The 54,695-nt window shown below is 70.0% G+C and carries 58 protein-coding genes and 1 tRNA gene (1 of these 59 running past the window's edge); 26 read left to right on the top strand and 33 right to left on the bottom strand.

Features of this window, described 5'->3' with window-relative positions; genetic code table 11:
• The 5 genes from J3S20_RS25975 to speB form a co-directional block, all read right to left on the bottom strand.
• Window positions 1–571, bottom strand: partial view of an alpha/beta hydrolase gene (locus J3S20_RS25975; RefSeq protein ID WP_216839836.1) — the 5' portion only. Its footprint begins 314 nt before the window's first position; the window shows 571 of its 885 coding nt (coding positions 1–571); its start codon is at window positions 569–571; its stop codon lies beyond the left edge, outside the window.
• Window positions 568–2,181 carry an ABC transporter substrate-binding protein gene (locus J3S20_RS25970; protein ID WP_216839835.1) on the bottom strand — a complete coding sequence of 538 codons (1,614 nt, stop codon included), beginning with the start codon at window positions 2,179–2,181 and terminating at the stop codon, window positions 568–570. Before J3S20_RS25970 ends, J3S20_RS25975 begins: the two co-directional genes overlap by 4 nt.
• 55 nt (window positions 2,182–2,236) lie before the next feature.
• A complete protein-coding gene (locus J3S20_RS25965) occupies window positions 2,237–3,655 on the bottom strand; it encodes a homospermidine synthase (RefSeq protein ID WP_216839834.1) in 1,419 nt (472 codons plus the stop codon).
• 61 nt (window positions 3,656–3,716) lie between these two features.
• Window positions 3,717–4,937, bottom strand: coding sequence for a type III PLP-dependent enzyme (locus tag J3S20_RS25960; RefSeq protein WP_216839833.1), 1,221 nt, complete (start codon window positions 4,935–4,937; stop codon window positions 3,717–3,719).
• Between the two features lie 623 nt (window positions 4,938–5,560).
• Window positions 5,561–6,445: an agmatinase gene (gene speB / locus J3S20_RS25955; RefSeq protein ID WP_216839832.1), complete on the bottom strand. Its 885-nt coding sequence runs from the start codon at window positions 6,443–6,445 to the stop codon at window positions 5,561–5,563.
• Window positions 6,446–6,499: 54 nt separating this feature from the next.
• Between speB and J3S20_RS25950 the strand changes: the two genes are divergently transcribed.
• Complete coding sequence (locus J3S20_RS25950) at window positions 6,500–7,339, top strand: IclR family transcriptional regulator (RefSeq protein WP_216839831.1); 840 nt, start codon at window positions 6,500–6,502, stop codon at window positions 7,337–7,339.
• On the opposite strand, the gene J3S20_RS25945 is transcribed toward J3S20_RS25950, so the two are convergent.
• The 12 genes from J3S20_RS25945 to J3S20_RS25890 form a co-directional block, all read right to left on the bottom strand.
• A complete protein-coding gene (locus tag J3S20_RS25945) occupies window positions 7,303–8,355 on the bottom strand; it encodes a beta/alpha barrel domain-containing protein (protein WP_216839830.1) in 1,053 nt (350 codons plus the stop codon). The two genes, J3S20_RS25950 and J3S20_RS25945, sit on opposite strands and share 37 nt — an antisense overlap.
• The gene (locus J3S20_RS25940) at window positions 8,348–8,683 is read right to left on the bottom strand and encodes a cupin domain-containing protein (protein WP_216839829.1); all 336 of its coding nucleotides are present in this window, start codon (window positions 8,681–8,683) and stop codon (window positions 8,348–8,350) included. The genes J3S20_RS25945 and J3S20_RS25940 overlap by 8 nt, the downstream gene beginning before the upstream one ends.
• Window positions 8,680–9,639 (bottom strand): Bug family tripartite tricarboxylate transporter substrate binding protein, encoded by a 960-nt coding sequence (locus J3S20_RS25935; protein WP_216839828.1) that lies wholly within the window; start codon window positions 9,637–9,639, stop codon window positions 8,680–8,682. Before J3S20_RS25935 ends, J3S20_RS25940 begins: the two co-directional genes overlap by 4 nt.
• On the bottom strand, window positions 9,636–10,349 hold the full coding sequence (locus tag J3S20_RS25930; protein WP_216839827.1) for a class II aldolase/adducin family protein: 714 nt from the start codon (window positions 10,347–10,349) through the stop codon (window positions 9,636–9,638). The genes J3S20_RS25935 and J3S20_RS25930 overlap by 4 nt, the downstream gene beginning before the upstream one ends.
• Complete coding sequence (locus J3S20_RS25925; protein ID WP_216839826.1) at window positions 10,346–11,311, bottom strand: Bug family tripartite tricarboxylate transporter substrate binding protein; 966 nt, start codon at window positions 11,309–11,311, stop codon at window positions 10,346–10,348. Before J3S20_RS25925 ends, J3S20_RS25930 begins: the two co-directional genes overlap by 4 nt.
• 30 nt (window positions 11,312–11,341) lie before the next feature.
• Window positions 11,342–12,901, bottom strand: a complete 1,560-nt coding sequence (locus J3S20_RS25920) for a hydantoinase B/oxoprolinase family protein (protein ID WP_216839825.1) — start codon at window positions 12,899–12,901, stop codon at window positions 11,342–11,344.
• A complete protein-coding gene (locus J3S20_RS25915) occupies window positions 12,898–15,012 on the bottom strand; it encodes a hydantoinase/oxoprolinase family protein (RefSeq protein WP_216839824.1) in 2,115 nt (704 codons plus the stop codon). The genes J3S20_RS25920 and J3S20_RS25915 overlap by 4 nt, the downstream gene beginning before the upstream one ends.
• A gap of 93 nt (window positions 15,013–15,105) precedes the next feature.
• A complete protein-coding gene (locus J3S20_RS25910; RefSeq protein ID WP_216839823.1) occupies window positions 15,106–16,296 on the bottom strand; it encodes an RNA polymerase sigma factor in 1,191 nt (396 codons plus the stop codon).
• Window positions 16,293–16,661 (bottom strand): YciI family protein, encoded by a 369-nt coding sequence (locus J3S20_RS25905; protein WP_216839822.1) that lies wholly within the window; start codon window positions 16,659–16,661, stop codon window positions 16,293–16,295. The genes J3S20_RS25910 and J3S20_RS25905 overlap by 4 nt, the downstream gene beginning before the upstream one ends.
• A gap of 100 nt (window positions 16,662–16,761) precedes the next feature.
• Complete coding sequence (locus J3S20_RS25900; RefSeq protein ID WP_216839821.1) at window positions 16,762–18,465, bottom strand: ABC transporter permease subunit; 1,704 nt, start codon at window positions 18,463–18,465, stop codon at window positions 16,762–16,764.
• Window positions 18,466–18,485: 20 nt separating this feature from the next.
• A complete protein-coding gene (locus J3S20_RS25895) occupies window positions 18,486–19,529 on the bottom strand; it encodes an extracellular solute-binding protein (RefSeq protein ID WP_216839820.1) in 1,044 nt (347 codons plus the stop codon).
• On the bottom strand, window positions 19,526–20,572 hold the full coding sequence (locus tag J3S20_RS25890) for an ABC transporter ATP-binding protein (RefSeq protein WP_246603289.1): 1,047 nt from the start codon (window positions 20,570–20,572) through the stop codon (window positions 19,526–19,528). Before J3S20_RS25890 ends, J3S20_RS25895 begins: the two co-directional genes overlap by 4 nt.
• 319 nt (window positions 20,573–20,891) lie before the next feature.
• Between J3S20_RS25890 and J3S20_RS25885 the strand changes: the two genes are divergently transcribed.
• From J3S20_RS25885 to J3S20_RS25870, 4 genes are read left to right on the top strand one after another with little or no spacing between them, the layout of a single operon-like run.
• The gene (locus tag J3S20_RS25885; RefSeq protein ID WP_246603288.1) at window positions 20,892–21,893 is read left to right on the top strand and encodes an ABC transporter substrate-binding protein; all 1,002 of its coding nucleotides are present in this window, start codon (window positions 20,892–20,894) and stop codon (window positions 21,891–21,893) included.
• On the top strand, window positions 21,886–22,680 hold the full coding sequence (locus J3S20_RS25880) for an ABC transporter ATP-binding protein (RefSeq protein ID WP_216839817.1): 795 nt from the start codon (window positions 21,886–21,888) through the stop codon (window positions 22,678–22,680). Before J3S20_RS25885 ends, J3S20_RS25880 begins: the two co-directional genes overlap by 8 nt.
• Window positions 22,677–23,537: an ABC transporter permease gene (locus J3S20_RS25875; protein WP_216839816.1), complete on the top strand. Its 861-nt coding sequence runs from the start codon at window positions 22,677–22,679 to the stop codon at window positions 23,535–23,537. The genes J3S20_RS25880 and J3S20_RS25875 overlap by 4 nt, the downstream gene beginning before the upstream one ends.
• Window positions 23,534–24,865 (top strand): cytosine deaminase, encoded by a 1,332-nt coding sequence (locus tag J3S20_RS25870; RefSeq protein ID WP_216839815.1) that lies wholly within the window; start codon window positions 23,534–23,536, stop codon window positions 24,863–24,865. Before J3S20_RS25875 ends, J3S20_RS25870 begins: the two co-directional genes overlap by 4 nt.
• 6 nt (window positions 24,866–24,871) lie before the next feature.
• Here the strand turns inward: J3S20_RS25870 and J3S20_RS25865 are convergent, their stop codons facing one another.
• Together J3S20_RS25865 and J3S20_RS25860 are read right to left on the bottom strand one after the other, a co-directional pair.
• Window positions 24,872–25,933 (bottom strand): alpha/beta fold hydrolase, encoded by a 1,062-nt coding sequence (locus J3S20_RS25865; RefSeq protein WP_216839814.1) that lies wholly within the window; start codon window positions 25,931–25,933, stop codon window positions 24,872–24,874.
• A gap of 60 nt (window positions 25,934–25,993) precedes the next feature.
• On the bottom strand, window positions 25,994–26,575 hold the full coding sequence (locus J3S20_RS25860) for an NAD(P)H-dependent oxidoreductase (RefSeq protein WP_216839813.1): 582 nt from the start codon (window positions 26,573–26,575) through the stop codon (window positions 25,994–25,996).
• Window positions 26,576–26,649: 74 nt separating this feature from the next.
• Here J3S20_RS25860 and J3S20_RS25855 point away from each other — a divergent pair, with 74 nt between their 5' ends.
• The 7 genes from J3S20_RS25855 to J3S20_RS25825 all read left to right on the top strand — a co-directional run bounded on the left by J3S20_RS25855 (window position 26,650) and on the right by J3S20_RS25825 (window position 33,270).
• Window positions 26,650–27,081 carry a cupin domain-containing protein gene (locus tag J3S20_RS25855; protein ID WP_246603287.1) on the top strand — a complete coding sequence of 144 codons (432 nt, stop codon included), beginning with the start codon at window positions 26,650–26,652 and terminating at the stop codon, window positions 27,079–27,081.
• The gene (locus tag J3S20_RS25850; RefSeq protein WP_216839812.1) at window positions 27,081–27,662 is read left to right on the top strand and encodes an NAD(P)H-dependent oxidoreductase; all 582 of its coding nucleotides are present in this window, start codon (window positions 27,081–27,083) and stop codon (window positions 27,660–27,662) included. Before J3S20_RS25855 ends, J3S20_RS25850 begins: the two co-directional genes overlap by 1 nt.
• A 68-nt stretch (window positions 27,663–27,730) precedes the next feature.
• Window positions 27,731–28,699, top strand: coding sequence for a tripartite tricarboxylate transporter substrate binding protein (locus J3S20_RS25845; protein WP_246603286.1), 969 nt, complete (start codon window positions 27,731–27,733; stop codon window positions 28,697–28,699).
• Window positions 28,696–29,160: a (2Fe-2S)-binding protein gene (locus J3S20_RS25840; RefSeq protein ID WP_246603285.1), complete on the top strand. Its 465-nt coding sequence runs from the start codon at window positions 28,696–28,698 to the stop codon at window positions 29,158–29,160. The genes J3S20_RS25845 and J3S20_RS25840 overlap by 4 nt, the downstream gene beginning before the upstream one ends.
• The gene (locus tag J3S20_RS25835; protein WP_216839811.1) at window positions 29,157–31,292 is read left to right on the top strand and encodes a xanthine dehydrogenase family protein molybdopterin-binding subunit; all 2,136 of its coding nucleotides are present in this window, start codon (window positions 29,157–29,159) and stop codon (window positions 31,290–31,292) included. Before J3S20_RS25840 ends, J3S20_RS25835 begins: the two co-directional genes overlap by 4 nt.
• Window positions 31,292–32,248 (top strand): substrate-binding domain-containing protein, encoded by a 957-nt coding sequence (locus J3S20_RS25830; RefSeq protein WP_216839810.1) that lies wholly within the window; start codon window positions 31,292–31,294, stop codon window positions 32,246–32,248. Before J3S20_RS25835 ends, J3S20_RS25830 begins: the two co-directional genes overlap by 1 nt.
• Before the next feature lie 59 nt (window positions 32,249–32,307).
• On the top strand, window positions 32,308–33,270 hold the full coding sequence (locus tag J3S20_RS25825; RefSeq protein ID WP_216839809.1) for a Bug family tripartite tricarboxylate transporter substrate binding protein: 963 nt from the start codon (window positions 32,308–32,310) through the stop codon (window positions 33,268–33,270).
• 8 nt (window positions 33,271–33,278) lie between these two features.
• Here J3S20_RS25825 and J3S20_RS25820 read toward each other — a convergent pair whose 3' ends face one another.
• From J3S20_RS25820 to J3S20_RS25785, 8 genes are read right to left on the bottom strand one after another with little or no spacing between them, the layout of a single operon-like run.
• Complete coding sequence (locus tag J3S20_RS25820) at window positions 33,279–33,776, bottom strand: GNAT family N-acetyltransferase (RefSeq protein ID WP_216839808.1); 498 nt, start codon at window positions 33,774–33,776, stop codon at window positions 33,279–33,281.
• Window positions 33,773–34,426, bottom strand: a complete 654-nt coding sequence (locus J3S20_RS25815) for a type 1 glutamine amidotransferase (RefSeq protein ID WP_216839807.1) — start codon at window positions 34,424–34,426, stop codon at window positions 33,773–33,775. The genes J3S20_RS25820 and J3S20_RS25815 overlap by 4 nt, the downstream gene beginning before the upstream one ends.
• A complete protein-coding gene (locus J3S20_RS25810) occupies window positions 34,423–34,974 on the bottom strand; it encodes a VUT family protein (RefSeq protein ID WP_216839806.1) in 552 nt (183 codons plus the stop codon). Before J3S20_RS25810 ends, J3S20_RS25815 begins: the two co-directional genes overlap by 4 nt.
• Window positions 34,965–35,657 carry a 7-cyano-7-deazaguanine synthase QueC gene (gene queC, locus J3S20_RS25805; RefSeq protein ID WP_216839805.1) on the bottom strand — a complete coding sequence of 231 codons (693 nt, stop codon included), beginning with the start codon at window positions 35,655–35,657 and terminating at the stop codon, window positions 34,965–34,967. The genes J3S20_RS25810 and queC overlap by 10 nt, the downstream gene beginning before the upstream one ends.
• Complete coding sequence (gene queG / locus J3S20_RS25800; RefSeq protein ID WP_216839804.1) at window positions 35,654–36,700, bottom strand: tRNA epoxyqueuosine(34) reductase QueG; 1,047 nt, start codon at window positions 36,698–36,700, stop codon at window positions 35,654–35,656. Before queG ends, queC begins: the two co-directional genes overlap by 4 nt.
• Complete coding sequence (gene queF / locus J3S20_RS25795) at window positions 36,672–37,169, bottom strand: preQ(1) synthase (RefSeq protein ID WP_216839803.1); 498 nt, start codon at window positions 37,167–37,169, stop codon at window positions 36,672–36,674. The genes queG and queF overlap by 29 nt, the downstream gene beginning before the upstream one ends.
• 53 nt (window positions 37,170–37,222) lie before the next feature.
• Entirely contained in the window at window positions 37,223–38,197 is a 975-nt protein-coding gene (locus J3S20_RS25790; protein ID WP_216839802.1) for an alpha-ketoacid dehydrogenase subunit beta, read from the bottom strand.
• A gap of 1 nt (window position 38,198) precedes the next feature.
• Complete coding sequence (locus J3S20_RS25785) at window positions 38,199–39,188, bottom strand: thiamine pyrophosphate-dependent dehydrogenase E1 component subunit alpha (RefSeq protein WP_216839801.1); 990 nt, start codon at window positions 39,186–39,188, stop codon at window positions 38,199–38,201.
• A 119-nt stretch (window positions 39,189–39,307) separates the two neighbouring features.
• Here J3S20_RS25785 and J3S20_RS25780 point away from each other — a divergent pair, with 119 nt between their 5' ends.
• From J3S20_RS25780 to J3S20_RS25765, 4 genes are all read left to right on the top strand, one after another.
• Window positions 39,308–40,129 carry a hypothetical protein gene (locus tag J3S20_RS25780; RefSeq protein WP_246603284.1) on the top strand — a complete coding sequence of 274 codons (822 nt, stop codon included), beginning with the start codon at window positions 39,308–39,310 and terminating at the stop codon, window positions 40,127–40,129.
• 26 nt (window positions 40,130–40,155) lie between these two features.
• The gene (locus J3S20_RS25775; protein WP_246603283.1) at window positions 40,156–41,862 is read left to right on the top strand and encodes a thiamine pyrophosphate-binding protein; all 1,707 of its coding nucleotides are present in this window, start codon (window positions 40,156–40,158) and stop codon (window positions 41,860–41,862) included.
• Between the two features lie 82 nt (window positions 41,863–41,944).
• The gene (locus tag J3S20_RS25770) at window positions 41,945–43,597 is read left to right on the top strand and encodes an FMN-binding glutamate synthase family protein (protein WP_216839799.1); all 1,653 of its coding nucleotides are present in this window, start codon (window positions 41,945–41,947) and stop codon (window positions 43,595–43,597) included.
• Window positions 43,598–43,633: 36 nt separating this feature from the next.
• Complete coding sequence (locus J3S20_RS25765) at window positions 43,634–45,196, top strand: acyl-CoA synthetase (protein ID WP_216839798.1); 1,563 nt, start codon at window positions 43,634–43,636, stop codon at window positions 45,194–45,196.
• 3 nt (window positions 45,197–45,199) lie between these two features.
• On the opposite strand, the gene J3S20_RS25760 is transcribed toward J3S20_RS25765, so the two are convergent.
• Window positions 45,200–45,469 (bottom strand): cupin domain-containing protein, encoded by a 270-nt coding sequence (locus J3S20_RS25760; protein ID WP_216839797.1) that lies wholly within the window; start codon window positions 45,467–45,469, stop codon window positions 45,200–45,202.
• A 63-nt stretch (window positions 45,470–45,532) separates the two neighbouring features.
• Here J3S20_RS25760 and J3S20_RS25755 point away from each other — a divergent pair, with 63 nt between their 5' ends.
• From J3S20_RS25755 to J3S20_RS25745, 3 genes are read left to right on the top strand one after another with little or no spacing between them, the layout of a single operon-like run.
• Window positions 45,533–46,768, top strand: coding sequence for a metal-dependent hydrolase family protein (locus J3S20_RS25755; protein ID WP_216839796.1), 1,236 nt, complete (start codon window positions 45,533–45,535; stop codon window positions 46,766–46,768).
• A complete protein-coding gene (locus tag J3S20_RS25750) occupies window positions 46,765–47,661 on the top strand; it encodes a polysaccharide deacetylase family protein (RefSeq protein ID WP_216839795.1) in 897 nt (298 codons plus the stop codon). The genes J3S20_RS25755 and J3S20_RS25750 overlap by 4 nt, the downstream gene beginning before the upstream one ends.
• 11 nt (window positions 47,662–47,672) lie before the next feature.
• Window positions 47,673–48,542, top strand: a complete 870-nt coding sequence (locus tag J3S20_RS25745; protein WP_216839794.1) for a polysaccharide deacetylase family protein — start codon at window positions 47,673–47,675, stop codon at window positions 48,540–48,542.
• Here the strand turns inward: J3S20_RS25745 and J3S20_RS25740 are convergent.
• Window positions 48,535–48,840: a hypothetical protein gene (locus tag J3S20_RS25740; RefSeq protein WP_216839793.1), complete on the bottom strand. Its 306-nt coding sequence runs from the start codon at window positions 48,838–48,840 to the stop codon at window positions 48,535–48,537. The genes J3S20_RS25745 and J3S20_RS25740 overlap by 8 nt on opposite strands.
• A 112-nt stretch (window positions 48,841–48,952) precedes the next feature.
• On the opposite strand from J3S20_RS25740, the gene J3S20_RS25735 reads away from it, so the two are divergent.
• From J3S20_RS25735 to J3S20_RS25710, 6 genes are all read left to right on the top strand, one after another.
• Entirely contained in the window at window positions 48,953–49,582 is a 630-nt protein-coding gene (locus tag J3S20_RS25735; RefSeq protein ID WP_216839792.1) for a glutathione S-transferase family protein, read from the top strand.
• A 92-nt stretch (window positions 49,583–49,674) separates the two neighbouring features.
• Window positions 49,675–49,763: transfer RNA gene (locus J3S20_RS25730), tRNA-Ser, on the top strand.
• 193 nt (window positions 49,764–49,956) lie between these two features.
• Window positions 49,957–50,394 (top strand): hypothetical protein, encoded by a 438-nt coding sequence (locus J3S20_RS25725; RefSeq protein WP_216839791.1) that lies wholly within the window; start codon window positions 49,957–49,959, stop codon window positions 50,392–50,394.
• Window positions 50,395–50,401: 7 nt separating this feature from the next.
• Window positions 50,402–50,620, top strand: coding sequence for a hypothetical protein (locus J3S20_RS25720; RefSeq protein ID WP_216839790.1), 219 nt, complete (start codon window positions 50,402–50,404; stop codon window positions 50,618–50,620).
• A 357-nt stretch (window positions 50,621–50,977) separates the two neighbouring features.
• Window positions 50,978–51,472, top strand: coding sequence for a hypothetical protein (locus J3S20_RS25715; RefSeq protein ID WP_216839789.1), 495 nt, complete (start codon window positions 50,978–50,980; stop codon window positions 51,470–51,472).
• 353 nt (window positions 51,473–51,825) lie between these two features.
• On the top strand, window positions 51,826–52,014 hold the full coding sequence (locus J3S20_RS25710) for a hypothetical protein (protein WP_216839788.1): 189 nt from the start codon (window positions 51,826–51,828) through the stop codon (window positions 52,012–52,014).
• A gap of 53 nt (window positions 52,015–52,067) precedes the next feature.
• Here the strand turns inward: J3S20_RS25710 and J3S20_RS25705 are convergent, their stop codons facing one another.
• Together J3S20_RS25705 and J3S20_RS25700 are read right to left on the bottom strand one after the other, a co-directional pair.
• On the bottom strand, window positions 52,068–52,457 hold the full coding sequence (locus J3S20_RS25705; RefSeq protein ID WP_216839787.1) for a hypothetical protein: 390 nt from the start codon (window positions 52,455–52,457) through the stop codon (window positions 52,068–52,070).
• 246 nt (window positions 52,458–52,703) lie between these two features.
• Window positions 52,704–53,501 (bottom strand): hypothetical protein, encoded by a 798-nt coding sequence (locus J3S20_RS25700; protein WP_216839786.1) that lies wholly within the window; start codon window positions 53,499–53,501, stop codon window positions 52,704–52,706.
• Window positions 53,502–53,643: 142 nt separating this feature from the next.
• Between J3S20_RS25700 and J3S20_RS25695 the strand changes: the two genes are divergently transcribed.
• Window positions 53,644–53,877 carry a helix-turn-helix domain-containing protein gene (locus tag J3S20_RS25695; protein WP_281419623.1) on the top strand — a complete coding sequence of 78 codons (234 nt, stop codon included), beginning with the start codon at window positions 53,644–53,646 and terminating at the stop codon, window positions 53,875–53,877.
• Window positions 53,878–54,242: 365 nt separating this feature from the next.
• Here the strand turns inward: J3S20_RS25695 and J3S20_RS25690 are convergent, their stop codons facing one another.
• Both J3S20_RS25690 and J3S20_RS25685 read right to left on the bottom strand, forming a co-directional pair.
• Window positions 54,243–54,443 carry a hypothetical protein gene (locus J3S20_RS25690; protein WP_216839784.1) on the bottom strand — a complete coding sequence of 67 codons (201 nt, stop codon included), beginning with the start codon at window positions 54,441–54,443 and terminating at the stop codon, window positions 54,243–54,245.
• Window positions 54,440–54,695, bottom strand: a 256-nt coding sequence (locus J3S20_RS25685; RefSeq protein ID WP_216839783.1) for a GcrA family cell cycle regulator, incomplete at its 5' end; no start/stop codon positions are given. The genes J3S20_RS25690 and J3S20_RS25685, both read right to left, overlap by 4 nt.

Here is a 54,695-nt window from a genome sequence, read left to right as displayed (position 1 = left end):
CCTCCGCATCGCCGAGGCCGATGCCGCCCATCCCTTCCGGAAAAGGCTTTTCCAATGTCGGCAGCGTGTACCACCCAGGATTGCCGATGGTCGCTTCCTCCAGCCAGTCATGCGGCTGGGTCGACATCAGCCGGTGGCCAAACTGGCCGCCGGCGGAATGGCCGAAGAGGTGGGCCTTTGTCCGGGTCGTGACGCCGGCCGTGCGCAGGTCGGCGAAGACGCGCTGCGGGATGGCGTAGCCCCAGCTTTCGCGCGGGCGCGGCTGGCCGGCCTCGTCCAGCACCAGGCCGTTGTTGTAGTGCTCGGCCTCGGGCCAGGCCTGCTTGCCATAGGTGGGCGCGACGATCAGCAGGCCGTGCCTGTCGGCGGCCGGGATCCAGAAGTCGCGATAGTCGTCGCCGTTGCGCAGCATGCCGTGCTGCACGATCACCACCGGATTCTCGGGGCGATGGCTGGTCGGGCGATAGCCATGCAGGGTCAGCGGCCGGGTGAGGTCGCATGCCGCATCGGCCCAGGGAATGGCGCTGCGGCCCGTGGCAGAGAAGGCCTGGGCAAGTGGCGAAAGGGTCATTCGGGGTGGACCTCCTGCGCCAGGGTCTGCTGGTCCATCCGCCCGGCATAGGTCAGGCCGCGGCGAAAGGCCCAGACGGCGCTTTCGAAGTGGATCGGCAGGATCGGCATTTTCTCCAGCGCGATGCGGCTGGCCTCCCGCAGCAGCCGGCCGCGCTCGGCATCGTCCATGGTGGTCACGGCGGTGACGGCGGCGGCGTCGAAGGCCGCGTTGGACCAGTTGCCGTAGCTGCTGCCGCCGAGGCCGCGGTCGCGGTCCGTCGTGGTCAGCCAGGTGCGGAAGAACAGCAGCGTCTCCTCCGCACTGGCGGCCCAGCCGCCCATGGGGACGGAGAATTCGCGCCGCGCGCGGCGGCCGAAGAAGACGTTGGACGGCATGGCATCCACCTCCGCCCGCACACCGATGCGGGTCAGGTACTGGCCGATCGCCTGGATGACGCGGGCGTCGTTGACGTAGCGGTTGTTGGTGGCGTGCAGCGTCAGGGCGAAGCCGTTGGCGTAGCCGGCCTCCGCCAGCAGGGCGCGGGCGCGGGCGGGGTCGTAGGGCAGCACGGGCAGGCCGGGGATGGTGCCGAACATGCCCTCCGGCAGGAATTGCGCGGCGGGCACGGCGAGCCCGTCCATCACCCGGCTGGCGATGGCATTCCGGTCGATGGCGAGCGACAGCGCCTGGCGCACCCGCACATCCCGCAGCGGATTGGACGGGGTGCCGCCATTCACGAAGGGCGCGGGTTCCCGCTGGTCGAGCTGCAGGAAGATCAGCCGCGTGGTCGGCGCGATGGCCAGCCGGGTGGCGGCATTGGCGCGCAGGCGCGGCAGGTCGCCGGTGGCCGGCGCCTCCACCACGTCATGATCGCCGGCCAGCAACCCCGCCAGGCGTGGCCCGGCGGCCGTCACGGGCTGCAGCCGCACCTCCGCCCAATGCGGTTTCTCGCCCCAATAGCCGTCGAAGCGCGACAACTCCGTCACGCCGCTGCGTCCGAATGTGCGCAGGCGATAGGGGCCGGTGCCGATGGCGGCGGAGCCGTCGTTGAACTGCGCGAGCGTCGGCCAGGGCTGCCCGGCGCCGGCGCAATTGTCGGCCGGGGTGAAGGCGATGGGCCGCGCCGGCACCAGGCTGGCCGGGATGATGCGCAGGCTGACGAGGTCCGCCGGCAGCAGCGGCTCCGGCTCCCGCGTGCCGATCACCACGCGATGCGGCCCCTCCGCCTCCACCCGCGTAAAGCGGCGGACGGTGGAGGAGTAGGAGACGGCCAGCTCGCTCTCATTGTTCAGGATGCGGCACATCGAGAAGACCACATCGGCCGAGGTGAAGTCCTGGCCGTTGTGGAACTTCACCCCCTGGCGCAGGTCGAAGACCCAGGTGGTGTCGTCGCGGCGCGTCCAGCCGGTGGCGAGGCCTGGCCCGGCCTTCAGCCGCGCATCCAGCGCGACCAGGGATTCGAAAATGTGATTGTGGAGCGTCGAGTTGGGTGCCGCCGCATATTGCTGCGGGTCGGCGGAAGTGGGCTCCGCCGCCATGGCGATGCGCAAGGTTTGCGCTTCGGCCTCGTCCGGGGCCGCCCCGCCGAGGGCCAGGCAGGCCGCGCCCGCCAAAAGAAACCGCTTCATGCCGCAAAATCCTCCATCGGCGGGCATCATGCCGCCGATGGAGGGGGGCGCCAATTCAGGTCACCCGGAAGTTGCGGAACTGCCACGGATCCTGGCTGTCCACATCCTCCGGGAACAGCACCCCACGGCCCGCCAGCGGGGTCCAGTCGGAATATTCGCCGACCACATCGCCCAGATAGGGGGCGCAGATCTCCAGCACCCGGGCGTGGTCGATCTCATCCGATTCGACGACGCCCATGCGCGGATTCTCCATGGCCCAGATCACGCCCGCCAGCACCGCGGCCGTCACCTGCAGCGAGGTGGCGTTGTTGTGCGGCGCGACACGGCGGGCTTCTTCGATGGTCAGGCGGGAGCCGTACCAATAGGCGCCCTTCGCATGGCCCATCAGCAGCACGCCGAGCTCGTCCATCCCGTGGGTGATCTCATCCGTCATCAGCCGCTTCTCCGGCTGCATCTCCCAGTTCTTGCCGGCGAGTTCGTGCACGGACAGCACCGCATCGTCGCAGGGGTGGTAGGCGTAATGCGCGGTGGGGCGGTAGAGCACGGCGCCCGTATCGTCGCGCAGCGTGTAGTAGTCGGCCAGCGAGATGCTCTCATTGTGGGTGATGAGGAAGCCATGCATCGGCCCCTCCAGCGGCGTCCAGGTGCGGACGCGGGTGGAGGCGCCGGGGCGCATCAGGTAGATCGCGGCATCGCAGCCGAAGCCGTGGCGATGGCCGTCCGGTGGCAGCGCCTTCTCATGGCTGCCCCAGCCGAGTTCCGCCGGCTGGCAGCCCTCGCCGACGAAGCCATCGACCGACCATGTGTTGACGAACTCGCCCGGCTTCTTCGGGCGGTCGGCCACCTGCGTATCGCGTTCCGCGATATGGATCACCTTCACGCCCAGATCGCGGGCGATCTTCGCCCAGGCGGTGCGGTCGGCAGCGGGCGGCGGCGTGGCGATGGGCGCGCCGGTGTCGCGGGCGATGTCGAGCAGCGCCTGCTTCACGAAATGGCTGACCAGGCCTGGATTCGCGCCATGCGCCGTGATGCTGGTGGGCCCGCCGACGAAGTCCGGCCGCAGCGCGATCGCGGCTTCGCGCATCGCATAGTTGGAGCGCTGCGAAGGCGTCAGCGACGGGTCCGTATAGCCGCCGGCCCAGGGCTCCACCACGGTGTCGAGGTAGAGCACGTCCAGCTTCTGGCACAGCTTCATCAGCTCGACCGAGGAGACGTCCACCGACAGGTTCAGCAGGAAGTCGCCTGGCGCCAGCAGCGGCGACAGCAGCTCGACGAAATTCTCCTGCGTGGCAGCCTGCAGGATGAAGCGGATGCCGTATTCGGCCGCCACCTCCTCGCCGCGGGTTTCCGCGGTGACGATGGTGATGCGCTCGGCCGGGATGTCGATGTGCCGCAGGATCAGCGGCAGCACGCCCTGGCCGATGGAGCCGAAGCCCAGCATGACCAGGCGGCCCGAAAATTCTGCATGCTTCATCGTCCAGGCACTCCGTTCAGGTTTTCTTCAAATGGGAGGCGGCGATGCCGCCTCCCGGTCTTCAGGCCGCTTGCACGGACTGCACATAGCCCGGCGTTTCGAGCAGCGGCAGGTCCGCCACCTCCACCACGCCGGCGCGGTCCATGCCGTTGAAGCCGGTGCGCAGGCAGGCGCCATAGGCCCCGAGCTGGCCGATCTCGATCCAGTCGCCTTCTGCCACATCCGCCGGCAGCAGGAAGGGGCCTTCCATGCGGTCCGCGGTGTCGCAGGTAGGGCCGAAGAAGCTGAAGGGCACCGTCTCCGCATCGCTCGCGGAACCGGGCCGGATCAGCTTTACCGGGAAGCGGAAGCCCGGCACGCCGGCATCGGACAGCGCGCCATAGACGCCATCGTTGATGAACAGCATGCCATCGCGCCGCGCCTGCACCTGCACGACGACGGAAGCCCCGCCCGCCACCAGCGCCCGGCCCGGCTCCGCCCAGAGCTCCACCCCCGGCAGCGCCGCCTCGGCGAAGGCCGTGGCGATGCTGTCCATGAAGGCGGAGAGCGGCGGCGGCACGACATCCGGATAGGCGACGGGGAAACCCCCGCCCACATCCAGGACCTCCACCGCCACGCCGGCCTCCCGGATCACGGAAGCCGCCAGCGCGATGGCGCGGGCATAGGCGGCGGGCTCCAGGCACTGCGAGCCGACATGGAAGGACACCCCCAGCTTGCCGGCATGAGGCCGTGCCGCGCGCAGCAGCGCCACCGCCTCCGCCGGCTCCGCGCCGAATTTCCCGGAAAGGTCATAGACCGCGCTGCCCTTCGGCAGGCCGAGGCGGATGATGAGGTTCAGGCCCTCACCCCCCGTCTCCTCCAGGATTTTTGTCAGTTCCGCCGCGGAATCCAGGACGAAGTCGCGGACGCCATGTGTGCCGAAAGCCTCGCGGATGGCGCCGCGGGCCTTCACCGGGTGCATGAAGTGGATGACCGCTTCCGGGAACAGGCTGCGCACCAGGCGCACTTCGCCGGCCGAGGCGCAGTCGAAATGGCGCAGGCCGCCGGCCCAGAGGGCGCGCAGCACCGTGGGCTCCGGGTTGCACTTCACCGCATACATGGTGGTGCCCGGGAAGGCCGCCGCGAAGGTCGCGCCGGCCGCGCTGACCGTCGCCGGCCGCAGGCAGTGCAGCGGATCCTCCGGCCGCAGCGCCGCGACCACGCCCGCCACATCGCGCGGCAGGCTGGGGGAGGCGGGACGGCGGAGCGGTGCGGTGGCGCCGCGGAAGCGAAGGACGGTCATGGCGGGCTCCCTGAGGCCGGAGTGTGCGCAACTGCGCGGGCATTTGGCGTCCGATGACCGGAGGGCCGTAGGGCCCGGAGGTCTGAATCGGCCGCCCCAAATTGGCCCGCCGCCGCGCTCATCCCGTGAAGGGGGCGCGGCGGCGGGAAGGAGGGAACCCGGGCATGATCGGCGCGCGCCCTTGGTTCACCGCGCACGGCACGCCCGCCACCTTGCGGTGGGGAACGGGACGCGGGCGGCGGAAGCGTCGCGATCCCGGCGCCTCAGACCCTCGGGCCTGGACGGGCGGAATGCGGCGCTTCGGGCGCGGTCACGCGTAAAGACGCGGGGGAGATCCCGGCTTCGCGCGGCGGCGATCAGGCGACACAGGCGGTTCCCTCGAACCTTCCGGCCCTTGCGGACCGGCTGAACAAAGGACGCGTCCCGTCGTTGCTGTGCCCCGGAAAGGCGGGGGCTCGCGGCACGTGCGATGGCGTCGGGTTTTCGTGGCGGGACAACAGCGTCTCGTCACGGCCGGATAAATAGCGGCGAGCCCGTCGGGATGCAAGAGATTTTTCTGGCCGTTTTGAAAAAAATCCGGTGGGAAAGCCGGCGACTGTCATAATCGGCCGGAAGGCTTTCAGTCACCCGCGGCAGAGATACTCCCAAACCACGCTCGCCGCCGCCAAGGCAGTGATCTCGCCATGGTCATAGGCGGGCGCAACCTCCACCACGTCCATGCCGCGGAAATCGAGCCCACCCAGCCGCCGCAGCACCGCCTGCGCCTGCCAGCTCGCCAGACCGCCGATTTCGGGCGTGCCGGTGCCGGGGGCGAAGGCGGGGTCCAGCGCGTCGATGTCGAAGGAGAGGTAGGCCGGTGCCGGGCCCAGCACCTGGCGCACCTGCTCGGCCACCGCCTGCGGCCCGGCCTCGTGGAACTGCTGCGCCGTCACCACGGTGACGCCCTGCGCCAGAGTCCAGTCCCAGACCTCCCGCTGCACCGGGGACCGGATGCCGAGCTGGATCATCCGCCGGGGATCCACCAGACCCTCCCGGATCGCGTGGTAGAAGACGGAGCCATGCGCATAGGCCTGGCCGAAATTATCCGCCCAGGTGTCCACATGCGCGTCGAAGACCAGCAGGCCGAGCGGCGCGCCCAGCTTCTTCCGCAGGGCGCGCAGCAGCGGCAGGGTCACGCCATGCTCGCCACCCAGCGCCACCAGATGCTCACAGGCCGCCGCCTGCTGCTCGATCCGGGCGAGGCTGCCCTGGATATCGCCCAGCGCCAGTTCGAAATCGCCGATATCGGCCAGCGGCAGCGCCGCCGGGTCCACCCAGCTGCCGGGATGCGCGCCATCCACCAGCATGCGCGACGCCTGCCGGATGGCGCGCGGCCCATCCCGCGTGCCGGCGCGGTTGGTGGTGCCGATATCCATCGGGATGCCGGCAATCGCGATGCCGCCCTCGGCGTCCTGCCGGGTGACGCCCAGAAAGCCGGGCGGGGTGGCGTAGGTGGGCGTTCCGGCCATGAAGACCTCCTGGTGGGATGGACAGCGCCCCCCTTGGGCCGCAGGCTGGCCGGAATGACAAGCCAAACAAAAGCGACATCCGGGGAGGATGCGACGGAGGAAGGCACCACCGCCGTCCGGTCCGTGCTGATGGCGGTGCGGGTGCTCGAGGCGATGGCGCTCGCCGGCGGCCCGCTCCGCGTCTCCGACCTGGCCCGCCACCTCGCCGAGCCCAAGGGACGCGTGCATCGCCACCTCGTCACGCTGCGCCTTGCGGGCCTGGTGGCGCAGGAGGAGACGACGGAGCGCTACCACCTCACCTGGCGCATGTTCCAGATCGGCCAGGCGGCCGGCGAACAATTCGACCTGAAGCGCGTGGCGGAACCCGCCATGCACCGGCTGCGCGATGCGGTGGGCCAATCCGTGCTGCTGGCGGTGCCGACCGGCGGCGACCCGCTGGTGGTGCATGCGCTGGAGGCGCCGAACAAGGTGCTGATCAGCGTGCAGCCCGGCAACCGCCCGCCGGCGCATTGCTCCGCCCAGGGCCGCATCATGCTCGCCTTCGGCCCGGCCGAGGCGCTGGCCCGCAGCCTGTCCGGGCCGCTGGAGGCGCTGACGCCGCATTCCCTGACCGATCCCACGCAGCTGCGGGCGCGGCTGGAACAGGTGCGCGCCCGGCAGTGGGAAACGGCGCCGCAGGAGGCGCTGCTCGGCATCAATGTGCTGGCCGCGCCGATTTTTGCGGCAGGTGGCATGCTGGTGGGCTCGCTCGGCCTGGTGGGCTCCGTGCAATTCGTGCAGGACCCGCCCGATGCGGCGATGCTGGCGGCCTTGCAGGAGGCCGCCAGCGAGATCAGCGCGCGGCTCGGCGCAGAACCTCAGCGCGCCTCCGGCGGCACGAAGTCGCGCCAATAGCCCGGCCGGTCCGGCTGCACGCCGTAGCCCACCTGCCGATCCGCGGCGAGGCCGACGAGATCCTCCACGCTGCCGCCGGTGCGGGCGAGATAAAGCGCGATCTCCGCGACTGCATCCCGCGCCACGCCAAAACCGCCCGCCATCACCGCGCTGGTCATCTCCACCGCCCGCGCGCCGGCCAGCAGGAAGCGCACCACATCCAGCCCATCCCGCGCGCCATTGGTGCCGAGCAGCGGAAAATCCGGGCCGAGCTTCTTGCGCGCCTGAGCCAGCCAGCGGCAGGTCAGCGCCAGCGACCAGGGGCCGCCGATGGCGCCGGCCGTGCCGAGCATCGGCGCGCGCGTCTCCACATCCGGCACCAGGGCCATGAAGCGGCCCATGACGATGACGGCATCCGCGCCGCCATCGCGGGCCGCCGCGGCGAGGCCTGCCACATCCTCGCTCTGCCCCGTCAGCTTGATCCAGAGCGGGATGGTGACGGCGGCGCGCAGCCGCGCCGTGATCTCCTGCACCCGTCCCGCCGCGCGTTCCTGGATGATGGCGCCCGGAACCGCCTCGTCGCCATGCGGCGCGCCGATGTTCAGCTCCAGGATGCGGATGCCGGCCGCCTGGTATTGCCGCGCCAGGTCGCAGGCGACGTCGAGGTTGGCCAGGATGATGGAGCCGATGACGTATTGCCCGGTCTCCGCCGCCAGCCGGTCCTGCGCCGCGACCTCCGCGATCCAGTCGGCGCTGGCCGTCTGCTGCAGGCCGGAGCGGCCGAAGACCATGGCATCGGCGGGCGGCGCGAAATCCCAGGGCAGGGGGCGCCAGCGGCTGTCGAGCATCACATGGTCGCTGCCATCCAGCTGGCGCTTCGCCGCCTCGCTCTCGTTGATCGATTTCGCGACCACCGCCCCGGCGCCGGTGGCTCGCGCGGCGGCGAGGCCGCCGGCGGTCATGACATGATCGCCGGAGCCGATGACCACCGGATTGTTCAGCGTGACGCCGCCGATCCTGACGGAAAGATCAGGCATATTCGGGCCGCGCGGGCGTGAAGACATCGAGGTTCAGCACCGGCTCATCGCCCACCACCACACCGTGATGCATCGCATTCGGCGGCACCACCAGCAGGCCGCCGGCGGATAGCCGATGCACCGTGCCCTCGATATGGAAGTCGATGGTGCCGGCCAGGATATAGACGATCTGCTCGAAGTGGTGGCTATGCGGCTTCGGCTCATGCCCCGGCATCAGCCGGTGCAGCGCGAGGGTGGCGCCGTCACCGGTGAAACCCTTGCGCTCGACGCCCTCGCGCACGGGCGTCCAGGGGATGGCGTTCCAGTCGATGGTCGGGATGTGCATCATTGCCTCTCGATATTCGCGGCTCGGATCACGCGGCCCCAGAGCGCGGTTTCCTCCACCAGCATCTGCCGCATCGCCTCGGGCGTGGTGGGGGTGGGTTCCACCGCCAGGGGCAACAGCCGGTCGCGCACCTCCTGCAGGGCCAGCACGCGGCGCACCTCCGCATTCAGCCGGTCGATGATCGGGCGCGGCGTGCCGCGCGGCGCGGCCATCGCGTTCCAGGTGACGACGTTGTAGTCGGGCAGCCCGCTTTCCGCGATGGTCGGCACATCCGGCAGCACCGAGCTGCGGCGGGGCGAGGTGACGGCCAGCGCGCGCAGCCGCCCGCCCGAAATCTGCCCGAGCGTGGTCGCCGCCACCTCCATCGCGCCGCCGATATCGCCGGTGGCGGTCGCGTTCAGCAGCTCGCCGGTCGTGCGATAGGTGACGATCTCCACCGGCAGCTGCCCCATCGACTGGAACAGCGCCAGCGAGAGATGCAGCGCGGTGCCGACGCTGACCGAGCCGAGGTTCACCTTGCCCGGCTGCGCGCGCGCCGCGGTCATCAGGTCCTGCAGGCTGCGATAGGGCGAGCTGGCGCTGGTGACAATGATCTGCGGGAAGGAGGCGATCTGGCTGACGAATTCGAAATCGTCGATCGGGTGGTAGGGCAGGGTCCGGAACAGATGCGGCGCCGTCGCCGCGGTGGCCGTCACCAGCAGCAGCGTATGGCCATCGGGTGCCGCGCGCGCCACCGTCTCCGTCGCCAGGATGCCGCCGGCGGAGGGGCGGTTCTCGATCACCACCGGCTGGCCCAGGCCCTCCGACAGTTTCTGGCCAACCAGCCGCGCCGTCATGTCGCCGACGCCGCCGGCGCCGAAGCCCACCACCCAGCGCAGCGGGCGGTTCGGGAAGTTCTCCTGCGCCAGGGCAGGCAGCGTCGCCAAGGCCATCAGGCTGGCGAGCAGCAGGCGTTTCATGTGGCGTCTCCCAGGAAGGGTCGGCTGCGGCCGATCTTGCGTTTCAGGAAGTCCCAGCGAAGTCCCAGATTTTTCGGGTCGAGCAGGAAGCGCTTCGACTGCGCGGCGGCGGCCGGGTCCAGGTGCTGCAAGGGTCCCGCGGCCGCGGCGCGCAGCTGCACATCGGCGGCCCATTCCAGGACCGTCATGCCGATGCAGGCCTCCGCCACATTGGCGCCCACCACCAGCGCGCCGTGGTTCTTCAGCAGCAGTCCGCGCTTGCCGCCGAGCGCGGCGGCGATGGCATCGCCCTCATTCGTGTCGAGCACGATGCCGTGGAATTCGTCGAAGAGCGCGATGTCGTCATGGAAGATGGCGCCGGTCTGGGTGATGGTCTCCAGCGTCATCCCGGCGCACCCGAGCGCGACGCCCGCCTTGCCATGGGTGTGGATGATGCAGGCGACATCCGGGCGCGCGCGATAGATGCGGGTGTGGATATGCAGGGTGGGATTCACCCGGCCTTCGCCGCGGATCGTGCGCAGGTCGAAATCCGCCTCGATCAGCCCCTCCGCCCGCACCTCGTCGAAGCCGATGCCCCAGCGATGCGACCAGAATCGATCGGCGCCGGGCAGCCGCGCCGTCAGGTGGCCGGCGATGCCGCTCGCCTGACCATCGGCATCGAGGATGTGGTAGGCGTGCAGCAGGTCCTGCTTGAGCGCGGCCTCGCTCATTGCTTCTCGACACCCGCGAGCTGCGCCATGCGGCCCCAGGCGGCGACCTCGGCGGGGATCATGGCGCCGAGCTCCTCCGGGCTGCTGGCCTCGGGCAGGCCGCCGAGCTCGATCAGCCGGTTGCGGATTTCCGGCACGTCGAGCGCACGGCGGATGGCGCGGTTCATCGCCTCCACCAGCGGGCGCGGCGTATTGGCGGGGAAGACGATCGCGTTCCAGGACCGAACGATATAGTCGGGCAGCCCGCTCTCCGCACTGGTCGGCACATCGGGCAGCGTCGGGAAGCGGCGCGGCGCCGTCACCGCCAGCAGCTTTACGGCCCCCGACCGCACATGCGGGATCAGCGGCGCCAGAAGCTCGCCGGCCACCTGCACGTCGCCATTGGACAGCGAGAGGATCAGCTCGGGCGAGGAGCGGAAGGTGACGGTGGTCATCTCCGCCTGCGCCATGGCGCGGAACAGCTCGACGCCGAGATGCTGCGCATTGCCGACGGCGATGGAGCCGATGTTCAGCGCGCCGGGCCGCGCCTTGGCATAGGCGATCAGCTCCGCCAGGCTGTTGACGGGCAGGCGCGGATTGATGGCGATGACATGGTCGTACCAGACCATGCGGCCGACGGGCGTAAAGTCGCGCGTCACGTCGAAGGGCATGGTCCGGTAGAAGGCGGGGGCGGCCATGTTGCTGGTGGTCAGCAGATACATGGTGTGGCCATCCGGCGCGGCGCGCGCCACCGCCTCGCCGCTGATCAGCCCGCCGGCGCCGGGGCGGTTGTCCACCACGATGGGCTGGCCGATCTCGGCCTGCATATGCGGCGTCAGCATCCGCACCGTGATGTCCCCGGCGCCGCCCGCGGCGAAGCCGAGCACGAAGCGCACGGGCCGCGTGAACAGCGGCTGTGCGGTGGCGATGGCCGGCATGGCCAGCACCGAGGCGCCGCCGAGCAGCGCGCGTCGTCCAAACATCTTTTTCTGTTTCCTCCCTGACTCTGTCGTTCAGGTGGGGGGACCGTAGCCCCCGCCGCCTGGCGTTTCCATCATCACGTCATCATCCGCCGCCATCGCCATTTTCTGCGACTTGTTCACCGGCTGACCGTTCACCAGGAAGCGGCCGGGCTTGCCGCCCTCGCCACCTTCCAGACCCTCCGGGCCGAGATCCGTGCGGCTGGCCACCACGTTCAGCAGCCAGGGCTCCCTGGTGCGCATGCGGAAACCGATGAACTGGCCATCGCCGCCGCGCTGCCGTCCGGCGCCGCCGGAGCCCGGCCGCAGCTCCTTGCGCGTGAAGACGATGGGCATGGCGGCTTCCAGCACTTCCACCGGTACGGCGGCGACGCCGGTCGGGTAGCAGGTGGCGTCCAGCCCCGGCTTGTCCCGCCGCGCGCCCATGCCGCCGGAGTAGTTGAACATGGAAGAGGTGAAGGGCGTGCCGTCCTCCGTCCGGCCCTGGATCTGAATGGTCCAGACCGCGCCGGAGCCTTCCGCCAGCACGCGATCCGGCATCACCTGGTGCAGCGCCTTCAGCACGGGCATCGGCACATACATGCCGACGACGTGGCGCGCATTGACCGGCGCCGGGTAGCGGCAGTTCACGATGCTGCCCTCGGGCGCCACGACCTTGACGGGCAGGAGGCTGCCGAAATTGTTCGGCAGGTCCGGGTCGAGGCAGGCGCGCACGGCGAAGTTGGCATAGGCGGCGGTGTAGTTCAGCACCACGTTGATGCCGATCGGCGCCTCCGGGCTGCTGCCGGTGAAGTCGATGACCAGGTCACCCGCCGCGACATCCACGGTGACCGCCGCCTTCAGCGTGATCTTCGCGCCGCCTGGGACGTCAAAGATGCTCTCGCCGTGATAGGTGCCGGGCTTCAGCTTGCGGATGCTGTCCCGGGTTGCCTCTTCCGATCGGCCGAGGATGGCTTCCGCCAGCGCCTGAATATCGTCCATGCCCGTGCGGTCGCAGAGCGCGTTCAGACGTTCGGCGCCGACGCGCCCGGCGGCGACCTGCGCGGCGAGGTCGCCGGAGACGTGTTCCGGCGTGCGCACATTGCGACGGATGATGCTGTGCAGCAGCGCGTTCGGCACGCCCTTCTCATAGAGCTTTGCCAGTGGAATCCAGAGGCCTTCCTCATGCACGTCGCGCGCCCCGGCGCCGACGCCATATCCGCCGATATCGGTGTGGTGGATGGTGCTGCCGAAGAAGCCGATGCAGCGGCCACCGCGGAAGACCGGCGTCATCACGGTGATGTCGAAGAAATGCCCCGCGCTGAGCCAGGGGTCGTTGGTGATCAGCACATCGCCCGGATGCAGCGTATCCGGCGGAAACTCGCGGACAAAATGCTGGCCGGCGGCGGCGAGGCTGTTGATGTGGCCGGGCGTGCCCGTGACGGCCTGCGCCACCATCCGCCCCTGCCGGTCAAACAGCGCGGTGGCGAGGTCGCCGGCCTCCCGCACGATCGGGCTGAAGGCGATGCGCTGCAGCGCGCGCGCCTGTTCGGTGACGGTCGCGATGAGGTTCGACCACTGGATTTCCAGGGCAATGCCGTCGAGCTGGCTCATGCTTCGCGCTCCGCCACCACGGCGCCGGTGGGGTGCACGCTGGCGGTCCAGCCGCGCAGCACCACCAGCGTGGTTTCCCGTTCCTCGATGATGACCGGCCCGGCGATGCGCTGGCCCACGGCGAGCGCTGCGCGGTCATAGATCGGCACCTGCGGCACCGCGGGCTCCACCGCCACCGGGCGCTGCGTGCGCGGCGTGGCCGTGCTGCCGCCGGCGGCGGGCGCCGGGCTCGCCTGCGGGATGGGCCCGCGCGCAGCGAGGCGCCAGGTGACGACCTCCACCGGGACATCGGGCAGGGTGATGCCGTAGAGCGCCTGGTAGGCCACTTCGAAAGCCTGGCGCAGCGCCGCAGCGTCGCCGGCTTCCAGCACGGCAAGTGGCAGGTCCGCTGTGACCTCGTTCTGCTGGCCTCGGTAGCGGCAGTCGACGGCGAGTTCCAGCGTGGCGTCGGAGGGCTTCACGCCGGCCTCCGCCAGCGCGGCGCGGCCTTCCTCGGCCATCGAATCCACCAGCGCCCGCGTCGCCGGCCAGTCGAGCGTCGCCAGCGGTGACAGCGCGGAGCGCACCAGGTCGAGCCGCACCGGCGAGACCAGCGTGCCAAAGGCCGAAAGCACACTCGCCATGGGCGGGAAGACCAGCTGCGCGCAATCCAGCAGTTCAGCCACGCGGCAGGCATGCACCGGGCCGGCGCCGCCGAAGGCCAGCATCGGCAGGCCGCGCCAGTCCAGCCCGCGATCCGTGGCATGGGCGCGCGCGGCCCCGGCCATCTGCTCGCACACCACCTCGAAGACGCCGCGCGCCGCCGTCACCGCATCGACGCCCAGCTTCTCACCCAGCGCGGCGAGCGCGGCCGTGGCGCCGGCGCGGTCCAGCTTCATGTCGCCGCCCAGAAAGCGGTCCGCATCCAGCAGGCCGAGCACCACATCGGCATCCGTCACCGTGGGCTGCGTGCCGCCGCGGCCGTAGCAGACGGGACCCGGCTCCGACCCCGCGCTGCGCGGCCCGACCTTCAGCAGGCCGAGATTGTCGATGCGCGCGATGGAGCCGCCGCCGGCGCCGATCTCGATCATGTCGACGGCGGGGATGGTGATGGGAAAGCCGCTGCCGGGCTTGAAGCGATATCGGCGATCCACCTCGAATTCGCCAGCCACCAGCGGGCGGCGGTCCAGGATCAGGCAGGCCTTGGCCGTGGTGCCGCCCATGTCGAAGGACAGCAGTTTTTCGAAACCCATCACCTCGGCAAAATGCGCCGCGGCCAGCGCGCCGGCGGCGGGGCCGCTTTCGATCATGCGCACGGGAAAGCCGCCGGCAACGGTCGTGCCGACGACGCCGCCATTGGACAGCATGATCAGCGGCCGGTTCCGAAAACCGCGCCGCCGCAGCTCGGCCGAGAGCGCCTCCAGATAGGGTGCCACGATTGGCTGGGTATAGGCGTTCATCACCGTGGTCGAGGCGCGCGGATATTCGCGGATCTGCGGCGAGACCTCGGAGGAGAGGGTCACCGCCATGCCGGGCGCCGCGCGCTGGATGGCATCCCGCGCCGCCCGCTCATGCGCGCCGTTGCGATAGGCATTCAGCAGGCAGATGCCCACCGCCTGCACGCCGGCGGCCTGCATTTCGCGAGCCACCGCCTCGGCCTCCGCCACATCCACGGGCTTCGCCACGCTGCCATCGGCCAGCATGCGCTCGTCCAGCGTGAAGACCAGCGCATCCGGGACCAGCGGGTCGGGAAATTCGATCTGCGGGTCGAACATGTCGTAGCGATGCTCGTTGCGGATGCGCAGGACATCGCGAAAACCCTTCGTGGCCAGCAGGGCCGTGGGCGGGCCGCGGCGCTCGATCACCGCATTGGTGACGAGGGTGGTGGCATGCACCGTCACCTCCGTCACTGCCTCCGCGCCGACGCCGGCGCGGGACAGCGCCAGGTCCACCGCTCGGAAAAAGCCCTCCAGCAGGTTCTGGTGGGTGGTCAGCGTCTTGTCGGTGAAGGCGAGGCCATTCCCATGGCGCAGCACCACATCGGTGAAGGTGCCGCCGATATCGACCGCCAGGGCAAAGCCTGTCTTCACGCCCACGGGCCGCAGGCCCGCGCTCTGCACATTATCCGGCACCACGCTTCCTTCCCTCGTCCTGCGAGATGGTCGTCTCGCATTGCAGGACGTCGTCCTTCTTGGGGAAAGCATGCGCCGCCGCGCGCCTTGGCGTCAACAGTCCCGCAAAAAATCGCGGATGGCGGGATCCTCGGTCAGCCCGATGGCGCGCTGCCGCGCCGCCGCTTCCTCCGCCCCGCGGCCCTGGCGGCGCAGCAGCGCGGCGCGGGTCACCCAATAGGGCTGGTAGGCGGCCACGCGTTCCGCCGGCAGCGCGTCCAGCGCCGCCTCCGCCGCCGCGATGTCGCCCGCCTCCAGCAGCGCCGCCGCGCGCGCTGTGAGCACGCCGAGGCTCGGCGCCTGCTGCGACAGAAGGTCATAGAGCAGCCGCAGCGCCGCCTGATCCGTGCGGCCGGTGGCGGCGCGTTGCGCATGCACGGATTGGATCGCGGCCTCACAGAGGAAGCGGCCGAAGCGGCCGGCGCGGGCGCCTTCCACCAGCAGAAGCTCGGCCTCCGCCATCATTTCGGGCGACCACAGCGCTGGGTCCTGCCGGGCCAGCGGCACGAAGCGGCCGGCGGCATCGCGTCGCGCGTCGCGGCGCGCCTCACAATGCAGCATCAGGGCGAGCAGGCCCTTGGCTTCCGGCTCCCCCGGCAAGGCCTCGACCAGCAGCCGGCCGAGCGCGATCGCCTCCTCCGCCAGGCCTGGCCGGCCGCCGCCGTCCCAGCCGGTGCCATAGGCGGCGTAGACGGCCTCCAGCACCGCGCCAAGGCGGTCGGGCATTTCCTCGCGTTCCGGCAGCTCGAAGCGCAGCCCGGCGTCGCGGATCTTCGCCTTGGCGCGCACCAGGCGCTGCCCCATGGCGGCGGGCGCGATCAGCAGCGCGCTGGCGATACGCGCAGCGTCCAGCCCCAGCACCACCTGCAGCATCAGCGGCGTGCGGATGCCGGGATCGATCGCCGGATGCGCGCAGACGAAGAGCAGCTTCAGCCGCTCATCCGGCCAGTCTGCGCCGGACTCCGCCAGCTCCGCCTGCCGCCTTTCCAGTTCGGATACCGCGGCCTCCCGCACCCGCCGATGCCGGCCCGCATTGCGCTGCGCATTGCGCGCCACGGTCAGCAGCCAGGCCTCGGGCGAAGCCGGCACGCCGCGCTGTGGCCAGTGGCGCAGCGCGGCGCCGAAAGCCTCGGCCAGGGCATCCTCGGCGCCGGCGATGTCACGCGTGCGGGCGGCGAGGCGGGCGACCAGGCGGCCATAGGCGGTGCGGGCCGCCTGCTCCGCCGCCTGGTGCGCCGGCGTCACCCGCTGACGCTGGGCATCGGCGGCAGCAGCGGGCGGATCTCCACGGCCGCATAGGTGGCGGAGGGCGCGCGGGCGGCCCAGCTCAGCGCGGTGTCGAGGTCCGGCACCTCGATGATGAAATAGCCGCCGAGCTGTTCCTTGCTGTCGGCGAAGGGCCCGTCCTGCACGATGGGCTTGCCGTCGCGGATGCGCAGCGTGGTGCCGGTGGCGGGCGGCAGCAGCCCATCGCCGCGCACGATGATGCCGGCCTGGGCCATGGCGCCGATGAAGGCGCTCCAGCCCGCCCAATAGGCCGGCGCTTTGGCCGGGTCCTCGCGATGGGCGAATTCGGTGGCGGTCTCGGTCAGCAGCATCATGAACTGCATCGGGGTCTCTCCTTCGCGCCGGGCCGGGAATGGCCTGGCTGTGACGAAGACACCCGGGACTCCGTCATTTCGACAGGAGGCGCAATCTTTTTTCGGCGCGCTAACGTTTCCACACGCGGTCGAGTGGCATCAGCCGGTTCACCAGGATCAGCAGCGCCACCGTCACCAGGATGAAGATGGTGGAGATGGCGTTCACCGTATTCTCCAGGCTGAAGGTCGCCTCGGCATAGATGCGCACCGGCAGGGTCTGCAGCCGGGCGGTGGTGAGGAAGGCGGTGACCGTCACCTCGCCGAAGGACAGCAGGAAGCCGATGACGCAGGACACCGCGATGCCCGGCGCCAGCTGCGGCAGGATGACGCGACGGAAGACGCGGGCGGGCGTCGCGCCCAGCCCGCCGGCCGCTTCCTCCAGCCCCCGGTCCAGCTGCGCCACGGAGGCGCGCAGCAGCGCCAGCATGAAGGGCGTCACCAGCACCACATGCACCGCCAGCACGCCCAGGAAGGGCGGCACCTGGTTGAACCATTGCAGCAGCCGCAGCATGCCGAGGCCGATGGCGATGCCGGGCAGCGCCAGCGGCAGCATCAGGAAGGCGCCCACCGCCTCCTTCCCCGCGAAACCGGCGCGCACCAGTGCGAAGGCCGCGGGCAGGGCCAAAGCGAGGGAGATGGCGACGCAGCAGATGGCAATCTGCAGGCTGGTCCAGGCATCGGACAGGTAGCGCTCATTCTGCAGCACCGCCGCGTACCACTTCCAGGTGAAGCCGACGAACTGCGCGACGGTGGCCTGCGGCGTGTCGTTCACCGAGGCAACGGCCACCAGCAGCAGCGGGAACAGCAGGATGCCGATGGCCGAGACCAGCAGGAAGCGGGAGAGGACGGGCGCCACCGCCTCCGCCACCGTCACCACCGCGCGGCGCAGTGCGGGCGGCAGGCTGGGCCAGCGTCGTGGCGGCCGCGCCTCCACCCAGGGCGTCATCCTTCCGATGACGCGGGCGAGGATGAAGGTGACGATGACGGAAGTGGCCAGCATCATCATGGCGAGCGCGGAGGCCATCGGGTAGTTCAGGATCTCCATCCCCTCCCGCAGCACCACCATGCCGGTGACCTGCACCTTGCGCCCGCCGACCAGGGTGGCCGAGACATAGGCGGTTGAGGCCATCAGGAAGACCAGCGTGAGGCCGCCGCGCAGCCCGGGCAGCGACAGCGGAAGTATCACGCGCCAGAAGCGCAGCGCGGGCCCGGCGCCGAGGCCGGCGGCCGCTTCCTCCAGCCGCTTTTCCTGCGCATCCAGCACGTCATACAGCGCCAGCACCATGTACGGCAGGAAGACCTGCACCAGCGAAAGCCCCACGGCGAACCAGCCGAAGAGCAGGTTCAGCGGCGGAAAGCCGAGCGCCTGCGCCGCGTTCGACACCACGCCGCGCGGCGCCAGCAGAAGAATGATGCCGAGCGAGCGCACCACCACATTGGTCAGCAGCGGCACAAGGATAATGGCGAAGCCGAAGGGTTTTGCTCGCGGCGAAAGCCGCGTCAGCCACAGCGCCAGCGGATAGGCGAGCAGGGCGGAGGCGCCGGCCACCGCGAAGCCCAGCAGCGCGGTATTCAGCAGCAGCCGCAGGAAGAAGGGATCGCCCAGCACCTCCTGGTACTGCGCGGCGGAGGGCCACAGCGAGATCGGCGCAAAGATCTCGCTGCTCTCCTGCACCGAGAGCAGCGCGACCGCGCCGAGCGGCGCCGCGAAGGCGGCCAGCAGCCACAGCACATAGGGCGCGGCCAACCAGCCCGCGCGGGGGGAACCCTGCATCAGCCAAGCGCCCTATTGAGTCAGCCCGCGATCTCGCGCGTGAAGCGGCTGGACCAGCGGCCCTGGTTGCGGATCACCACATCCCAGTCGAAGTCGATCAGCTTGGAGACCGCCTCCTCCCCCATGATCAGCTTCGCGGCGAGCTCCGGCGGCAGGGTGATGTTGCGGATCGTCGGGCTGTAATAGGTCTGCTCGGCATAGGCCTTCTGGCAGTCCGGGCTGAGGTGCAGATTGACGAAAGCCTCGGCCAGCGCCTGGTTCTTCGTGCCCGCGGTGATGCAGGCGTAGTTGGCGGCGACCGCCTGGCCCTCCGTCGGCTCCGCGATGACGATGTTCGGGTTGCGCGTCTCCGCATAGGTGCGGGTGAAGCTGCCGAACTCGACGCTGGCCGCGCCGACCTGCTGGTCGAACATGCCATAGAGCTGGTCCTGGCTGCCCTGGATCGCGGCGAAGGGTTTCAGCTCCGCGATCTTGCGGAAGGCGGGGTCGATGTCGTTCTCCGACCCACCCCAGACCCTGGCCGCCATCAGCAGGCCCGCCGTGCCCTGCGCGCCCGGATAGGTCGGCCAAATCACCTTGCCCTTCAGGTCGTCGCGCCAGAAATCCTTCCAGGAGGTCATCGGCGCGGCCACAAGCCGCCGGTCATAGACGATGGTCACGGGATTGAAGGCCACGCCATAACCGCCGATGCGCGCCAGTGGATACAGATGCTCGAAATTCGGCACATTGGCGGAGGGCGCGAGCGTCACGCCATCCTTCACCGCCTGGCGGCTTTCGAAGATGTTGAGATAGAGCAGGTCGAAGGAGGGCCGGCCCCGCTCCGCATAGGCGCGCGCGCGGCGTTCCGGCGTGCCGCCGAGGATGTAGTTGATCTTCACGCCATGCTGCTGTTCCAGCGGCGTCGCGCAGTACTGCCGGGTGATGCGTTCCTGCACGCCGCCCCAGATGCCCACCGTCAGTTCATCGCCGCGGCGGATCTGCGCGACGGCGTCGCGGCCCCAGATGGCGGGCGCTGCGAGGGCGGCGGTGGCCAGCAGGCCACGGCGGGTGAGGGAGGTCGTCATGGCAGGGCTCCGGTCGTGGCGGTGAAATCTTCGATCCAGGCGATCGCCTCCGGTGGCGCCGCGAGCGTCACGGCGGCGCCGGGCGGGAAGGCGGGCTCGGCGCTCGGCCGGTGCACGCGCAGGCGATGCGGCCCCACCGAAACCTCGTAATGGATGCTGTCATCCAGCCGCGTCGCCGCCTCCACCACCGCGGGCAGGGCCAGATGCGCCTCCGCCTCGCCGGGCGGCCGCAGCGCCAGACGCGCCGCGCGCAACACCAGGTGGCTCGGCCGGGCCGGGGCATCCGCCGGCAGCGGCACCGTGACGCCGCCCTCCGTCCGGAAGGCGCCATCCTCCACCCGCCCGGCCAGCACGCTGCGGGCGCCGAGGAAGCCGGCGGTGAAAAGGTGCCGCGGGCGTTCCGTCAGTTCCGCCGGCGCCGCGCATTCCACGATGCGGCCGCGATCCATCACGGCGACGCGGTCGGCCAGCGCCAGCGCCTCCTCCTGGTCATGCGTGACGAACAGGGTGGTGATGCCGGCGGCGTCGCGCAGCCGCGCGATCTCCTCCCGCATCTCCACGCGCAGCCCGGCATCGAGGTTGGACAGCGGCTCGTCCAGCAGCAGCAGTTCGGGGCGGATCACCAGGGCGCGGGCCAGGGCAATGCGCTGCTGCTGGCCGCCAGACATGCGCGCCGGGTAGCGATCCGCCAGATGCGCCAGGCCCACCATGGCCAGCGCCTCCGTCACCCGGCGGTCACGCTCGGCGCGGTTCACATCGCGCATCTCGAGCCCGAAGGCGACATTGCCGGCCGCCGTCAGGTGCGGGAACAGCGCGTAGTTCTGGAACACCATGCCGATCTGCCGGCGATGCGGCGGCGCGCGCTCGATGGCCGTGCCGTTCAGCAGGATCTGGCCCTCATCCGGCAGGATGAAGCCGGCCACCAGCCGCAGCGTGGTGGTCTTGCCGCAGCCGGAGGGGCCGAGCAGCGCGATGCATTCGCCGCGCGCGACGGAGAGCGAGACGCCATCGACCGCGGCCTGGGCGCCATAGCGCTTGGTCAATCTTTCGAGGCGAAGATGGGGCTGAGGGTCTGTCACCCGCCCAGTCTGGCAAACCCGATGCCAGCGCGCCAGGGCGGGGCAGGGCCCCAAAGCTGGGCGGCGCGACAGGGGCAGGGGGCAGAAATGCCCAAAAAACAGGCGCTGGGCGCGCAAAAGGGCAGGGTTTGGGCGGATCGGTGTCTCGGCTGTGCCATCTCGCGCGGCATGCGCCTTGCTCGCCCCTTGCCGCTGCGCCGGCGCAACCCTGATACAGGAACGGTTGCGGCAAGCGGCCGTCGGCAAGCGATTGGAGGGATCGACGATGCGGACACGGTATCGAATGGAACGGCGCGCCCTGCTGACGGGCGGCATGGGCCTGGCACTGGCGGCGGTTCCGGGCGCGCGGGTGCCCCTGGCCCAGACGCTGGACAAGGTCTCCTTCCAGACCAACTGGCGGGCCCAGGCGGAGCATGGCGGCTACTACCAGGCCGTCGCCGCCGGCATCTATCGCCGCCATGGTATCGATTGCGAGATCCGCATGGGCGGGCCGCAGCAGAACCCGGCGCAGCTGCTGCTGGCCGGCCGCGTGGACTTCATCATGTCCAACGGCTTCCAGGCGCTGAACTATGTGCGGGAAAACCTGCCCTTCCTGACCATCGGCGCCATCATGCAGAAGGACCCGCAGGTGCTGATGACCCATGCGGGCAATGGCATCAATTCCTTCGAGGACATGAAGGGCCGGCCGATCCTGATCGGTGCCTCCGGCCGCGTCACCTATTGGCCCTTCCTGCAGGCGAAGTTCGGCTTCACCGATGAGCAGATCCGGCCCTATACCTTCAATGTCGGTCCCTTCATGGCGGACCGCATGGCGATCCAGCAGGGCTTCATCAGCTCCGAACCCTTCGCCGCGCAGCAGGCCGGCGCGACGCCCAGGGTCTTCCTCATCGCCGATGCCGGCTACCAGAACTACCAGACCACCATCGACGTCTCCCGCCGCATGGTGGCGGAGAAGAAGGATCTGGTGCAGCGTTTCGTCAATGCGACGATCGAGGGCTGGGCCGCCTACATGAAGGCGGAGGACATCGGCGCCGCGAATGCCGCCATCAAGCGCGACAATCCCGAGATGGATGACGCCAAGATCGCCTATGCGATCCGCGTGATGAACGAGGCCGGCATCGTCCACTCCGGCGATTCGCTGCGGCTCGGCATCGGGGCGATGACGGATGCGCGGTGGAAGTCCTTCTACGAGGGCATGCGCGATCTCGGCCGCTATCCCGAAGGGCTGGACTACACCAAGGCCTACAGCCTGGAATTCGTGAACAAGCGCGTGGGCCTTGCCTGAGGCCCCGCCCATCGCGCCGGTGACGGAGCCGCGGGGGCCGGCTTCCGTCATCTCGCTGGAAGGCGTCACCAAGCGCTATGCCAATGGCACGCTGGCGGTGCGCGGCGTCGACCTTTCCGTGGCGCGTGGCGACTTCGTCTCGCTGCTCGGCCCCTCCGGCTGCGGCAAATCCACCGTGCTGCGGATGATGGCGGGGCTGATCCCGCCTTCCTCCGGCCGGGTGGAAATGGCGGGCGGCGGGGAGACCGGCGATATCGGCTTCGTCTTCCAGGAGCCGACGCTGATGCCCTGGTCCAGCGCGCTGCGCAACGTGATGCTGCCGCTGCGCCTGGGCGGCGTGGGGCGGCAGACCGCGGAGCGCCGCGCGCGCGACGCCCTGGCCTCGGTCGGGCTGGCGGGGTTCGAGGACAGCTATCCGCGCGCGCTGTCCGGCGGCATGAAGATGCGCGTCTCCATCGCCCGCGCCCTGGTGACGAAGCCACGGCTGCTGCTGATGGACGAACCGTTTGCCGCACTCGACGAGATCACCCGCCACAAGCTGAACAACGACCTGCTGACGCTGTGGCAGGCGGAGCGCTTCACCGCGGTCTTCGTCACCCATTCGGTCTTCGAGAGCGTCTACCTGTCCCGCCGTGTGGTGGTGATGGCGGCCAGGCCCGGGCGGGTGGTGGAGGACCTGGCCGTCGACGCGCCCTATCCGCGCGGCGAGGCCTTCCGGACCTCCGCCGACTACGCGGCGCATTGCCGCGAGATTTCCTCCGCACTGCATCGGGCGATGGAAGAATGACCGTGCTGCTCTCGGCCAATGAGGCCGCCGATGCGCCGCTGCAGGACCGCGCGCCGCGCCATTTCGGCCTGACCGCGGAAGCCTGGCTGCGCATCATCGCGCCGACGCTGATCGGCCTGCTGGCGCTTGCGGGGTGGGAGGCACTGGTGCGGATCAACGAGATTCCGCCCTATCTGCTGCCGGGGCCCGTGACGGTGTTCGAGACGCTGATCCGCGAATGGCCCTCGCTCTCCGTTTCGCTGCTCATCACCCTGCAGATCACCTTTGCCGCCCTGGCCGTGGCCGCCGTGCTGGGCCTGGCGCTGGCGGTGCTGTTCGCGCAGTCGCGGATCATCGAGCTGTCGCTGTTTCCCTATGCGGTGATCCTGCAGGTCACGCCGGTGGTGGCGATCGCGCCGCTGATCATCATCTGGGTGGACGATATCCGCATCGCCCTGCTGATCTGCGCCTGGATCGTCGCCTTCTTTCCGATCCTGTCCAATACGACACTCGGCCTGAACAGCGCGGACCAGAACCTGGCCGACCTGTTCCGCCTGTATCGCGCCAGCCGCTGGCAGGTGCTGCGGCATCTGCGGCTGCCGACCGCCATGCCCTATTTTCTCGCGGGGCTGCGTATTTCGGGCGGGCTGGCGCTGATCGGCGCGATCGTCGCGGAATTCGTCGCCGGCACCGGCGGCCGCGCCTCCGGCCTCGCCTATCGCATCCTGGAGGCCGGGTACCAGCTGCAGATCCCGAAAATGTTTGCGGCGCTGGTGCTGGTGTCGTTGACCGGCATCGCAATTTTTCTGGCGATGAGCCTGATCTCACACCTGGCGCTGCGTCACTGGCATGAAAGCGCGATGAAGGAACGTCGATGAAGGCCCAGCTTGCCGCCGCCGGCCCGAACTTCTGGCTGCGCAATGCCCGCGCGCATGCAGCCTTCACGCAAGGCCTGGACGGGCCGCCGGATGTGGACGGGCTGCTGCGCCTCGATATCCAGATCGAGCACGGTCGCATCGCGACCCTTGCCCCGCTCGGCACCGCGCCCGCGGGCATCGACCTGCGCGGCGGCCAGGTCTGGCCGGGCTTCGTCGATGCGCATACGCATCTGGACAAAGGTCATATCTGGCCACGCATGCGCAACCTGACGGGCGATTTCGCCGGCGCCATCACCGCCGTGATGGGCGACCGCGGCGCCGCCTGGTCCGAGGCCGATATCGAAGCCCGCGCCGATTTCGCGCTGCGCTGCGCCTACGCGCATGGCACGGTCGCCATCCGCACGCATCTGGATACCTACCTGCCGCATGGCCTGACCACCTGGCGCGTCTTCCGCCGGCTGCGCGAGGCCTGGGCCGGACGCATCGCGCTGCAGATGTCCTCCATCTGCCCGCTCGACCGCTTTGCGGGGCCGGATGGGGAATTGCTGGCCGATACGGTGGCGGAGGCCGGCGGCGTGCTCGGCATGGTCACGCGTCCGACCGGCGGCATCCACGACGCGCTGCCCGCCACCTTCCAGGCGGAGCTGGACCATTTCTTCTCGCTCGCCGAGGCGCGCGGCCTCGACCTCGACCTGCATGTCGATGAATCCGGCGAATCCGGCGCACGCGCCCTGCGCGAGATCGCACTCACCGCCCTGAAGCGCGGCTTCAAGGGTAGGATCCAGTGCGGCCATTGCTGCTCGCTCTCGATCCAGCCGGAGGATTTCGCGAAGGAGACGATCGCCCGCGTGGCGGAGGCGGGCATCGACATCGTCGTGCTGCCCATGTGCAACATGTACCTGCAGGACCGCGTGGCGAACCGCACGCCCCGCTGGCGCGGCGTGACGCTGGTGCATGAGATGCAGGCGGCCGGCATCCGCGTCTCGGTTGCCTCCGACAATACGCGCGACCCCTTCTACGCCTATGGCGACCTCGACATGACGGAGGTTTTTCGGGAGTCCGCCCGCATCCTCCATCTCGACCATCCCTTCGGGCATTGGCCCGCCGCGGCCACGGCGCGGCCGGCGGAAGCGATGGGCGTGGCCACGCAGCACGGCATCATCCGCGTCGGCGCGGCCGCGGACCTCGTGCTGTATGGCGCGCGCTTCATGACGGAACTGCTCTCCCGCCCGCAATCCGACCGTATCGTGCTGCGGGCCGGCCGAGTGCTCGACGCGACCGCGCCCGATTGGCGGGAGCTGGATGCGACGCTGGGCGTCGCGGATTAGCGGCGACTATTCCAGCCCGCGCAGGAAGGCGCGCAGATCCTCGGCCCAGAAACGGGCCTGGCCGGTGGTGCCATGGCCCAGCGTCTCGGCGCTGGCCGGGATCAACAGCAGGCGGCCATTCGCCACCCGCTGCATCGCCGCCTGCATCAGCCCGGTCTCCGGCGGATTGCGCTCATCATCCGCGGCATTGATCGCCAGCACCTGCGCGCGGATGCGCTCCAGCCGCGGCGCCGGGTTGTAGTCGCGCGAGGAATCCCACTGATAGACGAAGTCATTCGCGTCGGCCGGTGGCGGCGCGGCCAGCCGCTGCTCCACCAGCCGGTCCGCGGCCTCGCGCGTCGGCGCGATCTTCTGCAGGTTCAGCGTGCCGCCATTGGTGGCGGTGGCGAAGACGACATTGGCCCGGCCGAGCGAGGCCGGCTGCTGCGTATAGAAGCCATTGGCATAGCCAGGGTCGCGCCGCACGCTTTCCACCATCAGCCGCCGCAGCATCCAGTTGCGGGACGACATCTCGGTGGGCTGCGACGCCATGGGCACGATGGCGTCCATCGCATCCGGGAAGTTGGTGCCCCAGAGCCAGGCATGCATGCCGCCCATGGAATTGCCGATCACCAGCCGCAGCCGCGGAATGCCGAGCCCCTCCGTCACCAGCCGGTGCTGGGCCGCGACCATGTCGTCGTAGTTGTAGCGCGGGAAGGCGCCGCGCAGCCCGTCCGACGGCTTGCTGCTGCGGCCCGTGCCGATGGCATCGGGGATGATGATGAAGTGCCGCTTCGCGTCCAGCGGCTGGCCCTCGCCGAACAGCTGGCCCGCAAAACTCTGCACCAGCATGTTGCGGGCATTGCCGGCGGTGCCGTGCAGCACCAGCACCGGGATGCCGCCGGGCTCGCCCACGGTGGTGTAGCCGATGCGCAGCTCCGGCATCACTTCCCCGGTGTGGAACCGAAAATCCCGCGCCACCCAGCTGTGGTCGCGCGGCGCCGGGAAATCGGCGGCCAGGGCGGGTGCTGCGGCCAGCGCCAGGCCGATCATCAGCGCGGCGCGCCGCGCGAAGGCAAGGGTTTTCATGGTGGCTCCTCCTGCACGGCCACTTGTCGGGCCGGTTGTTGCCGGAGCCTAACGGAGTGCCTACCAGCGCGCCATCTCCCGCTCCACCCGGGCCAGGAAGGCGGCGCATTCGTCGCGCGACCGGTGGTCCATGCGGGTCAGGGTGTACCAATCCGTGCGGCAGCGGGGCGCGCAGAGCCGGCGGATGCCGCGGTTCACCAGCTTGCGGTCGGGATGGCCGATGTACCAGAGCAGCCAGCGCGGCGAGCCATAGGTGGTGATCACGCCGATCCGCTTGATGTTCGTCAGCAGCGGCGTGATGGCGCCATCCCCCAGCCTGAAGGCGACGCCCGGCGCCCAGACGCGATCGAACCAGCCCTTCAGCATCGCCGGCATGCCGTACCACCAGGTGGGGTGCACCAGTAGCAGCGCATCGGCCCGCTGCAGGCTGGCGACGTGGTCCTCCACCCCGGCCAGGTTGTCCGTCACGCTGTGGTACCGGCCGCGCTCCTCGGCGGAGAGCGCCGGGTCGAAACCCTCCGCATAGAGGTCGCGCAGCTCCACCTCATGCCCCTTCGCTTCCAGCGCGCGCCGCGCGGCATCGCGCAGTGCCGCCGCAAAACTGTCGGGACGCGGGTGGCAGTAGATCATCAGCACGCGCATGGGGCCTCACCGGTGCGGTCCTGGCACGCTCCATGCAATGATCGCGCCGAATGCCGCAATGGAGATTCGCGCCGATGATGTCCGTTCCCGTCCTGGCCAGGCGTGCCGCCGATCTGCGCGGATTCCGCATCGCCCCGGGCGACACCAACTACTTCGCCTGCCTCTTCGACCCCGTGGCGGATGGCGTGTCCTTCACCATGGTGGTGGAGATCTTTGCGCCCGGCGGCCGCACGCCGCCCAATACCCACAGCCTGGCGGAGGAATGCTTCTTCGTCCTCAAGGGCTCGGGCAAGGCTTTTGCGGATGGCGTCGAGATGCCGGTCGGCCCTGGCGATGCCTTCGTGCTGCGCCCGGGCGTCGAGCATGTCGTGCTCAACGACACGGCGGAAAAACTCTACTGCCTGACCTTCATGACGCCGAACGAGGGTTTCGCCGAGCTGATCCGCAACGGCACGCCGATCGACCTGCCGGCCGAGGATATCGCCGTCATCACGGGCGCCGCCTGATGCGCGTGCTCTACCTCTATGCCCATCCGCTGGAGGAAAGTTTTCACGCCGCCATCCGCGATGCGGCGCGGGAGGGGCTGCGACAGGCCGGCCACAGCGTCGACCTCTGCGACCTCTACGCCGAGGGCTTCAACCCCGTGCTCTCCGCCGCCGAGCGCCGCGGCTACCACGAGATCCCCGGCAATCGCGCGCCGGTCGAGGATTATGTGCGCCGGCTGGAGCAGGCGGAGGCGCTGGTCCTGTCCTTCCCCACCTGGTGCTTCGGCCTGCCCGCGATCCTGAAGGGCTGGATGGACCGCGTGCTGCTGCCCGGCGTGTCCTTCCGGCTGGAGGAGGGCGTGGCCAGGCCCAACCTGCTGCATATCGGCAAAATCGCCGGCATCAGCACCTATGGCCGGCCGCGCTGGACCGCGATCCTGGCGGGCGACCCGCCGCGCAAGGCCGTCACCCGCTACTTCCGCCTGATCACGGCCGGCCGGGCCGCCATCGACTACCACGCGCTGTATGACATGAACCGCGCGGACGACGCCCGGCGCGCCGCCTTCCTGGCCCGGGTGCAGGGGCGCATGGCGCGGTTCTGAAGCAAACCCTTGCCCTGGCGGCGCTCCGGGGCAATCTTCCCTCCAAACGATTGCACGGGAGGAAGATCATGATCGGACGCAGGTTGTTGCTGGCTGCCGGCGGTGCGGCGCTGGCCGCACCAGGTGTGGCGCGGGCCCAGGCTGGCTGGCCGAACCGGCCGGTGCGGATCGTGGTGCCCTTCGGCCTCGGCGGGTCCGCCGATGTCGCGGCGCGCTTCCTGGCGGAGCCGCTGTCCCAGGCCTTCGGCCAGCCCTTCGTGGTGGAGAACCGGCCCGGCGCCGGCGCCACCATCGGCACCGATGCCGTGGCCAAGTCCGCCCCGGATGGCCACACGCTGCTGCTGATGTCGAATACCCATACGGCGAATGAGACGCTGCTGCCCAACCGCCCCTATGTGCTGATGCGGGACCTGGCGCCGGTCGCGGCCATCAATATCGCGCATCACGTCCTGGCCGTGCATCCCTCCATCCCCGCCAACAGCCTGCCGGAGCTGATCGCGCTGCTGCGCGCCAATCCGGGCAAGTACGACTACGCCTCCTCCGGCCCCGGCACGCCCTATCACGTGGCCGGCGAGGTCTTCCTGGCGATGGCCGGCGCCACGGCGACCCATGTGCCCTTCCGCAGCTCCAACGAGGCGCGCACCGCCGTCATCTCCGGCACCGTGCCCATCATGTTCGACGCCATCCCCACCATGCGCCCGCAAATCGAGGGCGGCCGCGTGCGCGGCCTGGCCACCACCGGCCCGTCGCGCAGCCCGCTGATGCCGGAACTGCCCGCGGTAGCGGAGACGCTGGCAGGCTACGAGGCCTCCATCTGGCTCGGCTTCATGGCGCCGGCGGCGACGCCCGTGGAACTGCGGCAGCGCATCAATACCGAGGTCAACCGCATCCTCGCTTTGCCGGCGACGGCGGAGGCGCAGGCCCGGCTCGGCGCGCAGCCCATGGCGATGTCGATGGCGGAGTTCGACGCCTATCTGCGCGCCGACATCACGCGGCAGGCGGAATTCATCCGCATGGCGAAGATGACGCCCGCTTGAGCACGACCTTCCAGCTGAACGGCACGGCGGTGGCCGTGCCGATCGAGCCGGAGGCGCCGTTGCTGGCGGCGCTGCGCGGGCCGCTCGGCCTGTCCGGCACCCGCTTCGGCTGCGGCGCGGAGCAATGCGGCGCCTGCCTCGTGCTGGTCGACGATCTTCCGCGGTATGCCTGCACGCTGCCGGTCGGTGATGTGGCAGGGCGAAACGTGACCACCGTCGAAGGTCTCGGCACGGCCGAGGCGCCGCATCCGCTGCAGCGGGCGCTGCTGGAGCTGCAGGCGGGGCAATGCGGCTTCTGCCTGTCTGGCATCCAGATCCGCGCCGCGGCGCTGCTGCGCGAGACGCCGCGGCCGAGCGAGGATCAGCTCCGCGCCGCGCTCGACCCGCATCTCTGCCGCTGCGGCAGCCACAACCGCATCCTGCGCGCCGTGCTGCGGGCGGCGGAGGAGATGGCGCCATGAACCTCGCCTTCCACGGGCCGCCGCCGGCGGATGGCAAGCCGAAGCTGCCGGGCAGCCTGCAGGTGAACCGGCGCCTCGACCAATGGCTGCGCATGCTGCCGGAAGGCGCGGTGCTGCTGACTCCGGGCAAGGTGGAGCTGGGGCAGGGGATCCTGACCGCGCTCGCCCAGATCGCGGCGGAAGAGCTCGACGTGGCCCTGCCGCGCATCCGCGTCCAGGCGGCGGCCACACCCACCAGCCCCGATGAGGCGGTGACCAGCGGCAGCCTCTCGGTCCAGGAATCCGGCATGGCGATCCGCCACGCCTGCGCCGAGGCGCGCGCCATCTTCGTCGGTGTCATCGCCCAGCGCAGCGGCGTTTCCCGCGACGATATTTTCGTCAACGACGGCGATTTCGTGGCGCCGGATGGCCGGGTGCTCGGCAGCTACTGGTCGCTGGCGGAGTCCGGGCTGCTGGCGGTGGAGGCGACCGCAGACGGCACGCCGAAGCGCGCGGATCAACGCCGCATCGCCGGCACCTCCACGCCGCGGCTCGACCTGCCCGACAAGATTTTTGGGCAGCCCCGCTTCATCCAGGACCTGCGGCTGCCGGGCATGCTGCATGCCCGCGTGGTGCGACCCGCCGCGCGGGGCGCGAAGCTGATCTCGGTGCGCGAGGGCGCGCTGCCCGGTGGCGCCAGGCTCCATCGCGACGGCAATTTTCTCGCCGTGCTGGCGACACAGGAACACCATGCGGAAGCGGCCGCCTTGCGCGTCGCCACCCGCGCTGAATGGGCGGCGCAGGACACGCTGCCGGAGAATGTCGAGACCTGGCTGGCCGAGGCGCCCGGCGAGACCACCACCGTGCTGGACCGCGCCGCCGAAACGCCGGAACCGGCGCATCGCGTGGCGGCCCGCTTCTTCCGCCCGTTCGTCACCCACGCCTCCATCGGCACCTGCTGCGCCGTGGCGCTATGGGAAGGCGAAGTCGCAAAAATCTGGAGCCACAGCCAAGGCATCTACAATCTGCGCGCCGACCTGGTGAAGGCCATGCGCCTGCCGGCCGAAGCCTTCCACATCCAGCATGTCGAGGCCGCCGGCTGCTACGGCCATAACGGCGCCGATGACGTGGCGCTGGAGGCCGCGCTGCTCGCGCGGGCAAATCCCGGCGTGCCGGTGCGCGTGCTCTGGACGCGGGCGGAGGAGCTGGGCTGGGGCCCGGCCTCGCCGGCCATGCTGGTGGATGTGGCGGCGGAGGCCGATGCGGAGGGGCGGCTGCTGCGCTGGACGCAGCACGTCACCTCCAACGGCCACTCCGGACGGCCGGGCCGCGGCGCGCTGCCGACGCTGCTCGCGGCCTCGATGCTCGCCGAGCCCTTCGCCGTGCCGAATGCCATCAACCCGCCGCTGGCCGGCGGTGGCGGCGCGCAGCGTAATGCGGTGCCGGCCTATGCCATTCCGGCGCTGCATGTGCGCATGACCCATCTCGCCGAAATGCCGCTGCGCACCAGCGCCCTGCGCGGCCTCGGCGCGCTCGCCAATGTCTGGGCGATCGAGAGCGTGATGAACGAGATGGCCGCCGCCGTGGGGCAGGACCCACTCGCCTATCGCCTGCGCCAGATGGAGGATGCGCGGGCGCGCGACGTGCTGACCCGCGCCGCCGAAATGGCGAACTGGTCCGGCCGCGTGAAGCGCGAGGGGTTCGGCATGGGCCTCGCCGTCGCGCGGTACAAGGGCAGCGGCGCCTGGTGCGCGGCGGTGGCGGAGATCGAGGCGGCGGAGCGCGTCTTCTGCCGGCGCCTCTGGCTCGCCGCCGATGTGGGGGAGGTGATCAACCCCGATGGCACGCTGAACCAAATCGAGGGCGGCGCCATCCAGGCGACGTCCCTCTGCCTGTTGGAGGCGGTGCGCCACGATGCGCGCAACGTCACCTCCACGGGCTGGGAGGACTATCCGATCCTCCGCTTCTCCGAAGTGCCGCGCGTGGAAGTCGCGCTGGTCGCGCGGCCCGAGGCGCCGCCGCTCGGCGCCGGCGAATGCAGCATGGGGCCGGTGATCGGCGCCATCGCCAATGCCATCGGCGATGCGCTGGGCGTCCGCCCGCGGCACTGGCCCTTCACGCCCGAAAACATCGCCCGAGCCATGGAAGACTGATGCCCTCTCTGACCCTTGCCTGCACCCGCAGCGACCGCACCCAGCCCATCCTGGACGGCCGCATCAAGATCGCGGGCTATGACGTGACGCCCACCGCCGGGGAGCCGGAGGAGCTGTTCCGCATCGCGATGCGGGAGGCACGCTACGACATCACCGAACTCTCGATGGCCAGCCACATCCTTTCCGTCGCGCGGGGCGACAGCCGCTATATCGGCGTGCCGGTCTTCCCCTCCCGCGCTTTTCGGCATTCCGCCATCTATATCCGCACGGATCGCGGGATTGCGGGGCCGAAGGACCTGGCGGGGCGCGTGATCGGCGTGCCGGAGTATCAGCAGACCGCGGCCATGTGGGTGCGCGGCATGCTGCGCAGCTACTATGGGGTGGAGGTCTCCTCCATCGCCTGGCGCTCCTCCGGCGAGCGCACGCCGCTCAGCCTGCCGCCCGAGATCGACATGCAGGTGATCCCCGCCGGCGAGACGCTGGAGGCGATGCTGGCCGAGGGCCGGATCGACGCCTTCATCGGCCCGCGCCCGCCCGCCTGCTTCACCCAGCAGACCGCGCCGGTCGCCCGCCTGTTTCCGGACAGCCGGGCGGAGGAGCAGGCCTATGCCGCCGCCACCGGCTTCTTCCCCATCATGCATTGCATCGCGATCCGCCGCGACCTGGTGGAGGGCCGGCCCGACCTGCCGCGCGCGGTCTTCGAGGCCTTCAACGCCGCCAAGAACCACGCGGTGGCGGAGCTTTCGATGGTCAATGTGCTGCGCGTCTCGCTGCCCTGGATCGCCGCAGAAGCCGCCGCGCAGACGGCCCAGATGGGCGGCGATCCCTGGCCCTATGGCTTCCTGCGCAACAAGGCGGAGCTGGAGGCCATGTGCCGCTACGCCTTCACCGATGGGTTGACCGCCCATGCGGTTCCGGTGGAGGAGTTGTTCGAGGCCAGTACCCGCGACGACTGAGCGGGCGCGGCCTTGGCACAAAGGCGGCCGCGCCCGGCCGCCGAAGGGAGGAAAAACGGATGAAAATGACCCGCCGCGCCGGGCTCGGCGCCATGGCCGGGCTGCTGGCCACCCCCGGCCTGCTGCGCGCCCAGACCCCCACCATCCGCATCGTCGTGCCCTTCGGCCCGGGTGGATCCACCGATGCCGTGGCGCGGCTGGTCTCGCCGGGGCTGCAGCAGCGGCTCGGCGCCAATGTGGTGGTGGAGAACCGCTCCGGCGCCGCGGGCTCGATTGGCGCGGATATCGTCGCCAAGGCGCGGCCGGATGGGCAGACCTGGCTGCTGACCTTCGACAGCCACGCCACCATCCCGGCCCTGCTGCGCAACCCGCCCTTCGACGTGCTGAAGGACCTGGACCCGGTGATGCTGATCGGCGGCTCGCCCTATGCGGTGGCGACGCGGCCGGACAAGCCCTATCGCAGCATCGCCGACGTGGTCGCGGCGGCCAAGGCGCGGCCTGGCGTCACCTATGGCTCCACCGGCAATGGCACGCTGGGGCATCTCTCGATGATTCGAGTGGGTGAGAAGGCCGGCGTGCAGCTGACGCATGTGCCCTATCGCAGCGGCGGCCTCGCCGTGAATGATGCGGTGGCCGGCCATGTGGAGATGATGATCGGCAGCGCCGCGCTGCTGCTGCCGCACATCACCGGCGGGTCCCTGCGCCCCATCCTGCAATTCGGCCCGCAGCGGCTGACCCGCCTGGCCGAGACCCAGACCGCGGCCGAGGCGGGCTTCCCGAATATGGAGGCGGAAGCCTGGTGGGCCGTCTTCGCCCCGCATGGCACGCCGGCCGACCAGGTGGCGCGCATGAACACGGCGCTGAAGGAAACGCTGTCCGAGGAACGGGCGCGCACGGTGATGACGGAGACGCAGCAGGCCCGGCTGGTGCTGTCCTCCCCGGCCGAGCTCGGCACCTTCTTCAAGGGCCAGGTGGAGACCTGGGGCGGGCTGGTCCGGGCGGCGAATATCCAGCCGGATTGAGGGGGGGCTCAGCCCTCCCGCACCAGCACCATCACCTGGTCGTCGCGATAGGCGGCCAGGCCCTGCTCCCGGAATCCGAGCTTGGCCGCGACGCGCAGCGACCCGGCATTGGCCGGGGCGATGATGCAGAAGCAGGGGCGGGCGAGCCAGGCGAGCGCGGCGCCGGCGGCCTCCGTCGCCACGCCGCGGCCATGGGCCTGGGGGGCGAGCACCCAGCCGATTTCGGGCAGGTCCATCGGCGGGTCGAGCGCCCGGTGGAAATCGGCGAAGCCGACATCGCCCAGATAGGCGCCGGTCGCGCGATCCTCCACCGCCCAATAGCCGAAGCCACAGAGCGGCCAGAGCCCGGCATAGCGCAGCATCCGGGCCCAGCTTTCCTCCGCCGTGGAGGGGCGGCCGATATGGCGGGTCACCTCCGGATTGGCCCAGATTGCGGCCAGCGCCGGGAAATCCGCCGCGACATGCGGCCGCAGCCGCAGGCGCGGCGTCTCCAGAACCGGGATCACACGCCGGCTTCCCGTAGCAGCGCGGCGAAGAGCGCCTCCCGCGCCTCGGTCCGGGCCGGGAAGAGGCGGGCGTTGTCCTCGGTCAGGGCCGCTTCGTCCACCGCGCCGGGCGGCGACAGGCTGGCCCAGTTCTGCATGATGTCGGGCGTCGCCTCCGGGTGGAATTGCACGGCGATGGCCTTGGGCAGCCGGAAGGCCTGCACGGTGCCGGCATCGCGGGCGATCACCTCGGCCTCTGGCGGCGGGGTGATGACATCGCCATGCCAGCGCGGCCAGGGGCCGGCGAAGGCGGGCTCCGCCGTCTCATCGATGCCGCGCCAGCCGCGGTAGAAGGTGCCGTCCGGATTGCGCATGACCTCGCCGCCGGCGGCCGCCGCCATCATCTGCGCGCCGAAGCAGATGCCGATGGTGGGTTTGCGGGCCGCCAGCCGCGCCGCGACCATGGGACGCTGGGCGGCGATCCAGGGGATTTCCGTTTGATAGACGGCGCGGGGGGAGCCGAACATCACCACCAGCTCCGCCGCCTGCATCTGCTCGTGCGTCACATCCTCGCCGCGCACCACCTCCAGCGCATGGCCCTGGGCGGCGAGCCACTCGCCGAAGGCGCCTTCCGGCGCGGTCTCGGAATTGCGGATGAGGAGGATCTTCATGCGAGGCCCATCGCCGTGTCGCGGCGCCTCAGCCAATGCACCAGCGGCAGCGCCGCCAGCACCATCCACAGCTTGCCCAGCACCTGGCCCGGCAGCAGGTCCAGGTTGCCGAAGGCGAGGAACAGGAAGAAGGCGCTGTCGATCACCAGCCCCACCAGGCTGCTCGCCAGCACCGCCCGCACCAGCCCGCGCCGCTGCAGCGGCGTATAGACGGCGAGGTCCGCCATTTCCGAGATCAGGAAGGCGACGGCGGAGGCCAGCACCAGCGAGGGCGGCGCCAGCAGCGCGGAAAGCGCCGTGCCGGCCAGGATGGCCCCAAAAGCCCAGCCGACGCCGAGCCGCCGCTGCACCAGGTCCCGCAGCACCAGCCCGAGGCCGATCATCAGCACGCCCGAGGGTGCCATGATGCCCGGCGCCACCGGGATCAGGCAGGGGCCATTCGGCACGCAGAATGTGCCGACATTGCCGATCAGCCAATTGGCGGCGGGAATGCACAAGGCGAAGCCGGCAAGAAACAAAAAGCCCTGCTGCCGAAGGGTCAGTTGCATCGGTATTTTCTCCAACCCGCCGCGCGCAATTCGCAGGCGGGACAGGTGCCGCAGCCGGCACCCCATTCATGCGGCGTGCGGTCGCCGAGGTAGCAGGAATGCGTCACGGTCCGGATGGCCTCCACCAGCGTCGGGCCGCCGAGTTGCTCGGCCAGTTCCCAGGTCGCCGCCTTGTCGCGCCACATCAGCGGCGTGTGCAGCACGAAGCGCCGCTCCATGCCCAGGTTGATGGCGACCTGCAGCGCCTTGATGGTGTCGTCGCGGCAATCGGGATAGCCGGAATAGTCGGTCTCGCAGACGCCCGTGACGATGTTCTTGATGCCGCGCCGGTAGGACAGCGCAGCGGCGAATGTCAGGAAGATCAGGTTGCGGCCGGGCACGAAGGTATTGGGCAGGCCGCCGGTTTCCATCTCGATGGCGACATCGCGGGTGAGGGAGGTGTCGCTGATGCCGCCCAGCGCGCGCAGGTCCAGCACATGGTCCTCGCCGAGTTTGGCCGCCCAGCCGGCGTCGCGGCACAGCGCATCGCGCATCGCCTGGCGGGTCTGCAGCTCGATCACATGGCGCTGGCCGTAGTCGAAGCCGAGCGTCTCGACATGGCCGAAGCGATCGAGTGCCCAGGCCAGGCAGGTGGCGCTGTCCTGCCCGCCGCTGAACAGCACCAGCGCGGAATCATCCCTCATGCAGCAAGCCTCTGTATTGCCCAGCGGGCGCAATCCGCCACGGTGTCATCCGCATCCTCGCACAGCTTTTGGGCCACAGGATGCAACGCCGCGTCGTCGGAGTTGCCGATGGCGACCAGCACATTGCGGACGAAGCGGTCGCGGCCGATGCGCTTGATCGGGCTGCCGCTGAATTTTTCCCGGAACGCCGCATCATCCAGCGCGGCCAGTTCCGCCAGCCGCGGCGCATTCAGCTCCGCGCGCGGCAGGAAGCCCGGCTCGGCGTGAACTCGGGAAAATTTGTTCCAGGGGCAGACGGCGAGGCAGTCGTCGCAGCCGTAGATGCGGTTGCCCATCAGCGGGCGCAGATCCTCCGGGATCGGCCCGCGATGCTCGATGGTGAGGTAGGAAATGCAGCGCCGCGCATCCAGCCGGTAGGGCGCCGGGAAGGCACTTGTGGGACAGATGTCCAGGCAGGCGCGGCAGGACCCGCAATGGTCCCACTCGGGAGAATCCGGCGCCAGGTCGAGCGTGGTGAAAATCTCGCCGAGGAACAGCCAGGAGCCGTGGCTGCGGGAAACCAGGTTGGTGTGCTTGCCCTGCCAGCCCAGCCCCGCCTGCTGCGCCAGCGGCTTCTCCATCACCGGCGCGGTATCCACAAAGACCTTCAGCGGCTGGTGCTTGAAGCGCTGGGCCATGAACTGGCCGAGCGCCTTCAGCCGCTTCTTGACGATGTCGTGGTAGTCCCGGTTGCGGGCATAGACGCTGATGGTGCCGCGGTCGCGCCAGGCGAGGCTTTCCATCGGGTCGCGTTCCGGCCCGTAGTTGAGGCCGAGCGAGATCACGCTGACCGCCTCCGGCCACAGCGCCTGGGGGTGGGATCGCTGCTCCGCGCGGGTTTCCATCCAGCCCATGTCGCCATGCAGACCCTCCGCCAGGAAGCGGCCGAGCCGCTCCCGCGCCTCGGGCGCCAGATGGGCGCGGGTGAAGCCGACCGCGTCGAAGCCGAGGCGCAGCGCCTCCGCCCGGATGTCGTCAGCCGCGGCCACGGTATCCGGGTACATCCTGCGCGGGGATCCAGACGCCGGGAGGGGCCTCGCCGCTTTGGAAAAAGACGTCGATCGGGATGCCGCCGCGCGGGTACCAGTAGCCACCGATCCGCAGCCATTCCGGCGCCAGCTCGTCGATCAGCCGCTTGGCGATTCCCACGGTGCAGGATTCATGGAAGGCGCCGTGGTTGCGGAAGGCCGTCAGGTACAGCTTCAGCGACTTGCTCTCCACCAGCCAGTCGCGAGGGACATAGTCGATCACCAGATGCGCGAAGTCCGGCTGGCCGGTCATGGGACAGAGCGAGGTGAATTCCGGCGCCGTGAAGCGCACGCAGTAGCGCGTGCCGGGATGCGGGTTGGGCACCCGCTCCAGCACCGCCGCATCCGGATCGTCGGGCGCGCCGGCCTGCCGCCCGAGCAGGGTCAGCCCGCTGGTATCGGTCGAGATGGAGGGTGTGGTCACCGCCTGGGTTCCGCTGGCCATGTCTGGCCGGCGCTATAGCAGCCGGGCGTCCCAGGTGCGAGGCGCGGGGGCTGCTAGGCCCGAACCAGCGCCTCCGCCGCCGCCACCACCTTGGCCGCATCCACCTTCAGCGCATCCTCCAGCGGCGGCGCGAAGGGCACCGGGACCCGCGGCTGGCCGAGGCGCGCCACCGCCTTCAGCGCCGCCGGCCCCAGCCGCTCGATCACCCGGGACACCACCTCCGCCCCGAAGCCGCCGGTGGTCACCGCCTCATGCACCACCAGCAGCCGGCCCGTGCGGGCGACGGAGGCGACCACCGCCTCCTCGTCCCAGGGCCAGAGGGTGCGCAGGTCCAGGAGATCGGCCGAGATCCCGCGTGCGGCCAGGGTGGCGGCCGCCTCCTCCACCTGCGGCACGATGGCGGACCAGGTGACGATGGTGAGATCATCGCCCATGCGCGACCGGCGCGCCTGGCCGAAGGGGATCGGCGCGATCACCTCCGGCACCTCCCCGGTCAGGGGAAACAGGTTCTTGGGGTCGAAGAACAGCACCGGATCGTCGCTGCGCAGCGCGCTGACCAGCAGGCCGGCGGTATCCGCGGGGGTGGAGGGCACCACCACCACCAGGCCGGGGATATGCGTGAACCAGCTCTCCAGCATCTGCGAATGCTGGGCGGCCGAATTGCGCCAGATGCCGTGCGGCATGCGGATCACCACCGCCGGGCGCGCCTGGCCGCCGAACATGTAGCGCACCTTGGCGACCTGGTTCACCAGCTCGTCCATCGCGCACATGACGAAGTCGAAGATCCGCATCTCGATGATCGGCCGCGTGCCGACCAGTGCGGCGCCGAGGCCCGCGCCCATGATCACGCTTTCGCTGATCGGGGTGGAGACGATTCGCCCCTCGCCGAATTCCTCCAGGAAGCCGCGATACTGGCCGAACAGGCCGCCTCGGGCGACATCCTCGCCCAGCACCCAGATGCTGGGGTCGCGGCGCATTTCCTGCTGCGCGGCGCGGCGGGCGGCTTCCACCAGGGTGATCTCGGCCATCTCAAGCGGCTCCCTGCACGGCGCCCGAATCCTGCACGTCTTCCCAGGCGACGGCCGGGTCCGGCCAGGGCGCGGTCAGCGCGGCCGCGCGGGCGGCCGACATTTCGGCCTGCGCATCGCCGAGAAGCGCGTCGAGCTCGGCGAGCGAGACACCCTCCTCCGCCAACCGCGCGCGCAGCCGGCCGATCGGCTCCGCCGCCCGCGCGGCTTCCACATCCGTCGGGTCGCGCCAGGCGGCGGGGTCGCTGCTGGTATGGCCGGTGATGCGATAGGTGGTGGCATGCAGCAGCTGCGGCCCGCCGCCGCCGCGAATTTCCGCCACCAGGCGAGAGGCCGCGGCATCCACCGCCGCCGCATTGTTCCCATCCACGCTGAGGCAGGGCACGCCGAGTGATTCGGCCCGCGCCGCGACGCCCGGCCCGGCGGTGACGCTGGCGGTCGCGGTGAAGGCGGCCACGCCATTGTCCTCACAGACAAAAAGCACCGGCAGGCGATACAGCGCCGCCCAGTTCAGCCCTTCCAGGAAGGGCCCGCGGTTGATCGCGCCATCGCCGAAGAAGCAGGCGACGATGGCGTCGGACCCCATCATCTTCAGCCCCTGCGCCGCGCCCACCGCGATGGGAATGCCGCCCGCCACCACGCCATTCGCGCCCAGCATGCCGACGCTGAAATCCGCGATATGCATGGACCCGCCCTTGCCGCGGCAATGCCCGCCGGCGCGGCCGAACAGCTCCTCCATCATGCCCGAGACACCCGCGCCCTTGGCCAAAGCATGGCCATGGCCGCGGTGGTTCGAGGTAATGCGGTCGTCGCGCCGCAGGTTCAGGCAGATGCCGGCGGCCACCGCTTCCTGGCCGATGGAGACATGCAGCGGCCCCGGGATCTCGCCGGCCTTGTGGGCGGCCAGCGCGGTCTCCTCGAAGGCGCGGATGCGGCACATGGTGGTATAGAGCGCGATCAGCCGCGCGCGATTGTCGCCGGTCCTCGTCATCCGCCTGTCCCCGTTTCCCCGCCCCCCTTTTCTGGTCCGCGCGGGCGGGGGGCTTGCGGAGCATGCGGCAGCGGGCGAAGGAATCAAGCCATGGGGGACAATCCCATGGGGAGCAATCCATGTCGGAGGCGATGTCGGGCGCGGGGCCCCTGGTGCGGGACAGCGTGACGCAGCTGGACGACGCGGCGCGGGGCCGGGTGGTCTGCTGCGGCAGCCATGGCGGGATCTATGCGGCCTGGTACGCGGCGCGGCGCGGCGTCGCCGGCCTGGTGCTGCATGATGCCGGCATCGGCCGCGAAAGGGCCGGCGTGGGCGGGCTGTTCTGGCTGGAATCCCGCTTCGTCCCCGCCGCCGCCGTGGCGCATGAGACGGCCCGCATCGGTGATGGCGCCGATATGCTGGCCCGTGGCCGGCTTTCCACCGTGAATGCCCCCGCCGCGGCGCTCGGCCTGGCCGATGGCATGCCGGTGGCGGAGGCGCTGGACCGCCTGCTGGCCGCCAGGCTGCCCCCCGCCGAGGCGCCGGGCCAGATGGAGGAGGCCCGGCGGGTGATCGCCGAGGACGGGCCGGTGCGGGTGATCGCGCTGGATTCGAACGGGCTGGTCGGGCCGGAGGATGCCGGGCAGGTGGTGGTCACCGGGTCCCATGGCGGGCTGCTCGGCGGCAAGCCGGGCAGTGCGGTGAAGGCCGATGTGCTGGCCGCCATCTACAACGATGCCGGCATCGGCGCCGATCGCGCCGGCCTGTCGCGCCTGCCGGCGCTGGCCGCGCGCGGCATCGCCGCCGCCACCGTCTCCGCCTTCTCGGCCCGCATCGGCGATGCGACCAGCAGCTGGGAGGATGGCTACATCTCCGCCCTGAATGCGCCCGCGGAGGCGCGCGGCGGCTGCATCGGCCTTTCGACCCGCGACTTCGTCGCCAAGATCCTGGAGAGTGTTTGACTATGTCAGCCAATGCCACACGCCGCATGAGCGGCGGCGCCGCGCTCGCCGAGATGCTGAAGCTGCATGAGCCGGGGCCGATGTTCGGCATGGGCGGGTTCCAGCTGCTGCCCTTCTACGAGGCTTGCCGCGTGCTCGGCGTGCAGCACTACCTGATCAACGACGAGCGTTGCGGCGCCTTTGCGGCGGACGCCTATGCAAGGGTGACCAACCGGCCGGGGCTGGTGGACGGCACGCTCGGGCCGGGCGCGACGAATCTCGCCACGGGGCTGGCCGAGGCCTTCAACGCCGGCATGCCGATGGTCGCCATCATCGGTGACGCCAATCGCCAGCACGCCTGGAAGAACATGACGCAGGAGGCGCGGCAATTCGACGTGCTGCGCCCCCTGGTGAAGGAGGCGATCCGCGTCGAGGTCATCTCCCGCATCCCCGAACACATCCGCCGCGCCTTCGCCGTCGCCACCAGCGGCCGGCCCGGCCCGGTGCTGATCGCGGTGCCGGAGGATGTGGCGCATGGCGAGCATGACTTCGACGCCGGCGACTTCTGGTTCGACCCGGGCACGCTGCGCGCCCAGGCCCGAAGGTCCCGCCCGGCGCGGGACGACCTGGCGCGCGCCGCGGCGCTGCTCGCCAAGGCGGAGCGCCCGCTGATCCTGGCCGGCGGCGGCGTGCATATCAGCGAGGCTCATGACGCCCTGCTGGCGCTGGCGGAGGCGCAGGGCATCCCCGTCGCGCATACCATGTCCGGCAAGGGCGCCATCGGCTGCAACCATGCCCTCTCGGCCGGCGTCTTCGGCCGCTATTCCCGCATCGCCAACGACCTGATCGGCATGAGCGACTGTTTGCTCGTCGTCGGCTGCAAGCTGGGCGAGATCGCGACCAAGCGCTTCTCGCTGATGCCCAGCGGCGTGCCGCTGATCCACCTGGATATCGTGGCTGAGGAAATCGGCCGCACCACGCGGCAGGACGTCGCGCTGGTGGGCGATGCGCGCTGTGGCCTCGAGGACCTTCTGGCCGAGCTCGGCCCGCGCAAGGGCGGTCGCGCGGACTGGTGCGCGGAGGTGCCGAAGCGGATGGCAGCCTGGCTGGAATCGGCCAAAGACCGGCTGGAATCGGTGGAATCGCCGATCAATGTCGGCCGCCTCATGGGCGAGCTGAACAGGATCCTGCCGGCCGATGCCGTGCTGGTCGCCGATGGCGGTTTTGCGGGCCATTGGGGCGGGCTGCTCTTCGACACCAAGCGGGCCGGGCGCGGCTTCGTGGCGGATCGCGGCTTTGCTTCCATCGGCTATGGCGTGCCGGGCGGCATCGGGGCGCAGATCGGGGTGGGGAAGGGGCGGCGCGTGGTTTCGCTGACCGGCGACGGCGGCTTCAACATGTCGATGGGCGACCTCGAGACGGCGCGCCGCGTCGGCGCCCCCATCGTCGCCTGCATCTTCAACAATGCGGCGTCGGGCTATGTGAAGGCGCTGCAGCACGCGGTCTTCGGCCCCGGCAGCTACCAGTCCAGCGACCTCGTCGAGATGAATTACGCGAACATCGCCAATGCCATGGGCTGCCAGGGCATCCGCGTGGAGGACCCTGAGAAGCTCTCGGCCGCCATCCAGGCCGGGCTGGAGAACACCGATACCCCGACGGTGCTCGACATCGTCGTGACGCGCGACCCCGCCAAGATGCTGCCGGCGGCGGACAACCGGACGCTGAAAGTGAACAAGGGCGACCGGCCCGTCTGACAGGATTCGCCAAGACGTCACGCGCCTATCGTAACAGTTTCGCGAGGTCTGCCGAATAGACTGGCAGACCTCGGAGGCCCCCATGCTGCGCAACCGCGTCCTGATCCTGTCACCCCGCTACATCCTGCTGACCCTGGTGGTGCTGGCGACGCTGTCCATCGTGCTGGGCCTGCTGCTGGCGCCAGGCGCCTGGCCCTGGCTGCTGCCGCTGCTGCTGCTGGCCGGTGGGCTTTCGGCGCTGGGCTTCCGGGACCTTTTCGACCCCACCCATGCCATCCTGCGCAGCTACCCCATCGCCGCGCATCTCCGCTTCCTGATGGAGGAGATCCGGCCGGAGATGCGCCAGTACTTCTTCGAGGATGAGAAGCACGGCACGCCCTTCTCCCGCGACAAGCGCGCCGTGGTCTACCAGCGCGCCAAGGGCCAGCTCGACAAACGGCCCTTCGGCACGCAGTACGATGTCTATGAGGACGGCTACGAATGGCTGCAGCATTCCATGGCGCCGCGCCCGGTTTCGCGCGCCGCGGCGCGGGTGACCATCGGCGGGCCGGATTGCGCGCAGCCCTACAGTGCCTCGCTGTTCAATATCTCCGCCATGAGCTTCGGCTCGCTTTCCGCCAATGCCATCCGCGCGCTGAACCGGGGCGCCAAGGCCGGCGGCTTCGCGCATGATACGGGGGAGGGCGGGCTCAGCCCCTATCACCTGGAGGCTGGCGGCGACCTGATCTGGGAAATCGGCTCCGGCTATTTTTCCGCGCGCGATGCCGAGGGGCGCTTCGACCCCGATCGCTTCGCGACGAATGCCGCATCGCCGCCGGTGCGGATGGTGGAGCTGAAGCTGAGCCAGGGCGCCAAGCCCGGCCATGGCGGCGTGCTGCCGGCGGCCAAGGTCAGCGCCGAGATCGCGGCCACGCGCGGCGTGGCGATGGGGGAGGACTGCCTCTCCCCCTCCGCCCACAGCGCCTTTTCCACGCCGGTGGAGCTGCTGCGCTTCGTCGCCGAGATGCGCCGCCTGTCGGGCGGCAAGCCCGCCGGCTTCAAGCTCTGCATCGGCCATCGCTGGGAGTTCCTGGCGATCTGCAAGGCGATGCTGGAGACCGGCATCACGCCCGACTTCATCGTGGTGGATGGCGCGGAAGGCGGCACCGGCGCCGCGCCGCTGGAATTCATGGACCATGTCGGCATGCCGATGCGCGAGGGGCTGAACTTTGTGCACAACGCCCTGATCGGCATCGGCCTGCGTGACCGCATCCGCATCGGCGCCAGCGGCAAGATCGCCAGCGCCTTCGACATCGCCCGCGCCATGGCCTTGGGCGCCGACTGGTGCAATGCGGCGCGCGGCTTCATGTTCGCCCTCGGCTGCATCCAGTCGCTGTCCTGCCACACCGATCGCTGCCCGACGGGCGTGGCGACACAGGACCCGACACGGTCGCGTGCCCTGGTGGTGTCGGACAAGGCGCAGCGCGTGGCGCAATTCCATGCGGCGACGCTGGAGGCGCTGGGCGAGCTGGTGGCGGCCGCGGGGCTGGACCACCCCGGCCAGCTGCGCCCGCACCACTTCTTCCGCCGCATCTCCGCCCGGCAGGTGCAGAGCCTGGCCGAGCTCTTTCCCGAACTGGCGCCGGGCGAGCTGCTGCGCGGCACCCAGGATGCCCGCTTCCGGGACGCCTGGGCGATGGCGGATGCCCAGAGCTTCGCGCCGCGCGTCCGGGTGCTGGAGGTCGCGGCCGATTGAGCCCTATCCTCCGGCAAGAGTCGGAGGGAGTGGGGCATGCGCGTGGCGACGGCGATGAATCTCGGGCGGCTGCTGACCCAGACCGCGCGCCGCATCCCCGATCGCCCGGCCCTGGTTTGGCGCGACCGCAGCTGGACCTTCGCCGAGCTGGATGCGCGGGTGGACCGGCTGGGCCAGGCGCTGCGCAGCCTGGGCGTGGCCAAGGGCGACCGGGTGCTGGTGCATTCGAAGAACACCAACGCGATGTTCGAAAGCCTTTTTGCGAGTTTCAAGATCGGCGCGGTCTGGGTGCCGACCAATTATCGGCTGACGCCGGCCGAGGTCGCCTATCTCGGGGCCTCCTCCCGCGCCAAGGTGATGCTGCGGGATGCCGGTTTCGGTGCCCATGCGGCGGCGGTGCGCGCCGAAAACCCGCATCTGCGGCAGGTCATCGCCGTGGGCGATGCCGGGCCAGGCGAACTGGACTACGAGGCGCTGCTCGCCGCCGCCACGCCGCCCGCCCCGGACCATGAGGCGGAGGTGGAGGCCGGCGATCCCTGCTGGTTCTTCTACACCTCCGGCACCACCGGCCGGCCCAAGGCGGCGGTGCTGACGCATGGGCAGATGGGCTTCGTGGTGACCAACCACCTGGCGGACCTGGTGCCGGGCACGACCGAGCGCGATGCCTCGCTGGTGGTGGCGCCGCTGTCGCATGGCGCCGGCATCCACCAGCTCGGCCAGGTGGCGCGCGGCGCCGCCACGGTGCTGCTGGGGGCCGAGAAGCTGGACCCGGCCGAGGCCTGGGCGCTGGTGGAGCGCCACCGCGTCTCCAACATGTTCACCGTTCCGACCATCCTGACCGCGCTGGTGCGCCACCCGGCCGTGGATGCGCACGACCACACCAGCCTGCGCCATGTGATTTATGCCGGCGCGCCGATGTACGACGCGGACCAGCAGGAGGCCTTGGCAAAGCTGGGCCCCTGCCTGGTGCAGTATTTCGGCCTCGGCGAGGTCACCGGCAACATCACCGTGCTGCGCCCGGACCAGCACACGCCCGAAAATGCCGGCAGCTGCGGCGTGGCGCGCACCGGCATGGATATCGCCATTTTCGACGAGCGCGGCGCCCGCCTGCCGCCCGGCGAGATCGGCGAGATCTGTGTGCGCGGCCCCGCCGTCTTCGCCGGCTATTTCGAGAATGTGGAGGCCAATGCGAAGGCCTTCGCCGGCGGCTGGTTCCATACCGGCGACCTCGGCATGCTCGATGCGCGGGGCTTCCTCTTCATCACCGGCCGGGCGTCGGACATGTACATCTCCGGCGGATCGAACGTGTATCCGCGGGAGGCGGAGGAGGCTCTGCTGACCCATCCCGCGGTGGCGGAGGCTGCGGTGGTCGGCATGCCGCATCCCAAATGGGGCGAGGCCGGCATCGCCTGCATCGTCTGCCATGAGGGGATGGAGGTGGAGGAGGCGGCGCTTCTGGCCCACCTCGCCCCGCGCCTGGCCCGCTACAAGCAGCCGCTGCGCATCGTGCAATGGGATGCGCTGCCGAAATCGGGCTACGGCAAGGTGCCGAAGGCGCTGATCCGCGCCAAGCTGGCGGAGGAGGGGATCGGGTTCTAGAGGTTAGCGCCGGCGCCCGGCCAGGTAGCTGGCGCCCTCCGGTCCCGCGATTTCCGCATGCGGCGCGTCCCGCGGTACGTCGAAGACCTCGCCGGGGCCGTAGCTGTGCCGGGCCTCGCCCTGGGCCAGCACCAGGCTGCCGGAGAGGATCAGCAGCCGGGCGTCGAAAGGGTGGCGGTGCTCCGGCGTCGCCTCGGAGGGCGCGAGGTCGCGTTCCACCGTCTCCAGGAACCCGTCCCGCGCCAACCCCGCCTCGAATGCCGCGCGCTCCATCCCCGTCTCCCCCGCTGGTCCAAACCGGTCTAGCCTTGCGCCCAGTATCGACCGGAGTGACCCATGACCGCCACCCTCTTCACCCATGCCCGCATCCTCGACGGCCGAGTCGATGGCGGGATTGAGGGCCATGTCCTGGTGGAGGACGGGCGGATCAAGGAGGTCTCGGACAAGCCGATCAGCGCCACCGCCGCCCGCACCGTGAACCTGGCCGGCCGCACGCTGATGCCGGGGCTGATCGACGCGCATGTGCATGTGATCTCGACCACGGTGAATTTCGGGCTGAACGCGCTGCTGCCGGATGCGGTGATCGCCTTCCGGTCCGCGCGCATCATGAACGCCATGCTGATGCGCGGCTTCACCACCATCCGTGACCTCGGCGGCGCGACGCAGGGGCTGCGCGTGGCCTGGGAGGAGGGCGGTTTCGAGGGGCCGCGCATGGTGCTCTGCGGCAAAGCCATTTCCTCGACGGGCGGGCATAGCGACGGCCGCGGCCGCTACGATTCGCGCGACATGGCCTATCTGGAACAGCGCCTCGGCTGCCTTGGCCGCATCGCCGATGGCGTGGACGCGGTGCGCCGCGCCTGCCGGGAGGAAATCAAGGCCGGCGCCGACTACATCAAGATCATGGCCAATGGCGGCGTGGCTTCCCCCACCGACCCCATCGCCTTCCTCGGCTATTCCATGGACGAGATGCGCGCGGCGGTGGAGGAGGCGCAGATGGCGCAGACCTATGTCGCCGCCCATCTCTACACCGACGAGGCGATCAGCCGCGCCGTCGACGCCGGCGTGCGCAGCCTGGAGCATTGCAACCTCATCGAGGAAGCCACCGCCCGCAAGGCCGCCAAGGCCGGCGCCATCGCCTGCCCGACGCTGGTGACCTATGAGGCGCTGAAGAACGAGGGCGCGAGCTACGGCCTCGGCCCGGAAAGCGTGGCGAAGATCGACACGGTGCGGCTGGCGGGCCTCGCGAGCCTGGAGAAGATGCAGCGCGCCGGCCTGACCATGGCCTATGGCAGCGATTTGTTGGCCGAGATGCACCGCCACCAGTCGGACGAATTCGTCATCCGCGGCCGCGTGCTGCCGGCGATGGAGGTGATCCGCTCCACCACGGTCCACGCCGCCAAGCTGCTGCGCATGGAAGGCCAGATCGGCATCGTGGAGCCCGGCGCCTTCGGCGACCTGGTGGTGGTGGAGGGCGATCCGCTGAAGGACCTTTCCCTCCTCACGGGCCAGGGGAAGCACCTGTCCGTGATCATGCAGGGCGGGCGCTTCATCAAGGACCAGCTTGCGGCGTGATCCCGGCCGAGGACCGCTACCCGCATGCGCCGCTGCCGCGCCGCGCCAGGCTGACATGGCCGGGAAGCGCGCGGCTGGCGGTCTGGGTCTGTCCGAATATCGAGCACTACGAATTCCTGCCCGCCCAGCAGGGCAGCCCGCGCGACCCCTGGCCGCGCACGCCGCATCCGGACGTGCTGTCCTATTCGCTCAAGGACTACGGCAATCGCGCCGGCGTCTGGCGGATGATGGAGTGCCTGGATGCGCATGGCATCCGCGGCAGCGTCTCCTTCTCCATGAGCGTGGGCGACATGTTCCCCGAGATCCTGGACGGGATGCTCAAGCGCGATTGGGACGTGTTCAGCCACGGCCTGTTCAACACGCGCTACCACTGGAACCTGCCCGAAGATGCGGAACGCGCCGAGATCGAGGCCAGCGTCGCCGCCTGGAAACGCCTGACGGGCAAGCAGCTTCGCGGCTGGTTCTCCCCGGCGGCGTCCAACACGCTGGTCACGCCGGACCTGGTGGCGGAAGCCGGCATCTCCTACCTCTGCGACTTCTATCACGACGACCAGCCGACGCCGATCCGCGTGCGCCGCGGCCGGCTCTGCTCCATCCCCTATACGATGGACCTGAATGACGCGGTGATGATCGGCGCCGGCGCGGCGGAGGGGGCCGACTTCCTGCGCGCCGGAATCGACATGTTCGAGACTTTGTATGCGGAAGGTGCGACCCAGCCGCGGGTCATGTGCATCGCGCTGCACCCCTACATCATGGGCCGCCCGCACCGCATCCGCTTCCTCGACGCGCTGCTCGGGCATATCCGGCGGCATGAGGGGGTGTGGTTCACGACCGGCGCCGAGATGGCCGACTGGTATCTGGAACATCACCACGACGCGGCGTTGGGCGCATGATCCGGCGCGGCATGGATCACGCGATCCACCCTTTCAGCGCGCAGCCCACGCGGCCGGATTTCCGCTGGCCCGGCGGCAAGCGCGTGGCGGTCTATCTGCTGATGCATCTCGAACACACCGAGATCCAGCCTCCCGGCGGCACGCATCGCGACCCGCGCTTTCGCGGCGCCTTCTTCAGCGGCAATCCGGACTGGACCACCTACACCCAGCGCGACTACGGCAACCGCATCGGCGCCTGGCGCATCCTGGCGCTGCTGGACGCGCTGCAACTGCCCGCCAGCGTCGCCGTGAACCTTCTGGCGGCCCAGCGCCATCCGGAGCTGGTCGCGGCCTATCGGGATCGGGGCTACGAGCCCGTGGCGCATGGCATCTCCGCCAGCCGCATGACCACCAGCCGCATGAGCGAAGTGGAGGAGGCGGCGCAAATCGGCTTCGTGCGGGATGAACTGACGAAACTATGGCCCGGCGCCACGGGCTGGCTCGGCCAGGACCACGGCGCCACCGCCGCCACCACGCGACTGGTGGCCGAGGCGGGCTTCGACTATGGCCTGGACTGGGCCAATGACGAGGAGCCCTACCTGCACGCCTCCGGCCTGCTGGCCCTGCCGCCGCCCGGCGAATGGGATGATGTGCAGACCCTGTGGCTGCGCCGGGTGCCGGTGACCCGCTGGCCGGAACTGGTGGCGGAGGCGATGGACCGGCTGCTGGCGGAACCGCGCGGCGGGCGGGTGCTGGGAATCGGCATCCACCCCTGGATGCTCGGCGCGCCGCATCGGGTGCGTTACCTGAGAGAGGTGCTGGCCGACCTTTCCCGCAGGACGGAGCTGCATATCGCGACCGCCGGCGCCCTGGCCGCGCAGGCCCGCGCCGCCCTCAAATAAACTGGCCCCGCAAAAACCCCAGCGCCGGCAGCGGGCTCCAGGCCTTCGGCAGATCCGCCCGCCGGATCGGTGCCACCGAGTAATGCGGCACCGGCTGCTTTGACCTTCGCAAGAAATCCTCATAGGCGGAGACCTGCTGCGCCCGCCAGGCCCGGTCCTCCAGCGCCGCCATCCGGTTGCGGTAGACATTGGCAACGCGGGACAGCCGCCCGGCGGTGGCGATCACCGCCCAGAGCGTGTCGTCGTCTCGGCCGCCCGAGGAAGGCGCGCCGACAGGGGCGAGGTGCTGCACGGCCATCAGAGTCGCAAACCCCGAGCGTCCCGGTCAAGCACGGCGTATGTCACCTCGCTGGGCCTTTTCGCCCGCGCGGCAGCATGGGATCAAAGCTTCCAGCAAGGAGACGCCTCGCATGATCGACCTCTACACCTGGAACACCCCGAACGGCCGCAAGATCTCCGTCGCGCTGGAGGAGATGGGGCTGCCCTATGCCGTCCACACGGTGAACATCTCCAAGAACGAGCAGTTCGAGCCCGCCTTCCTCAAGATTTCGCCCAACAATCGCATCCCCGCGATCATCGACCCGGATGGGCCGGGCGGGCAGCCGATCAGCGTCTTCGAATCCGGCGCCATCCTGCTGTATCTGGCGGAAAAGACCGGGAAATTCCTGCCAAAGGACACCCGCGGCAAGGTCGCGGTCACCGAATGGCTGATGTGGCAGATGGGCGGCTTCGGCCCCATGCCCGGCCAGGTGCACCACTTCCTGATGCAGCCGGAGGGCCCGGCCCGCGACTACGGTTTCAGCCGCTACCACGCCGAGACCAAGCGCCTGTATGGCGTTCTGGACCGCCGCCTGGCCGGCCGGGAATACGTCGCGACCGAAGGCGAGCCCAGCATCGCCGATTTCGCCATTCTGGGCTGGGCCTGGCGGCATGAGCGGCACCAGGTCCCCTTCGACGACCTGTCGAACGTGGCCGCCTGGTACGAGCGCATGATGGCCCGGCCGGCGGTGCAGCGCGGCATGGAGATCGCGCTCTCCTGATCCATGGCGGAACCGGGTTGGGGCCGCTTGCCCCCCCGGTCCCGCCCCGCTAAGAACGCCCGGCATACGTCGTGCAACTTCAACACCCTTGCGGAGGGGTGGCCGAGTGGCTGAAGGCGACGGTTTGCTAAACCGTTATAGGGGTAAAACCCTATCGAGGGTTCGAATCCCTTCCCCTCCTCCGTCTTCTGATAGAGTTCAATGAGATGGGCGCCCCCGGTGGGGGCGTCCCCTCTATCATCCCCTCAACAGCCCGCCGCTACCGCTGGCCTGAGCCCTGCGCTCGTCATCAGGTGCGGCTCGCCGGCCTGTGAAGGTGGCGTCGAGCCCTCTGCCGTCTTGTGGCGTGAACAGAAATAGAACATGCTTCGGGCATGGATGCCGCCAGCCCGCTTGATCCCGAAGTGCTCCGCCGGATGCGGGATGTGGTCACCAGCGCCATTGGCACCCGCAACCGGAGCCTGGCGGAGGCGGCTGCAGAGGCCCGTGGCCTGGGTCGGGGGATGCGGCCGGCGCTACCCGTCACGGTCATTGACGCGGCGGTGGTGGACCTTCTGCGCGAGGCCGGGGCGCAGATGCCGGAGGAGCCCACTGTCGAGCATGACGGTCAGGCCCTGCGGCCGGTGACGCCCGAGGAGGTCGCGGACAGCCTGGCCTTCGCGATGCGGTTCAATGGGCGCGGAAAGGCACGGCGCACGGGGCACGAATACACGGCGCAGCTCGCCGCGGACCAGCTGGTGCAGCAGATGCTTGCAAGCGGCTATGTGATCCTGCGGCGCCCGGTTTCGCCCTACCGCACCGGCAGCGGCTGACCGGCGGGTGGGTATCGCGCCGGCCTACACGGTGGCCTTCCTGGCGCGCGACGAGGCGGTGCGGCTGCCCTGCGCCTGTCGGGTGCGCACGCTGGCCCGGAAGGACCTGGTGGCGCTGGTGGGGCGCGGCGAGCGCCTGCATCTGCTCGGGCTGCGGCGCGAGCTTTGGTGCTCGCGCTGTGGGGAACCGCCGATGGAAGGATGGCTGGTGCCACAAAGCGGATAATTGAGGCGATATGAGAAGTGGGGCAGAGGGTGGGCAGGGTGAAGGACACCTGTGTCGGTGGGAACCGTGGAAGGTATTCGCTATTGTCACCGGCGCTGCGGCGGCACTGGCGGACGAGGTCGGCACCGGCGTGGGCTTCCTGCACGGCCGGGCGCCGATGTGACCGACGAGGAATTGACGGCAGCCTGGAGCTGCTGGGGGCAAGCTCGGCCGCCTGGGCGCGCGTGACGCGGCAGGATCAGCGGCTGGTGCGGGCCCGGGTGATGGGGTGCACGGCGATCCCAGAGGCGGTGGCAGCGCTGGCGCGCCAGGCGGAGCGGGCGGCGGACGTGTAGGCTTCCAGGATGGGAGGTGCGCATGGCTGATGAAGTGCCCAATCAGCAATTGATCTTCGCGAAGGAAGCTCTGCGTCAGGCGGAGATACGCCTTCAGTCGCAGGCCACCGCCTTGGCGGCGGTCGAGACGCGAGCCGGCGCCCTGATAGGATGGGCAATGGCCGGCGTGGCGGCGGCCATTGCGGCGCTGCTGACCCTGACAACCTCGATGGCGCTCGGCATTGGCGCTGCTGTGTTCCTCGCTGGCTTGGTTGCGAGCATCGTAGCCGCGCTGCAGGTACTGTTGCCTGGCAGCTGGGATGTGCCCGGGAACAAGCCGGCCGACCTGGAGCCTGGCGCCGCCATGGCCGAAGCCGTCCTGCTCAGATGGGTCACCGATGGCCTTGGTGCAGGCATCGACAGCAACAGCGACCGGTTGGCAACAGCCTCGCGCAGCCTTCGGTGGGCCTATAGCTACTTCGCCGTTACGCCTATCATCGCCGCAGTCGCTTTCGCGCTCGTCGCGCTCGCCAGCTAATCTTCTGCTTTCGGCTCTGGCGGGGGCGCCGGCCAACGACGTTCCGTTGGCCTTGGTGGCGGTGTCGGTTCCGTCATGGGGGCGGGCCAGTTCGTCTCCGGCTTGCGCTGCTCCGTTGGGCGCGGCGGCGGCGGGCGATCAGGGTCTTTGGCCATCTGAGGCTCCCGGTTTCGTCACGGAAGGCTATCGGAGCACGCAAAGCGAAGCGAGTGGTTTCCTCTCCGCAGCTACGCCACTCGGCGCGGGGCAAGGTCGCGACGCAGCAGCGAGGCCGCTCGGTAAGTGCCCGCGCCTTGGGCACTTCTCCTGCCACCATTCTTGAGATCGGCATCCCCCGCCAGCGCACCGCCGAGATGAAGAAGCCTGCCGAGCGCGGGAGCGGGTCCGCCAGCGCCGATGTTGCGGCCGTCGCTTTGAACGAGACACTGCTCGCGTCTTGGAGCGATCTTAACGGGCCGAATTTGCCCGACGAAGCGGCCATCGAAGGCGGCTGGCTGGAGAGCTTCGTCTCCGGAGCGGTCGAGGTCTACGAAAGCTTGTAGCCTCCGCCCCACACCTCCGCCGGGGACACTCGGCGGAGGCGACCGCGCCGGCCTCAAGGCGCTGGGCCGAGCCGCTGGTGGAGGATGCCGAGCATTCGCGTGCATTCGCGCGGCGGAATGCGGGCCTGCATGCCGATCATCATCGAGGTGAGGAACTCGGCGGCGATGGCGTCCCGCTGATCGGGTACGCGAAACTCCAGAGGGTTCACAGTCGCGCGCCAGAAACTGAACATCCGCTCCGGGTGAGCCCCGCATGCAATCAGTCGCCCGGCCGCCTCGCCGGCAAGCCGGGCGTCCGGCCGCCAGGCTTCGTCTGCCTGTGCCGCGTTCGCAGCCATTGCCAGGACGAGGACCGCCAACCGGGTGTGGGTGCCGGTATTCACCGTCGCGCGGACCGGGCCGAGACGATGTAGGTCCTCGCGCCGATAGCTGCGAATAGCCACGCCGATACCCCCACGGCCAGCCAAAGGACGAGGCCCAAAGCGTCCGAGGCTGGCTCGCGGGTCATCAACCAGGGCACGCCGAATATGCCGACGCCGATGCAGTAGGCTTCACGGATCGCTGCCCACATGGCGCCGCTTTCTCCAAGGTGCTGCGGCTAAGCATAACCCTTGGTCGTGCTGCGTGCGGCATGAAAAACCCCGGCGCGGTTTCCCGGCCGGGGCTGGTCGTAGTGCTGGTGATGCCGGTCAGGCCGCGGCATGCCCGAAGAGGCGCATCATGTCGTTGAGCACATCGGTCGCCCAGGGCTCGCTCTCACCAGCCTTGGCTCGCACATGGGCGATGCGCGCCTTCGCCATGACGCCGGCCAGGCCCGCGGGCTGGATGCCGTCGATCTTGGCTTCGAGCTCCTGCACCCGGTGCCACAGCGGGTCATCCACGGCTTCCAGCTTGCCGCTATCCGCATTGTAGGCATCGACGGCCGCCTGATAGGTGGCACACAGGCGCACCAGCTCGGCATCGGGGTTCACGCGCGCATGCGAAGGCGCCGCGCCGGTGATGACCACCGGCTCCAGGCGTGCCAGATCGGCGGCCAGGCTGCGGGCTAGCGGTGCATCGGCGTAGCTGATCACCGTGCCGCCCTCGCCCCCTTCGGCCAGGCTGCGGCAGAGGCGGGTCGCCTTGAGCGCGATCCCGCGCAGCCCCTCGGCCTGCAGCTCGGCCATGTCGGCAATCGCCTGTTCCAGCCGCTCGGCGGCGGCGGCCTGTGCCGCGTCGTCGTCGGCGGCGACGGCGCTGGAATACTCGGCCTCGGCTTCCCGGGTGCGGGCGAGCGCCGCCAGGATCGCCGCATCCTCGCCCGGGGCGCCATCTGCGCGCCAGCGGTTCGCCAGCGCCAGCAGCGAGGCATCGGCATCCGGGACTGGCGCCGGCGCGGGATGGGCAGCAGCCCCCCGTGCAACCACCAGCGCCAGCCCGGCCGCGGCGGTGGTGGTCAGAAATCTTCTCCTGGCAGGTGGCGCCAGTGTAGCCTCGGCATCAGCCATGGGCGTGGGTCCTTCGCGTTCATGGTTAGGCCGGGGCGCGCGGCACCACCCGCACGCCTCGGCCGTTGCCGTCATCGCGCTGATACGATAACGTGGTGCCAACATAGGTGCCGGCGCCTCGCGCTGTCAACGGGGTGCTCGCATGATAACAGGAACACAATTACGGATGGCTCGGGCGGCGCTGAAGATGGGCGTTCGCGATGTCGCCGCGGCGGCGAAAGTTTCGCCCGCCACCGTCACCCGAATTGAGGCGGATCAACCTGCCAACGCCTCCACCCTCGCCGCCATCCGCACCGCGTTGGAGGCTGCCGGGGTGGAGTTCATTGCGGAGAATGGAGGCGGTGCTGGCGTCCGGCTGCGGAAGCGGCAGCAATGAACCGCGCGACACTTGCCGCCATGCTGCTGGCGACATCTTCCGCCACGGCGCAGACGGTCGGGCCAGCTCCGTATGGCAATCCTCGTGCGGTAGCTCAGGAAGTCATCCACAGGAACTTCGCTCGGGGCATTTGCCCGACCGTGGTCGAAGCTCGCCGCCTTCCAGACCGCACGATCCACGCGACTTGCTCCAACCAAGAAGCTTTCCGCGTGTTCCACGTCCGCGAATTAGGCGAAGCGGTCGCTTTGCGATGCTCGGCCGTCCGGGATCATCGCGGCATCCAATGCCGCTGATCTGCGCCGAAGCAGCGGGCTATCGGGAAGGCGGCCCGGTGGTGTCGCTGCGGAAGCCAAGCGCGGCCTGATCTAAGCCTTCGCCTTCCTGGCCTTCATCGGCTGCAGGTTCAGCCCGGCCAGGGTGGTGTCGGTCATCTCGCCGGCCGCGTGCAGCAGCTGCGCGGCCTGCTCCCAATCCCGGGCGCCGGCCACGATGGCGCGGCGGCGCGCCTCGTCCTGCCGCCATTGCCTCGCCAGTGCATCGCGGTCAGCCTGGATCGGGTCGCTCATGCGGCCATCTGCGTGAGGATACAGGGCCGGCGCGCCGGCGCAGCGGGCCAGATCGGGCGCGGCGCGATGGGGAAGCGTTCCAGCACGGTGAGGCGCCGCCAGGGCGGGGCATCGGGCGGCGCGCTGCGGTCCCAAGGCTCGCCAGGCCGGCGGTAGGCAAGCCGGTAATGCTCGCCGCAGTAGGACCGCCCTGCCGTGGCAGGCTCGCCGCAGAACCGCAGCGCGGCGACGGGCGGGCGGGGGCCATCCGGC

Source organism: Falsiroseomonas tokyonensis (genome assembly GCF_019024325.1).
Lineage (GTDB): Bacteria > Pseudomonadota > Alphaproteobacteria > Acetobacterales > Acetobacteraceae > Falsiroseomonas > Falsiroseomonas tokyonensis.
The sequence above is the reverse complement of the archived record's forward strand: the minus strand, read 5'-3'. Positions and strand labels throughout refer to the sequence as shown.

Coding starts and splice junctions, on each gene's coding strand:
- J3S20_RS25970 (WP_216839835.1), bottom strand. CDS start 2,181: ATGAAGCGGTTTCTTTTGGCGGGCGCGGCCTGCCTGGCCCTCGGCGGG.
- J3S20_RS25965 (WP_216839834.1), bottom strand. CDS start 3,655: ATGAAGCATGCAGAATTTTCGGGCCGCCTGGTCATGCTGGGCTTCGGC.
- J3S20_RS25960 (WP_216839833.1), bottom strand. CDS start 4,937: ATGACCGTCCTTCGCTTCCGCGGCGCCACCGCACCGCTCCGCCGTCCC.
- speB (WP_216839832.1), bottom strand. CDS start 6,445: ATGGCCGGAACGCCCACCTACGCCACCCCGCCCGGCTTTCTGGGCGTC.
- J3S20_RS25950 (WP_216839831.1), top strand. CDS start 6,500: ATGACAAGCCAAACAAAAGCGACATCCGGGGAGGATGCGACGGAGGAA.
- J3S20_RS25945 (WP_216839830.1), bottom strand. CDS start 8,355: ATGCCTGATCTTTCCGTCAGGATCGGCGGCGTCACGCTGAACAATCCG.
- J3S20_RS25940 (WP_216839829.1), bottom strand. CDS start 8,683: ATGATGCACATCCCGACCATCGACTGGAACGCCATCCCCTGGACGCCC.
- J3S20_RS25935 (WP_216839828.1), bottom strand. CDS start 9,639: ATGAAACGCCTGCTGCTCGCCAGCCTGATGGCCTTGGCGACGCTGCCT.
- J3S20_RS25930 (WP_216839827.1), bottom strand. CDS start 10,349: ATGAGCGAGGCCGCGCTCAAGCAGGACCTGCTGCACGCCTACCACATC.
- J3S20_RS25925 (WP_216839826.1), bottom strand. CDS start 11,311: ATGTTTGGACGACGCGCGCTGCTCGGCGGCGCCTCGGTGCTGGCCATG.
- J3S20_RS25920 (WP_216839825.1), bottom strand. CDS start 12,901: ATGAGCCAGCTCGACGGCATTGCCCTGGAAATCCAGTGGTCGAACCTC.
- J3S20_RS25905 (WP_216839822.1), bottom strand. CDS start 16,661: ATGCAGTTCATGATGCTGCTGACCGAGACCGCCACCGAATTCGCCCAT.
- J3S20_RS25900 (WP_216839821.1), bottom strand. CDS start 18,465: ATGCAGGGTTCCCCCCGCGCGGGCTGGTTGGCCGCGCCCTATGTGCTG.
- J3S20_RS25895 (WP_216839820.1), bottom strand. CDS start 19,529: ATGACGACCTCCCTCACCCGCCGTGGCCTGCTGGCCACCGCCGCCCTC.
- J3S20_RS25885 (WP_246603288.1), top strand. CDS start 20,892: ATGGAACGGCGCGCCCTGCTGACGGGCGGCATGGGCCTGGCACTGGCG.
- J3S20_RS25875 (WP_216839816.1), top strand. CDS start 22,677: ATGACCGTGCTGCTCTCGGCCAATGAGGCCGCCGATGCGCCGCTGCAG.
- J3S20_RS25870 (WP_216839815.1), top strand. CDS start 23,534: ATGAAGGCCCAGCTTGCCGCCGCCGGCCCGAACTTCTGGCTGCGCAAT.
- J3S20_RS25865 (WP_216839814.1), bottom strand. CDS start 25,933: ATGAAAACCCTTGCCTTCGCGCGGCGCGCCGCGCTGATGATCGGCCTG.
- J3S20_RS25860 (WP_216839813.1), bottom strand. CDS start 26,575: ATGCGCGTGCTGATGATCTACTGCCACCCGCGTCCCGACAGTTTTGCG.
- J3S20_RS25855 (WP_246603287.1), top strand. CDS start 26,650: ATGATGTCCGTTCCCGTCCTGGCCAGGCGTGCCGCCGATCTGCGCGGA.
- J3S20_RS25850 (WP_216839812.1), top strand. CDS start 27,081: ATGCGCGTGCTCTACCTCTATGCCCATCCGCTGGAGGAAAGTTTTCAC.
- J3S20_RS25845 (WP_246603286.1), top strand. CDS start 27,731: ATGATCGGACGCAGGTTGTTGCTGGCTGCCGGCGGTGCGGCGCTGGCC.
- J3S20_RS25835 (WP_216839811.1), top strand. CDS start 29,157: ATGAACCTCGCCTTCCACGGGCCGCCGCCGGCGGATGGCAAGCCGAAG.
- J3S20_RS25830 (WP_216839810.1), top strand. CDS start 31,292: ATGCCCTCTCTGACCCTTGCCTGCACCCGCAGCGACCGCACCCAGCCC.
- J3S20_RS25825 (WP_216839809.1), top strand. CDS start 32,308: ATGAAAATGACCCGCCGCGCCGGGCTCGGCGCCATGGCCGGGCTGCTG.
- J3S20_RS25815 (WP_216839807.1), bottom strand. CDS start 34,426: ATGAAGATCCTCCTCATCCGCAATTCCGAGACCGCGCCGGAAGGCGCC.
- J3S20_RS25810 (WP_216839806.1), bottom strand. CDS start 34,974: ATGCAACTGACCCTTCGGCAGCAGGGCTTTTTGTTTCTTGCCGGCTTC.
- queC (WP_216839805.1), bottom strand. CDS start 35,657: ATGAGGGATGATTCCGCGCTGGTGCTGTTCAGCGGCGGGCAGGACAGC.
- queG (WP_216839804.1), bottom strand. CDS start 36,700: ATGTACCCGGATACCGTGGCCGCGGCTGACGACATCCGGGCGGAGGCG.
- queF (WP_216839803.1), bottom strand. CDS start 37,169: ATGGCCAGCGGAACCCAGGCGGTGACCACACCCTCCATCTCGACCGAT.
- J3S20_RS25790 (WP_216839802.1), bottom strand. CDS start 38,197: ATGGCCGAGATCACCCTGGTGGAAGCCGCCCGCCGCGCCGCGCAGCAG.
- J3S20_RS25785 (WP_216839801.1), bottom strand. CDS start 39,188: ATGACGAGGACCGGCGACAATCGCGCGCGGCTGATCGCGCTCTATACC.
- J3S20_RS25780 (WP_246603284.1), top strand. CDS start 39,308: ATGTCGGAGGCGATGTCGGGCGCGGGGCCCCTGGTGCGGGACAGCGTG.
- J3S20_RS25775 (WP_246603283.1), top strand. CDS start 40,156: ATGAGCGGCGGCGCCGCGCTCGCCGAGATGCTGAAGCTGCATGAGCCG.
- J3S20_RS25770 (WP_216839799.1), top strand. CDS start 41,945: ATGCTGCGCAACCGCGTCCTGATCCTGTCACCCCGCTACATCCTGCTG.
- J3S20_RS25765 (WP_216839798.1), top strand. CDS start 43,634: ATGCGCGTGGCGACGGCGATGAATCTCGGGCGGCTGCTGACCCAGACC.
- J3S20_RS25760 (WP_216839797.1), bottom strand. CDS start 45,469: ATGGAGCGCGCGGCATTCGAGGCGGGGTTGGCGCGGGACGGGTTCCTG.
- J3S20_RS25755 (WP_216839796.1), top strand. CDS start 45,533: ATGACCGCCACCCTCTTCACCCATGCCCGCATCCTCGACGGCCGAGTC.
- J3S20_RS25745 (WP_216839794.1), top strand. CDS start 47,673: ATGGATCACGCGATCCACCCTTTCAGCGCGCAGCCCACGCGGCCGGAT.
- J3S20_RS25740 (WP_216839793.1), bottom strand. CDS start 48,840: ATGGCCGTGCAGCACCTCGCCCCTGTCGGCGCGCCTTCCTCGGGCGGC.
- J3S20_RS25735 (WP_216839792.1), top strand. CDS start 48,953: ATGATCGACCTCTACACCTGGAACACCCCGAACGGCCGCAAGATCTCC.
- J3S20_RS25725 (WP_216839791.1), top strand. CDS start 49,957: ATGGATGCCGCCAGCCCGCTTGATCCCGAAGTGCTCCGCCGGATGCGG.
- J3S20_RS25715 (WP_216839789.1), top strand. CDS start 50,978: ATGGCTGATGAAGTGCCCAATCAGCAATTGATCTTCGCGAAGGAAGCT.
- J3S20_RS25710 (WP_216839788.1), top strand. CDS start 51,826: ATGAAGAAGCCTGCCGAGCGCGGGAGCGGGTCCGCCAGCGCCGATGTT.
- J3S20_RS25700 (WP_216839786.1), bottom strand. CDS start 53,501: ATGGCTGATGCCGAGGCTACACTGGCGCCACCTGCCAGGAGAAGATTT.
- J3S20_RS25695 (WP_281419623.1), top strand. CDS start 53,644: ATGATAACAGGAACACAATTACGGATGGCTCGGGCGGCGCTGAAGATG.
- J3S20_RS25690 (WP_216839784.1), bottom strand. CDS start 54,443: ATGAGCGACCCGATCCAGGCTGACCGCGATGCACTGGCGAGGCAATGG.